The sequence below is a fragment of the Blautia faecicola genome (assembly GCF_004123145.1).
In the GTDB taxonomy this organism is placed as follows: Bacteria; Bacillota; Clostridia; order Lachnospirales; family Lachnospiraceae; genus Oliverpabstia; species Oliverpabstia faecicola.
Genome location: NZ_SDKC01000001.1, coordinates 496,983 through 552,471, shown reverse-complemented (window position 1 = coordinate 552,471; position 55,489 = coordinate 496,983). Strand labels below are relative to the sequence as shown.

Here is a 55,489-nt window from a genome sequence, read left to right as displayed (position 1 = left end):
TTACCGGAAAGCTCAAGGAAGCCTTCCCGGATGCCACATGGGATTTTGTGAAAGAACCACCGCTCTCCCAGATACTGGATGGGGAACCATTACGGATTCGCACACGGAATACCGGAAGTTATAATTTTGCGGAAATTCTCATGGATGCCCGTGGCAGTCTGACGCTTCAGATGATGACCATTGAATCCTTACATAAAAAGGAACCGTCAGAAGGAAATCCGGATTCCAGACCAGCCGTTAATCCCAAATCATGGTATTCCCTGATTGGGAAACCGCTACTGATGGAATTGGTCGGTGACTTACAGGCAAGGGGCTATGAAAAGCTGTTTATCAACGAGCAGGGAGATGTCTATATTCTGAACGGCACTGAACCGGAAGTCCGGGGAAAGCTGGAACATTTCCCGCCCAAAGATTACTGGGGCGAATTGACGGAGATTTTTACTGAAGATGAATTGACCACAGAAGAGACCGAGCAGGCACTGGAACTGTCCTGGATCTCATAAGAAGGAGGAACGAATCATGGCAAATAACATCGTAGCAACCTGGGGGTTCAAACGCAAACTCCCGGAACCATTTGAGGATTATACGGACCATGCAATCTTTGATGACATTGCATCCAAATACTGTACTCAGCCACGGAAAAAATCCACGCTTCATGCAGCTACCCTGCGGGCAGTCCTTGCTTATCTGGAGCTGGAAAACCCGGTTGGCAGTACCCCGCCGGAAAAGCTTGGGGCGGTCGGTACCCAATCCAACAATTTTGTTGTGGCGGAATATCCGAGCAAAACCGGTGATCTTCAGGTGGTTGTCTACAACCAGCTAAACGGAAAGTTTTACGGAGGCTGCTATACTCCTCCGCCGGATGTGGAAAGCACACCGGAAAAATACGAATTTAAAGACTCCAAACAGTCCGGTGCGGCTCTGCTGTTCGCACTGATGCCGGTTTTTCTGGCAGATGAAGAGTGTAATGAAAAGTATCAGGAATTAAAAGCGCACCGGGACAACGGTTATCCCGATCTGGACGCCGCTGCGGAAACAGCAGCCGTTCTCTGCGACAACATTTACCGGAGAACCCGCTATGCATCAGGTCTCCCGACCGGTGGTGTTAAGATTGACCTTCCGGCAAACGGCGTATTGTCGCTGATCAAACCGTTAAATATCCAGAAGGGGGTCTATGCACCAACCGAAGTGCTCCATGGAGACTTTCAGGTGTTACGTCCAGGAAGTGGATTTAAGAAAGCACAGGCAGCCATTTCCAGAGATGATTTTGTTGGGAAATTTATCCTGACCGCATCCCGAAGGCTGTCTCCGGAAGAGGAGGTATCTGTTCCGACATTGGCAGAGTGGTACATCATCCCTCCGGAAATCAAACGGATCTGCGAACACGCAAAACTGACAACGGATACCACACAGCCGATGCGGAATTTTCTTTTACGGGGACCGGCAGGTACCGGAAAGACCGAAGGAGCCAAAGCCATTGCTTCCGCACTTCACCTTCCTTACCGCTGCATTACCTGTTCCGCAAATACAGAGGTATTCGACCTTTTAGGTCAGATTCTTCCTGATGTGGACGGAAAACGCACCCGGCTTCAGCGGCAGTACCCGTCTTTTCAGGAAATCCAGTTAGATCCCTCCGGTGCCTATCAGAAGCTGACCGGAAACTATGATGAAGAAATTTCTGCCGAGGACACCTACCAGAAGCTGATCGATACGATTTTTGATGAAATGCACAGCTATTATAAGGAACACACCTCCGGACAGAACTTCCAGTATGTGGATACGCCTCTAGTCGAAGCCATCCGCTATGGGTATATTCTTGAGATACAGGAGCCTACGGTCATTGCTAATCCCGGTGTACTGGTTGGACTTAACTCCCTTTTAGACCGCTGTAACAGCGTATATCTTCCAAACGGAGAAACCATCCACCGTCATCCGGATACGACCATCGTAATCACCACAAACAATGACTATGCAGGCTGTAAACAGATGAACCAGTCTGTCATTTCCCGAATGAACCTTGTGATTGATCTGGATGAACCGGATGAGGATACACAGGTAGAACGTGCCATGGCTGTTACCGGATGCAAGGATGCAAAAACGGTACGTCTGATGACACGCATTGTCAAATCCATGGCTGTCTACTGCCGGGAAAATCTCATTACAGATGGCTGCTGTGGCATGAGGGAGCTGATTTCCTGGGTGCAGTCCTACATGGTCTGCGGGGATATCCGGGAAGCGGCCCGTTACACGGTGCTTGCCTCTGCCTCTGCCGATGCTGAGAACCGTACGGAAGTGGAAGAAAGCTGTCTGGATACTGTGCTTGCTGCGTAGGACACGCCTATGAGAAAAGCAGCACTCACAGAAGCCCAGATCCGAAAGCATCTGGCAGATAATCTGTCTTATCTCCGGCAAGCCAAAACACCGAAGTTATCACAAAAGGCAGTTGCCAGAATCTTAAATCTTCCCCCGAAAACCATTATGAATTATGAAAATGCAAACTCCTCCCCGATGGCTTATGCCGTCCTTCGCCTTGCTGTGTATTACGGCTGCACGATGGAGGAACTGCTGACAAAAAATCTAAGAAAAGAAAGGAAGAATATCACGTGAATCACAGCCAAAGAAATTTAAAGAAACTAATCCGGGCAAAAGAGGATTCCATTGCGGATGAGGAGTTATTCCTCTCCGCTGCCTATCAGAAGTACCAGACCTCCCTTGCCAGAGCCGTTACCGGACGTTACCGGTATGGACTGCAGGTACTGCTGGACTGGGACATTTCCGAACAGGCAGGCGTTGCATATACCGACAATTATAAGGTACATCTCAACGCAGCGAACCCGATCACCCAGTCTTTCCCCACCCGTTTCTTACGTTCCCAGAGCCTGACAGGGCTCACCGGGCATGAAGTGGGGCACTTACTCTATTCTGATTTCACAGCCCACGCTGTTCATCTGAGGAGTCTGGAAAACGGTTCCTTCTATCCGAAGGAGCCGGAGCTATCCCTTCCAGCTTATCAGACAGCACTGGAGGAGATCAAAGAAGTGTTAGAAGGAAAGGACAAAGCCGGATGCCTGACACTGGCACGATGCGCCGCAACTTTTCAAAACATTCTGGAAGACATCCATATTGAAGACCGTATGTGTGAGGAATTCCACGGCACCTTCCGACAGGGGATTGAACTCAATAACCTGCGTATGTCCGAACAGATTCCTTCCATACAGGAACAAATTGACAAAGAATACCAGCCATTTTCCATCATTGCCAACCTGATCCTTTCCTATTGCCGGACCGGAAACATCAACAATCCCACCGGCTATCAGGGGGATTATCTGGATACCATTTCCGATTGTACCGATCTTCTGGATACGGCAATGGAATCGGAAAAAGGCACTGACCGGATGCTGGTTTCCAATGCGCTCTTAGCCCTGACCTGGAACTATATCCAGCCGCTCATCGAAAAAACACGGGAGGAATTGGAAATGCATGGCGAGGATTCCGCTGCCGATGCTCTGGAAGATCTTCTAGGGGATGAAGTCAGCAGCGGCGCTCCTCTTCCGACCGGAAAAAGCGGTGCCATTCCAAAGAATATCAAACCAGCTTCCCCAAAAGGAAGCGGGAATGATGAGGGCAATGCTCCTTCCGGTCCACGTACCAAAGAGGATGCTATAGAGGAAGCCAAACAGGTGCTTTCGGAAGAAGGCGGGCGCATCGCTCTTACAAAGACCAATACCATTCTGGATGAAAACAACCCCGGCGTCACTTATGTCAGTCAGTATCAGGGCAGCGGCTATGAGCATGCTGCAGAGGATCTGTTCCGGATCTTGAACGATGTGGCTGCAGAAAAGGTGCAGGAAGACTGTCAGACGGAACTGACCGAGGAACTGCAGAAAACAGCCAATGATATTCATTACGGCAATGCCCATGCAGGCATCCATGTTACCATCCATCGCCTGACCAGTGTTTCCGATTACCTGAAGAATGAATACCAGACAGTTGCTCCCCCGCTCCTGCGGGCTTCCAAAAAGCTGCAAAGCACCATCCTGCCGCTTTTGAAAGAAGAACAGCAAGGCGGAAAGCAGAAGAATCTCCTGTTTGGAAAACGTCTGGACTCCCATGCTCTCTATAAGACAGACGGAACCATCTTTACCAGAACCAGACTTCCAGGAGAGGAAAAACGTCTGGCTGTTGCCCTCCTGATTGACGAGAGTGGTTCGATGGGTTGGGGCGACCGGATGACACATGCAAGAAAGACTGCCATTGTCCTTTATGATTTCTGTAAAAGCCTCGGTATCCCTATCACCATTTACGGGCATTCCACGGATGCAGGCGGCGTTGCTCTTTACTCCTATGCAGAATTTGATTCTGTGGACAATGAGGACTGTTACCGGCTGATGGATATGTGCGACCGCAACGGGAACCGGGACGGCGCAGCTCTCCGCTTCGTAGCAGAGCATTTGTGCACACGCCCGGAGCTTCAGAAGCTGCTGATCCTGATTTCTGACGGTCAGCCAGCCGATTACGGCTACAGCGGAACGGAAGCAGAGGCAGATCTGCGGGGCATCAAGAAAGAATACGAAAAACGGGATGTCATCCTGTTTGCGGCTGCCATTGGTGACGATAAGGAAAATATCCGCAGGATTTACAAGGACGGATTCCTGGATATCACGAAACTGGAAGAGCTTCCAAAGAATATGGCACAGCTTGTCAAACAGCATCTCAAATAAAGGAAGGTGAATACTCATGAATGAAACTTATCAAAACCGGATTACCGACCAGATCTGCAAGATCCAGAATGACCGGGCACTCATTGCCTTTTATGACCGGCTCCGCTACGCACCACTCGGCAACTATGCACAGCTACATGCCAAAGGGGAATATCAGGAAAACGGGCATAAAGTACATTCTTTAATCTGCATCACCATTCAGGATTATTCCAACGGTACCGGAGACCGGAATATCATCACCCGTTTCAACCTGGCACCGGAACAGATCCAGTTCCTCTTAACCCGGATCACTTCCGGTTTTCAGGAATTTGAATGGAGCCAGAGCAAGATCTACGGCAATCCCGATCAGAACGGTTATTCCACAGCCCAGATGTTTTATATCTCCAGACATCCCTATGATTCCAAAGGGCAGCCTATGAAAAGCCCATGGAAAATCCAGATTGTAAATGGGAAAGGCATCAAAGCACAGAATAAGAACGGTGGTTCCTACATGCAGCCACGCAGCTTCCAGTCCGAAAAGACGACAGCCATCCAGCTTACCGACATGGATCTGTTCACGCTTCTGAAGCGGACGGATTCCTATATTTCCAACTGGGAAACGGTGATTGCTGCATCACTGATCAATAACGGAAAACGGATGCTGGCAGACCAGCAGAACAGTCAAATGCAACAGACAGCACAGGCTCCGCCTTACGCTGCCTAAATTTTCAGAAGAGAAGCGGTACTTTACTGCTTCTCCTCTTTTTAAGAAAGGAGACTTTAGTTATGAATATTGCACTCATCCGGACCATGGACTCTCAGGGGCGTATCGTCATCCCTGCAGAAATCCGGAAACAAATGAAGCTCTCAGACGGAGATGCACTGGAACTGGAAAATGTGGGAATGGAGCTGCTTTTACGCAAATGCCCTACCCACTTAAACGGAAAAGAGGAAATGGCTTCCTATCTTTCCGTCCTCTACAGTGTCATCCACTGTGGTATCGCAATTTGCAGTGAGGCTCACATACTCGTATCTGCGGGCATCTATCTTCCGGAAGGCACTCCCGTTACAGAAGAACTCGCCGAATTGGTTGCGGACGGCCAGGAACTGATCTCTGCTGAGAACTGCCCTGTCTACCCGGTATCCAACACCCGTCAACCGGTTTGTGCTTTTTTCCCGATTTTAAGGGAAGACAGAGAGCCGCTGGCACTTCTTCTCTGTTCCAGAACCGGACAGCATTTATCCGAGATGGAATTGGGATGCGCTAAACTGGTCGCTGCCGTAATTGCAAACAAAATTAAGTAAGGAAAGGAGCGTGAAATCAATGAAGAATACAAATATAACCTTACACACCACCCAAAAGAAAGAATATGTCCTCACCGGAATCCTGTCCCTGCCCCTCCATCTGGGAGAACGGGCGTGGATCTATAGTTATAACCAGACCTTTGCTACCAGTCCGGTGCAGAGTATTCTGGAAGTATCCGAAAACGGTGTGGTATTTGAGACCTGCAACAGTATTTACCGTCTCAGCTACACCCGTGTTCCGATGGAGCTGGAGGCGATGTGTGCTTGACAAGAATGGAAGAACTGGAGAGCTGTCTTTCGGGGCTCCTCTCCACCTTAAAGAAGAACCGGGAACATGTGCCTCTGGAAGTGCTGAAGACACAGTATAAGCAGCCGTATGAAGAACTGGTCAGAAACATCAACCTGACCGCTTCTGCCTATGCAAAATCTGTGCTGCTCCACCGGCTGGTCCTGAATCCGGATGCAGATGTGGAGGAACAATGTACCGTCATCAACCAGATGATACAAACTTCCGGGATGCTGAAGAAAATCAGCTCCTGCATGTCCAAAACCTATGATGTAGGACAGATATATCCTCTGATACTGGAACTACGCCATATGGTCGAACAGGCACTCTGGCCCTATGTGAATCAGGCAACTTGTCTGGTCGCAGATCTGGATGATATAGAAAAAGAACCGACAATTTACAATTTTTTGACACATGAAGTTTATGAAAATGATACCTGGATTCACCGAGAAATCGACCTGCGCTGGAAACTACTGGTACATCTTACTCCCGAACAAAGAGAATCCGTACCACCAGCCAATCATAGTATGAATGGAGGAATTTACCATGAAAGAACAACCATCTAATCCTTGCGAGAAAGTCTCATTTATTTTGACCTATGACCAGCTTGAAGCTGCTTATAACATCTACCGGGAACAATTTATTTCCTGCGACTTCATCCGCCGCTCCATGGAACGTCTGGAGGAAAGAATCGGACTCTGCAACCTTCCATATGAAACGCTGCGTGATGATCCAAGCCTTCTTCATGAAGCATACCTGCAGTTTCTCCGACTGGAAGACTGCAATGTGGCTTATAACGACACGCTGGAGCAGGTAATTGATGCAATCGAACAATGGCTTGCCTCTGGCACCTTATCCCCTGTAAACCTTACGGTTTCCAACCAGAATATGGGTGAAACTTTTGGAACGGAGGTGGATGTGTAATGGCAAATATCTGCTGTGATGATGTGATCTTTTATACAGAAGGAAATCCGGAAGGACTATATGACTTGTGGGAGGACCTGGAAACCTACATCATTCTGAACCAGAATCCTGATTTATGCTGGATTGGCAATTTATTTTCCCACAAGAAAATAGATTCCACCGGAATATCTCTTCGTGGAAATGTCAGCTACATGGAATGGAATGATACGTATATTCTACTTTCTTTAGAGACAGCATGGACTCCACTTTATGAAGCATATCAGGCGATAGCCGCTGCATATCATGTTCCCTTTGTGATGCAAAGCATAGAACCTGGAGAACGAATTTATTATAACACGGATGAAGCACACCTATTTTTCCCTGACCGATATTGTGTCCGCTTATATGAAGAAAGCCTATTGACTCCATGTGGCTTAATAATCGGAGAAAAGCTGGAAGACGGTGAACCATTTGAAACGGAAACAGACGTATTAGAACGATTCAGAGATTGCGGATATCCAGCAGCTACACTAAAAGAGTTGGAGCTCATGTTCGATGCGGATGAACTTATTATTTTTGAATTTACAAATCCATATTTGGATCTGGAGCAGAAAAATGCTTGTGCATGAAACTTCTCCCCTCCACACCAAAGACGATTATCATCAGATTTAAAGGAGGAACACCATGACTGATTTGGAACTGGATGTCTGGGATGCATGGCTCAGGGAACGTCAGGAACATCTGGAAGAAACCCTGTCCAATATCTCACCATCGGAAGAACCCTGCAGATATTACCTGCTAACCGGATATATTCAGGGAATGCTAGAAGCTCTTACCATGCTTACGACTGTTGAGGATGGGAAACGCTTCAAGATCAAACTGGAGCAATTTCGCCAGAATCTGCTCCTCTCTGGAGATTACGATGCTACCGGTAACTATAAACAGGCAGTGAAGAAAACTGCTGTTTAAATACTTCGAGCCGCCCAATCGGACGGCTCTTTTTATGCCCGAAAACGGTAGCCTACACCACGTATCGTTTCTATGTAGTGCGGTTCTTCCGGATTTTCTTCTATTTTCTTTCTCAGATTCTTGACTAACCCATAGACACGGTTATCCACTTCTGACTCCACATCCTCATAAATATGCTGGTAAATCTGTTCTTTTGTAAATACCCGATTGGGGGATAAGGCCAGATAAAAAAGCAGGTCATATTCATGTCTGGTAAGTTCCACAACCTTACCATCTTTGATTACGCTCCGCTGAAGCTGGTCTATTTCCAAACCTTGGAATGTCAACTTTTCAGAATTTGTAATCTCCATAACTTCTAACGTACTTTCGCAGGCTAGAACTGATTTAATTTTATTCAGGATTCCCTCTTCGGAATCAGAAATGGTAAGAATCATCACTTTCCCATAACATCACCTGCTTTTCTTAGCATTTAGCTTTCACTCCTCATTAACAATGTTTATCGATTGGTTACATAGATATATGCATCTTCCAAAGTTACGTCACAAGCTATACATCCACTTTCTGACGGCATATTCTCCCCTAACAGTCTTAATCTAATTCCTTCCTCCGTATACTGCTTACTGGAAATATGATATTTGCGATAAACGGCATCATACAAAGCAGGAAAAACGGGATACAAATCGCCAGATTCGGTGTATGCATCTTAACTGTCACCAGCATAGTCAACGCAGCACAAAACATTGTCACGATATACCCGCCCACAAGTATCAGCAAATAATATTCTCCATATGTCATAACATAAATACTGTATGGATCATCAATCTGATACGGCGTGAAAAATCCGCTTGTTCCCATTACTGCAAATGAGATAAGAGACAATACCCCCACTCCGATCCATATAGAGACTTGTGTGTTGCTACAACGAAAAACTATGTAGAAATCCTTAATTTTAGGCACTTTTTCAAGCATATCGTGTTTACAAGTGAGGGTGATAAAATCCGAAATAAAGAGATTAAAAACTATATCAATGTTTCAGTAGTAGTTGATATAGAGTGTGGGAACACAACAAATTAAATATTAAATTTGAGGGGTACTTGTAAAAGAGTATCCCTTTTCAATGTAGGGCGTTCAGAAAAGAGCGTCTATTTTTTTACCCAAAATGAAAGGAGCATTAAGAATTATGAAAAAGATATTCAAGCGATTATGTACGGGCTTCTTAGCCTTTGCGACTATCGTTACCGCCTTGCCGAGTACCATTGTTCATGCCGAAAGCAAGCAATACTGGACACAATCTGATGAGCGTGTCGGTATCGTTGAAAAAGTAATGAATGACGGTTCTATCGGTTCAACCTTTAACGAGGGACATTTGACCGTTGAGGGTGAGGACGCTTATTGTATTGACATTATCTTAAAATTTTGTATAATAGGAATTGAAGTTAAATTAGATGCTAAAAATTTGTAATTAAGAAGGAGGGATTCGTCATGTTGGTATTCCAAATGCGTAATGTAGATAAAACATCTACTGTTTTGAAACAGACTAAAAACAGTGATTACGCAGATAAATAAATACGTTAGATTAATTCCTACCAGTGACTAATCTTATGACTTTTTAAACAGATAACTAAAATTACAAACAAATCGTTTAACTTCTGTATTTATTTATAGATGTAATCACTTCAGGAGTGATTACATGAACAAAAATATAAAATATTCTCAAAACTTTTTAACGAGTGAAAAAGTACTCAACCAAATAATAAAACAATTGAATTTAAAAGAAACCGATACCGTTTACGAAATTGGAACAGGTAAAGGGCATTTAACGACGAAACTGGCTAAAATAAGTAAACAGGTAACGTCTATTGAATTAGACAGTCATCTATTCAACTTATCGTCAGAAAAATTAAAACTGAACATTCGTGTCACTTTAATTCACCAAGATATTCTACAGTTTCAATTCCCTAACAAACAGAGGTATAAAATTGTTGGGAATATTCCTTACCATTTAAGCACACAAATTATTAAAAAAGTGGTTTTTGAAAGCCATGCGTCTGACATCTATCTGATTGTTGAAGAAGGATTCTACAAGCGTACCTTGGATATTCACCGAACACTAGGGTTGCTCTTGCACACTCAAGTCTCGATTCAGCAATTGCTTAAGCTGCCAGCGGAATGCTTTCATCCTAAACCAAAAGTAAACAGTGTCTTAATAAAACTTACCCGCCATACCACAGATGTTCCAGATAAATATTGGAAGCTATATACGTACTTTGTTTCAAAATGGGTCAATCGAGAATATCGTCAACTGTTTACTAAAAATCAGTTTCATCAAGCAATGAAACACGCCAAAGTAAACAATTTAAGTACCGTTACTTATGAGCAAGTATTGTCTATTTTTAATAGTTATCTATTATTTAACGGGAGGAAATAATTCTATGAGTCGCTTTTGTAAATTTGGAAAGTTACACGTTACTAAAGGGAATGTAGATAAATTATTAGGTATACTACTGACAGCTTCCAAGGAGCTAAAGCGCTCGGGACCCCATTAAGTATTTTTAAAAGCATGGTCGCAAGTTTCACTAGCAGCCATGCTTTTATTGAATCATTGTAGGACATTTTAAAGATAATTGCCCACTTTAAAATTAAACATGTGCTTAGAATCGTTCTAGGCAACACCAATAACAATCACTAATCACAAGTGATTTGTGATTAATCACTTGTGATTTACAAGGTGTAACGATATAATTAAATGGAAAACGTGCAAAATATTTACATAAACAGGAGGGAGAAACTTGGAACTAGCATTTAGAGAAAGCTTAAAAAAGATGAGAGGTACCAAATCAAAAGAAAAATTCTCCCAAGAATTAGAAATGAGTAGATCAAATTATTCATTGATTGAATCAGGAAAATCAGATCCGACATTAAAAACATTGGAACGAATTGCAGAATTGACAAACTCAACCTTAGTTATTGACTTAATTCCTAATGAATTAGAACAAGTAGAGTTGCAAATAGAAGAAGAGAAGCAATGATTGTCGTTAATATATTTAACGAAATTGTTGCTTATTTTTTTTAAAAGCGGTATACTAGATATAACGAAACAACGAACTGAATAAAGAATACAAAAAAAGAGCCACGACCAACTTATTTTCCGCCAAGAAAATAAGTTGCGAGCCTTAATTGATTACCACCAATCAATTAAAGAAGTCGAGACCCGAAATTTGGTAAAGTATTTAATTACTTTATTAATCAGATACTTAAATATCTGTAAACCCATTATATCGGGTTTTTGAGGGAATTTCAAGTCTTTAAGAAGATACCAGGCAATCAATTAAGAAAAACTTAGTTGATTGCCTTTTTTGTTGTGATTCAACTTTGATCGTAGCTTCTAACTAATTAATTTTCGTAAGAAAGGAGAACAGCTGAATGAATATCCCTTTTGTTGTAGAAACTGTGCTTCATGACGGCTTGTTAAAGTACAAATTTAAAAATAGTAAAATTCGCTCAATCACTACCAAGCCAGGTAAAAGCAAAGGGGCTATTTTTGCGTATCGCTCAAAAAAAAGCATGATTGGCGGACGTGGCGTTGTTCTGACTTCCGAAGAAGCGATTCACGAAAATCAAGATACATTTACGCATTGGACACCAAACGTTTATCGTTATGGTACGTATGCAGACGAAAACCGTTCATACACGAAAGGACATTCTGAAAACAATTTAAGACAAATCAATACCTTCTTTATTGATTTTGATATTCACACGGCAAAAGAAACTATTTCAGCAAGCGATATTTTAACAACAGCTATTGATTTAGGTTTTATGCCTACGTTAATTATCAAATCTGATAAAGGTTATCAAGCATATTTTGTTTTAGAAACGCCAGTTTATGTGACTTCAAAATCAGAATTTAAATCTGTCAAAGCAGCCAAAATAATCTCGCAAAATATCCGAGAATATTTTGGAAAGTCTTTGCCAGTTGATCTAACGTGCAATCATTTTGGGATTGCTCGTATACCAAGAACGGACAATGTAGAATTTTTTGATCCCAATTACCGTTATTCTTTCAAAGAATGGCAAGATTGGTCTTTCAAACAAACAGATAATAAGGGCTTTACTCGTTCAAGTCTAACGGTTTTAAGCGGTACAGAAGGCAAAAAACAAGTAGATGAAGCGTGTGCTTGATTTAGGATGCGGCTATGGATGGCACTGTATATATGCGATGGAAAACGGTGCTTCCTCTGTAGTAGGTGTTGATATTTCTCATAAAATGCTCGAAGTAGCAAAAGGAAAAACCCATTTTCCACAGATTGAATATGAATGCTGTGCCATAGAAGATGTGGATTTCCCAGAGGAGAGCTTTGATGTAATACTAAGTTCGCTTGCGTTTCATTATGTAGCAGACTATGAGAATTTAATAAAAAAGATATATAGGATGCTGAAGGCTGGTGGCAATTTAGTTTTTACAGTTGAACATCCTGTTTTTACTGCTCATGGAACACAAGACTGGTATTATAACGAAAAAGGAGAAATACTGCATTTCCCGGTGGACAATTATTATTATGAGGGCAAACGGACAGCTATGTTTTTGGAAGAAAAGGTTACAAAATATCATAGAACACTGACCACATATCTAAATACACTGCTTTCAAATAGTTTTATAATAAATCAGATTGTGGAGCCACAGCCGCCAGAGAACATGATGGATATTCCGGGGATGGCGGATGAAATGCGACGCCCAATGATGCTGATTGTATCGGCAAAAAAGAAGATGTAATAATATAGAAAAAATAAACGAGGAGTATGTAAATGAGATCAGAAAAAGAAATGATGGATTTAGTACTTTCTTTAGCAGAACAGGATGAACGTATTCGAATTGTGACCCTTGAGGGGTCACGCGCAAATATTAATATACCTAAAGATGAATTTCAGGATTATGATATTACATATTTTGTAAGTGATATAGAACCGTTTATATCTAATGATGACTGGCTTAATCAATTTGGGAATATAATAATGATGCAAAAGCCGGAGGATATGGAATTATTCCCACCTGAAGAAAAGGGATTTTCCTATCTTATGCTATTTGATGATTACAATAAAATTGATCTTACCTTATTGCCCTTGGAAGAGTTAGATAATTACCTAAAGGGCGATAAATTAATAAAGGTTCTAATTGATAAAGATTGTAGAATTAAAAGGGACATAGTTCCGACTGATATAGATTATCATGTAAGAAAGCCAAGCGCAAGGGAGTATGATGATTGCTGCAATGAATTTTGGAATGTAACACCTTATGTTATTAAAGGATTGTGCCGTAAGGAAATTTTATTTGCTATTGATCATTTTAATCAGATTGTTCGCCATGAGCTGCTGAGAATGATATCATGGAAGGTCGGCATCGAAACAGGCTTTAAATTAAGTGTAGGCAAGAACTATAAGTTTATTGAAAGGTATATATCCGAGGATTTGTGGGAGAAACTTTTGTCCACCTACCGGATGGATTCCTATGAAAACATATGGGAAGCATTATTTCTATGCCATCAATTGTTCAGGGCGGTATCCGGTGAGGTGGCGGAAAGGCTTCATTATGCCTATCCGGAGTATGATAGGAATATAACAAAATATACCAGGGACATGTATAAAAAATACACTGGTAAAACCGGCTGCCTGGATAGCACATATGCCGCTGATATAGAAGAGAGGCGGGAACAGTGATTACAGAAATGAAAGCAGGGCACCTGAAAGATATCGATAAACCCAGCGAACCATTTGAGGTGATAGGTAAGATTATACCGAGGTATGAAAACGAGAATTGGACCTTTACAGAATTACTCTATGAAGCGCCATATTTAAAAAGCTACCAAGACGAAGAGGATGAAGAGGATGAGGAGGCAGATTGCCTTGAATATATTGACAATACTGATAAGATAATATATCTTTACTACCAAGACGATAAATGCGTCGGAAAAGTTAAACTGCGAAAAAATTGGAACCGGTACGCTTATATAGAAGATATCGCCGTATGTAAGGATTTCAGGGGGCAAGGCATAGGCAGCGCGCTTATCAATATATCTATAGAATGGGCAAAGCATAAAAACTTGCATGGACTAATGCTTGAAACCCAGGACAATAACCTTATAGCTTGTAAATTCTATCATAATTGTGGTTTCAAAATCGGCTCCGTCGATACTATGTTATACGCCAACTTTGAAAACAACTTTGAAAAAGCTGTTTTCTGGTATTTAAGGTTTTAGAATGCAAGGAACAGTGAATTGGAGTTCGTCTTGTTATAATTAGCTTCTTGGGGTATCTTTAAATACTGTAGAAAAGAGGAAGGAAATAATAAATGGCTAAAATGAGAATATCACCGGAATTGAAAAAACTGATCGAAAAATACCGCTGCGTAAAAGATACGGAAGGAATGTCTCCTGCTAAGGTATATAAGCTGGTGGGAGAAAATGAAAACCTATATTTAAAAATGACGGACAGCCGGTATAAAGGGACCACCTATGATGTGGAACGGGAAAAGGACATGATGCTATGGCTGGAAGGAAAGCTGCCTGTTCCAAAGGTCCTGCACTTTGAACGGCATGATGGCTGGAGCAATCTGCTCATGAGTGAGGCCGATGGCGTCCTTTGCTCGGAAGAGTATGAAGATGAACAAAGCCCTGAAAAGATTATCGAGCTGTATGCGGAGTGCATCAGGCTCTTTCACTCCATCGACATATCGGATTGTCCCTATACGAATAGCTTAGACAGCCGCTTAGCCGAATTGGATTACTTACTGAATAACGATCTGGCCGATGTGGATTGCGAAAACTGGGAAGAAGACACTCCATTTAAAGATCCGCGCGAGCTGTATGATTTTTTAAAGACGGAAAAGCCCGAAGAGGAACTTGTCTTTTCCCACGGCGACCTGGGAGACAGCAACATCTTTGTGAAAGATGGCAAAGTAAGTGGCTTTATTGATCTTGGGAGAAGCGGCAGGGCGGACAAGTGGTATGACATTGCCTTCTGCGTCCGGTCGATCAGGGAGGATATCGGGGAAGAACAGTATGTCGAGCTATTTTTTGACTTACTGGGGATCAAGCCTGATTGGGAGAAAATAAAATATTATATTTTACTGGATGAATTGTTTTAGTACCTAGATTTAGATGTCTAAAAAGCTTTAACTACAAGCTTTTTAGACATCTAATCTTTTCTGAAGTACATCCGCAACTGTCCATACTCTGATGTTTTATATCTTTTCTAAAAGTTCGCTAGATAGAGTTCTATATTAGAGATGTAAAGAGTTTTGGTGAAGAGGTTTGTGAGTATGGCTTTTATAACCAGGGTGCAATGAGAAGCACTAACAGCAGCTAGCTTAAGAACGCATAGGATATACTTTTTATGGAAGTCACAGAGGAGGAATAAAATTTGAACAGGATTAACAGAGTAACCTCTATTCTTATTCAGCTGCAATCAAAAAAAATAATTCCTGCCAAAGAAATTGCACAGCGATTTAATATAAGCTTAAGGACAGTTTACAGAGATATCCGGACACTTGAAGAAGCCGGAATACCAATTGGATCTGAGGCCGGAAAAGGATATTTTCTTGTAGAGGGCTTCCTACTTCCGCCGGTAATGTTTACAGCGGCGGAAGTGGGTGCATTGATTACAGCAGGGAAATTTTTAAATTGCCATGGAGATGAATCATTTATAAAGGATTTTGATTCAGCTATGTATAAAATCAAATCTATTTTGAAGCATGGTGAAAAAAACTATGCACAGGAGTTGGAGAACAGTATTAACGTGTACAGCACATCTGGACAGAAAAATACATTGGCGGATAACGTTATTGCAGCAATTCAGACTGCAATCTGCAATAAAAGGGTAATATCAATTCAATATCCTGCATCAGGAGGGCAAGAACCGGAAAGCAGAATGATAGAGCCTATATCACTGGGGTTTTATGAACAGAACTGGTACTTAATCGGTTTTGCAGGCTAAGAAATGAATATAGGAATTTTCGTGTGGATCGGATTAAAAGCATTTGCATAGAAGAAGAGCTCTGTCAAAGCCATGATGGCTCTTTGGAACAAATATTAAAACAAATGCTTTCATATAAAAAACTATATAATGTAATTCTTAGAGCTGAAAAAGGGGAGACATACAATTCTATCAAGAACAGGTATTCTCTCGGCTTCCTTGAAGAAACCGATTTGGGAAGTAAAATGGAAATCGAATTCCAGACAGATTCCTTTGAGATATTGAGCAAGCAGCTGATTGAATATGGATCAGGCATTGAAATAGTCCAACCTGATGAATTAAAATGCATAACCCGTAAACACCTGGCACAAATTACGAATCACTGCCTAAACTTGATTTAGAGAAAGCGATTGGTCTGTTATGTATTTTTTGTAAGGTTTCATATCCCCTGCTGACATACAGCTGTCAGTGTATTATGATATTCTAGTATGATTGCGGAAGCCTTGGGAATGACAAAAGGAGCATTATATAAACATTATAAAAATAAGCAAGATATTTTTGACTGTATCGTAGAACGTATGTATCAAATTGATAATAAGCGAGCTAAGGAATATCAAGTACCAGAAAGCACAATAGTGGTAACCCCTAATGCATACAGAAATACAACTATTGAAAGTCTAACAACATTTACTTTTGCACAATACGATTTTTGGGTGACTGATGAATTTGCGTCTAATTTTCGCAAAATGTTAATACTAGAGCAATATAGAAATTTAAAAATGAATATGCTTTATCAAAAATGTCTTGTAAATGGTCCTATCAGTTATATAGAAGATATATTTAATGAAATGATTAAAAAAGGTGTTCATATGACGCTTTATACGATTACCGACTGGATGGGGCTTGTACCAATTGTTGTATGTCTGATTTTTGCAGGAATTGGACTGGTTCAGTTAATTAAGAGAAGAAGTCTTTTTAAGGTGGATTCAGATATCATCATTTTGGGTGTATATTATGGTATCGTGATACTGGCATATTCAATTTTTGAAATTATCCCAATTAATTACAGACCAATCTTAATTGAAGGAGTGATGGAGGCTTCTTATCCATCTTCTACTACTTTATTGATATTGTGTGTGATGCCTACTTTAATCGAACAGATTCAGCGTAGACTGACCTGTGTTACAACTAAACGAATTATTACGATTACAGTAATTGCTTTTTCAGTATTTATGGTTATCGGAAGATTGATTTCAGGAGTACACTGGTTCACGGATATTGTAGGTGGAGTAATTTTAAGTATGGGATTGTTTACTATTTATAAAGCAGTAGTTATGCTATCGACAAAGAATCAATAGAATAAGCAAGGGAGGTGCAGGTTTTGGAATTCCATGAAAAACTTCAGGAATTAAGAAAGAGCCGGGGATTGACACAAGAAGAACTGGCAGAGGCATTGTTTGTTTCCAGAACTGCTATTTCAAAATGGGAATCAAGAAGAGGATATCCAAGCATAGATTCATTGAAAGAAATATCAAGATATTTTGCAGTGTCTATTGATGATCTGTTATCAGGAGAACAGTTGATTACAATTGCAGAAAAAGAAAATAGATCCAATCTCAATACTATATGCGACTTATTATTGGGGTTTGTTGACTTATTTTCTTTGATGCTTATTTTTCTACCGCTGTATCCAAAACCGGTCAATGGATATATCTATGCAGTAAATCTCTTTGATTATGTAGATAATGATGTTTTGATTATTACAATCTATTGGGCATTGTTTATCGGCTTAACAATCGTTGGAATTGTAAAAATACTAATGGTCTATTTCAAATTAGAAAAGGGCAAAAGGGTAGTTAATTCATTGTCCGTTGGATTCAGTGTTTTTGCTGTTTTGTTTTTGGCGATGGTGAGAGAACCATATGCAATAGTAGTTGCATTTTTGCTATTACTTGCCAAAGGTGGGTTACTTTATAAACAAACCAAGGCAGGTTGATAAAGTAGTGTTTCTATAAATTCTAGTTGAACAAAATCGCTGCGCGATGGCCTGCCAAGGCTTTGGCGCAGTTTTATTTTTATTAAAAAAGCAGTGGAATTACTTTCCATAATCCGTTATTGTTAAGTTACCACACGAAACAACTGAACTAAGAAAGCTCCACTGCCTATGATAAGAATAACATTTTCCAGTCTCTTCCGCAATCGGAATTATGACGCTAATGCACCTCCGAATAGGTAGATGTAATTATTAACACTACTTATTCTGGAGGTTTTATTATGTATAAAGATATTTTTGAATCTATCCGCAATGAAGCGGAAAAACGTAACCTGCGTGAAAGAACTATTCAACTGTATTGCTCGGATGTCAGTTACTTCCTTCGTTGGATTGGAAAAAATGTTTCTGATCTTACACTTGAAGATGCGGAAAGTTTTCTTACTGCCAAACGTCTGGAAGGAAGGTCTCCTGAAACTCACAATCACTATCGGTCTGCAATAAAGTTCTTATATAAAAAGGTGCTGAAGACTGTCTGGGATGATGACACTGTCCCGGCTATGAAAAGAGAGCGCAATCTTCCTGCCGTTCTGTCCTGCGATGAAATAAATGCAATCATTGACGCCACCCCGAATCTGAAGCATAAAGCGATTATTGCAACTATGTATTCTTCCGGATTACGTGTATCGGAGGTCGTTCATCTCCATTATGATGACATTTCCCGTACCAACATGACAATTCATGTTCGTGAAACCAAAGGCAGAATTGACAGGTATACGATTCTGTCTCAAAAAAATTTAGACCTTCTCACTGAGTATTGGTACAAATGTGGTCGCCCTAAAGATATCCTTTTCCCAAGTTCCTGGACCGGTGGATATCTTGATATAGCCAGTGTTAACCAGTTCTTTAAGAAAAGTGCTAAACTCGCCGGCATTACCCGTCATGTTTCCTCTCATGCATGTCGTCATAGTTTTGCCAGCCACCTATTCGAAAGTGGCACAGATATAAAATATATCCAGTCACTTCTTGGACATGTTGATCCTCGCTCTACAGATGTTTACCTTCATGTGAGCAACAAGACACTTCTTGGGATCCGCAGCCCGTTCGACAACCCGGAAGGTGGTGAATCATGAGTAAGGATTGTACGATTCAGGATGTTTTTCATCGTTTTTATTCATCATTTGAATCCACACATGATATTTCTCCCGCTCAGCGAAAGGCCGCTTACCACATCATGAATTGCAAAAAATATATTTCCAAGCTGAAAGATATGGATGCACCTGCCATTATCCGTCTTCTTTATAATAAAGATATATGCAATAAAAAGTCTCAATACTGCTTTTTCGTTTGCACCACCTTCGATTCTTTTCTTAACGATTTGTAAAAGTCAATAAATCCAAAGATAAATTTGTATTTGAAAGGAGTTTTGAAGAATGAAAAAATATGAGTATGTAGAAATTAACTATAATGCGAAAGGAGTTGTATTCCTTTGTACTGATAAACACAAAGAAATTATTGACAGTTACGCAAAAACGGGGTATCACTACGCAGGATTTGTACCCACAGAAATTGACGCAAAAGGCTGTATGCGAAAGATAGATTTAATTTTTGAAAAAGAAGATTAACTTATTTTAGGGAGTTGGTTCTAATGATAGGACTTAAAAAACGAGATATTAAAAAGCATTGAAAGCTGGTGCAAAAGCTGGCGGTTTATCGTATGCTGATGTACGAGCTGATATTGAAGCGACGATTGACGAAGCAATGAACAATACAGTTCCAATGGTCTATGATACGAAAAACATTAAAAGATATGTGATGAATTTATTAGATATGGCTCATTAAAAAGTACCAAAGAAATAAAAGTTACCATATAGACAAAATTGTTTTTTTATATCTTTTGATTTCTTATAAGATAATGGCATTGTGCGACAAGCTATACAAAAAAATTTCATGTATACTTTGATTATAAATTATACAAGGAGGTACTGATATGTACGCATATGAAAATATTGAAATGTCATTAAACTATATTGAACAACATTTAAGTGAGAAAATCGAAACAGAGAAACTGGCGGAAATTGCCTGTCTTTCTACATTTTATTACCAACGTTTGTTTAAAAGATTAGTTAAGAGATCAGTTCAAGAATATATCAAACTTCGTCGTTTAGCAATGGTAATAGCAGAATTGAATAATTCGGAGGAAAGAATATTAGACATAGCTTTAAAATATGGATTTTCAGACCATGCTAATTTCACAAGAGCATTTAAAGAAGTTTACCATATAACTCCAGATGAATACAGAAAGAATGTTCCTATGTTAAATACATTTGACAAGGTTATATGGCAATGCGTAACGGCTACGAAGAAAGGAAAAAAATTCTGTAAGCATAGCAAAGGCATTCCAGAAACAGCTATTGAAGAAGCGTTTGTAGAAAGTTATCGTTTATTGTGTGATGATAATAAAGATGTTCTGGAAGAATTTTTGCAGAGAATGGACGATACGCTTAGTAGTAGTGTGGTGTCAAAACAACTTGCAAAAGCAGAAAAAGAGATAGGCGCATTAGAGAAGAAAAAAAGTAAACTTGTGGATATGCGTCTGGAAGAAATTATTGATAAGGAAACCTACGAAAGTAAATATGCTGATTTAGTAAGCAAACAAGAACAGCTTGTTGAAGAAAGAAAAAAATTACAAGAAACTTCTGATAATGAAAAAGACATAAAAAAACGTCTGAAAGAGTTTAAGAAAACTTTGGAACAGAATGAAGTTCTTGATAAATTCGACCGCTATGTGTTTGAAAGCATTGTTGAAAAAGTAATTGTAGGTGGACTTGATGAAAATGGAAATGTTGACCCTGCACAATTGACATTTGTTTATAAAACGGGCTTGAAGAATAACGTGGATGGTGCTAAATTTAAACCACAAAGAAAAAATGCAAGAGGACGACATAGAACTGAAGAATTGTGTTCACATGATAGCAACGAGGTTGATAAAATGTGTTCCGATAGTAGTAACGACACAATAGGTAACCGTTGACACAAGTATTCCCGCAAAAATCTTGTTTTTTATTGCCTTCGTTCTTCCATATTTAGTGGCAAAAAAAAACATCCTCTGTTCCCGGGCGGAACTCTCCGGAAAATATACCAGCTACCAAAAAACCTATGATCACTGCCATTAACAGTACATAAGTTTGTGCGTACATTGTCATCGTAGTCCAGGAATCTTTTGCTTCGAACATAAAAGGTATTTCTATCTTTTTATAAACGCTTTCCAGATAACTTCTCTTTTCAGGTGTAGTACCATACTCTTCCACTATTTTCTTCATATTGTCCTGATAGATTGTATAGATATTCTGTAGCTGTTCATCTGAAAGCTGATATACTACACTTTCATTCCATTCTGAATCTGGAGTCATTATGCCAATTACAAAACTATAAATATCATAATATGACTGTACTGTTTTTCCATATTCTGTATTTGGTATTTCATCCGGATATTTGGCAGATATCGTCTTGTAATCATTTATTACTTCGGAAATTTTCTCCGCTGTAAGTTCCCCTTTCCATTGATTGATATTTTCAGCCAGAAGCCGTCCCGATTCAATCCCAGTGTGATTTTGCCCCTCTTCATCCACATAGCGCATACTTCCGATTGCCATACCGGAATAAATAATCGTCACCACAAGCACTGCCGCAAGCAAAACCTGATTAACCCGCTTAGAAAAGATCTTTTTCAACTCATATTTGAACATCATCTTTATCACCTGCCTTTTCTCCAAAATACAGAAGAAATGCATCCTCCAGTGTTGTCTCCACCTGTACTGCATTCCTTGCCGGCGGCGTCTTTGAAAGGACTCTTAGTTCCACTCCGTCGGCAACTGTCCTTACATTTCCAGTCAGATATTTCTTCATATAATTATTCAGTTCCCTTTTAGGAACAGTACAATTCCATACTGACATATCCATAGACAAAATAATCTCATCCGATGTTCCTGTATAGAAAAATTTTCCTTCTTTCATCAATATGATTTCATTTGCCACGTATTCGACATCTGACACAATGTGGGTAGACAGCAGGACAAGGCGGTCTTCCGACAATTCACTGACCAGATTTCGGAACCGGATTCTCTCATTCGGATCAAGACCGGCGGTTGGCTCATCCAATACTAATATCCGCGGATCATTCAACATCGCCTGAGCAATTCCGACTCTCCGGATCATTCCCCCTGATAAAGTGCGCATCTTTTTTTTTCGCTTTTCAGCCATCCCGACCTGCTCTAGCAGTTTTAAAGCCCTTTTCTTTGCCACGATGGGACGGAGTCCTTTGATGGATGCAATATACATCATGTAGTCATACACTGAAAGATCCGGATAAAACCCGTAATTCTGCGGCAGATAACCGAGTATCCCTCTATAAGATGCTCCCAAACTGAAGATATCCTTTCCATTCCACAAGATTTCTCCGCTTGTCGGATTTATCGCTGTACACAGCATCCGCATCAAAGTGGTTTTCCCCGCTCCGTTTACTCCCAATAACCCATATACACCTTTCTCCATAGAATGTGTTACGTGATCTACTGCATGTACATCTCCATAAGCTTTTGTTACATTTTTAAATTGCAGTTCCACTCGACTTCACCTCCCAGTTTATTTCGCAGTTACATTGCGATTTGTGAACACAAAAGATCAGATAACCAAACGATATGATCAGCAAGCCAACCCAGATCGGTACCGAAATTTTCTGATAAATAGAATCTGTGGACACAATCAGCGTCCAAATCAGTATGCAGGATATACTTAGAAAAACAGCAATATGCTCCATATCATTCCATTTGCTATACAATAGTCGGAAACAGATACAACAGGAAACATTAAGCGGCACTAGAAAATCTATGATGATCCGGTATGCCGAAATCTGTAGTGTATAAACTGAAATACTGAAAAAAGCTGTAATCATAACCAGATCCACTGCTGCAAATAGCAATGTCCTTGCAGCACAGATCTGGCGCAGTGAATAGAATGCCGTTTTTTCGATCTCGACTGCAGAAAATCTCCGGTTCTTCCAGATTTCAGGTACGATCATCACAGAAAACATCACCGACATAGCCCCCAGTGTCCGCTCTGTATTTGCTCCTCCATCTGAGTCCGCCAGCAGAATCCAAAGCAGAAACAGGATTCCTCCCTGCAGGGCCCACCATCTTTTCTTGATAAATTTGAACTGCTCAAATAAAAATTCGAAATATGACGCCCGTCTGTTATCCTGACGGCTCACAATGTCTGAACACCGTTCCATTACTGTGCAAACTGCCGTTTCCTGTATATATTCCTTCTGTATCAAGGATTTATACTCCTTGATTTTTCTCTGATACTGCTTCAATCTCTTCCCTCCTCCAACTGTTTTGACAGTAATTCTTTTGCTTTCGAAACACGATATTTTACAAGTGATAATTTTATATGTAATAAATCAGAAATTTCTTTTTGTTTTAACCCCTGAAAGAAAAACAAGATTGCCGTCTCTTTTATTTCTTCCGGAAGCAGATCCAACGCCCGTTCTACATCAAGCCGGATTTCTATTTCTGTCAGATTATCCTTTTCTATATCCGGCAACTGATCCAATAATATTTCCTTCGTTTTTTTATAGTAGTTTTTAATGATATTTCCCGCTATGCTGTATAGATAGCTCTTCGCCTTTCCTATTTCAGCTCCGCTCATCAGCGCTCCGAAAAACCTCACAAAAGTTTCTTGTACCATATCTTCTGCACATTCTTGATTGTGGATGTGCAGAAAGCAATATTGATAGATAAAAGAATAATATTTTTCAACAAACTGATTACCTGCATGGTTGTTGCCGTTTCTGATTTTCTGTAGTAATAAGAAGTCAGAAGTCATCTCATTCCTCCTTCCTCATTTGCCCCCTATATTTTACCCTCCTATATACTAAGACACCTAACAAGCATAAAAAGTTAGTTAAAGATAAATTATTTTTTAATTTTTATTTTAGAGTCTCGATATACTCCTCCAGACACAATCCTTTTTTCTGCATTTCCAGGGCAGCATCCACCCCTACATACCTATAATGCCAGGGTTCATTGTTCACTCCTGTAATTTCTATCTTATTATCAGGATACCTTTTAATAAAACCATATTTATATGCATTATTGGCAAGCCATGTATAAACAGCATCCGAAGAACACTTGGACGTATCCGCATTGATATCAACGGCTATCCCAAGTTCATGCTCACTTGTTCCAGGTTCGGCAACATATTCTTTCGCAAGTTTTTTTGCCTCCCCACGTGAATAGCCTTCATCCTGATACTGCTGAATTCTCTCATTCATAATATCTTTCTGATCCTGAGTTGTCCTGTACCCTTCCCTTACAAATAATTCAAGTCCCTCAGCTCTGGCATCATCAAACATCTGCTGAAGCTGAGGATAGATTCTCGAATCCACTTTTTCTCCGTTTGATAATTCTGTGAGTTCTACCTCATAATTACGGGGAACACAATAATCGTCATTTACAAGAATCAAGTTCCATCCAAAAGAAGTATCAGCTTCCCTTCTAAATAGATTGAAACTGTTAATCATCGGAATTTCACCCTGAATCGCCATATACGAAACAGCCCGCAAAAGCACAAATCCCAATATAAACACTAAAGCAACCACAGCGATTTGCTTCAAAAGTCTCTTTCGCCTGGTATACCGTTTATAACTTCTCATGTTTATCACCTTCAATCTGCTTTCAAATTTAATAATCTATATTTTATGACAATTCAGCATATAGAAAAGTTAGTTATTCGTGAAAATTATTTTTAAATTTAGAACTTGCATAACCACTACGATGTAAAAACAGTTTAGAGGCATTTATGACAGAGATTGATTTTATCTGGTTTTCGACTTTCTCCACGAAAGTGGCAAAAAATACCTGGCTACGAATTCCTTCGCTTAGGGCAAATCTGAAATCCTGAACGCTTTTATTCCTGTAGCCGACAAATTTGTCATCAACATAAGGCAAAAGCTTCATTGAGGAATCTATTTCATTTTTCAAGCGCAGAAAACACTCTCTGCGAGAGAGCAACGCAAATTCTGTATTTTTCGGATGCATAATCCTTCTGATGCAAAGAAACTCGGCAGAGATCTTACATTACGCCCGGACTGGGAAAAAGTGAAAGTCCGGCTCATGTATGAAATCTGCATGTGCAAATTCATGCAGAACCCGGAACTCCGGGATAAACTTCTTGCAACCGGAGAGTCCACACTTATTGAAGGAAACAACTGGGGTGACTATTTCTGGGGCAAAGTCAATAACTGCGGAGAAAACCAGTTAGGAATCATCCTGATGGATGTACGTGCGAAGCTGCAGTGGAATGCAGAAACAGCGCCCAATAATATACCTCAATGTCTGCAATAAAGGAAAGGATGGTCTAATAGAATGAATGAAAATGCAAAAACAAAATTAGTGCTTGAGTATACTGGCATGGATGATTTTTCCTGTCCGGTATATAAGGACCAATTCGGAAAGTTGTGGAAGGATATTGACCTTGGCAAAGAGCCTGAACCGAATCTTTATTCTTTATCTTTTAACCATATTGATGGAGAACCTTCCCATCCCATACAGCAGGAGTACACATTTCATCCGGCTCCGTATCAAAGAAGTTCCTATGAATTCGAGTACCGGATGTTAAGTAAATTACAGTCTGACTGTGAATACTATCTGGGCTACGGAAATCGCAGTCCGTCTATCCTATGCAATCATAGCGTTCAAAACCATATTGCCCGTATGAAAGAATTATGGAATGGTTTTCCCACAGATCAGAAACCGGAATGGCTGACCTGGGAACAGCTTCTTCAGTACGAAAAAGTAATGACAGAAACCGGAATACCCGTGAAGAACTGCTCAGACTAGACAATTCATCATTTATCAGAAATTACCCTCTATATTATCCATTCATATTTTGATATAATAGGAACAGTTGAAAGAAAGGAGCATTTCCCATGTATCTGAAAAGAAAAGTTTACGATCAGCTTCTGGATTGGAAAAACGATACCGTCCACAGCACCTTGGAAGTGAATGGTGCCAGACAGGTCGGAAAAACATATATTATCAATAAATTTGCGGATGAGAACTTCAGGCACAAGATCTACATTAACCTGTTTGATTTGTCCGGCAAACAATTTATGGAATGTTACAAAAAAGCCACAGACTGGACTCCCGGTACAAAACGACCGGAGCAGCCGCTTCACGATGCTTTTAAACTCTTCGATCCGGATTTTGAAGATACCAACGATACAGTCATCATTATTGATGAAATTCAGGAATCCTCAGAGATATTCAACCGTATCCGAGAATTTACCCGCTATTTTCAAGCGCATTTCATTGTAACTGGAAGTTATCTGGGACGTGTACTGGAACCGGAATTCAAATTCTCCAGTGGAGATATTACCAGTATCCGTATTTATACCCTTTCCTTTAAAGAGTTTTTGGAAGCATTGGATGACCAGCTTTTTCAGAAATATCTATCACTTCCACTGGATCATGCAGATGACACCGTACCGGAACTATATGACGAATTAAAGAATGTTTACGACATCTATAGACAGATTGGCGGCTATCCAAAGGTTGTGGAAACATACCTTAACACAAAAGACGTGGAAGCAGCTCAAAAAGAGCTTGTTAGAATCATCCGCATTTTCTTAAACGAATCTATGCGGTACTTTGATGACATCACAGATATTAGTGTTTTTACCAACATCTTTTTAAGCATCTGCCGTATTCTGCTTCGTGAAAAGAAAGGATTAGATGAGGACAGTATAAGTGAAGAACTGCAAAAGCTCGTTACAAAGAATTACTCCAGTAATCTTTCTAAAGCAACCTGCTATCGTGCTATCAACTGGCTTTATCATTCTGGAATCATCGGTTTCTGTGGCAAAATCACAGAACTGGACATCCTGAATTTCAAACCGGGAAGCCGCTGCTTCTTCATGGATCTTGGAGTTGCATATTATTATCTCTCCAGAACTGGTGCTACTGTATCAACTATGGATGGCTCATTGAACGAAAACTATGTTTACATTAACTTGTCCAAACGCCAGGAATTCCCGGAAGAAATTATCTTTGAGACACCGGCTTTTGCTACTTATAAAGGTGGTGAAATTGATTTTGTAGCTCAGACATTGAAAACTCACATCCGCTATCTGATTGAAGTTAAAGCCGGTAAGGGAACTGCATCTACTGCCTTGAAGGCATTGGAACAGGGGAAGGCCAATAAACTACTATATCTGAAAGGTGATACCAAAGGCGGAACCGCTGGGAATGTACAAACACTTCCTATCTATCTGCTAGAACAATATCATTTTTAATCAAAGAAAGAATACTTCGAGCCGCCCATAAGGACGGCTCTTTTCATCTATATTCTTGTATATTTATTTTACTAACAGCGCATCATTCTTTGAAAGAAGATATATACAGTATTGATTCATACTGATGCCTTCTTTTTTTGAGTGTTCCGCCAGATCCCGGTGTAAGCTGCGTGGCATCCTTATTTTAAACTGTCCCGAATACTCTTCCAGGCTTCCCGGTTCGTGAATCTCAATCCCTTCTTCCAGTGCAGCTTCTAACCATGCTTTTTTTGCATCCGCTGCATTTTCAACTGCCCTTTCTATCGTCTCTCCACAGGTGATGCATCCCGGCAGTTCCGGATAAGAAACCACAAATCCACCTTCATCCTTATCTTCCACAATTTCCATGCGATAGGACATTGCCAAATAATCATTCAGTGTCTTCATCGTTTTTCGCCTCACTTTCTACAATCTGCTTTACCATTTCAACATAAATTTTCTTGATTGGTTCGTGTTTCGGTATTGTTATCGGCTGGCATCCCGCTTTACGGAATGTATAATGGCTGCTCCCACTTCTCGGAGCATTTATCTCATATCCATAACTTTCTAATACTTTTCTTAATTCATCAAAACGAAGGTCTTTCGATAATGAGCAAATTCTTGTCAATAGTTTATCCCATTTCGACATCTTTAATGCCTCCTATCTATAGTATATGTGGTGTCATATGTGGTGTCAATCTGTTTTTCATCTTTCTTGGTCAAATAAGGGATGTAGCTCTTTCTTAGCATCCGCTACAAATGCTTCTTTCCTCGCACTTACCATATATATCTTCCAGAGCATCAAATGCAGGATTTCCGCATCCACCACACTGCATTTCTTTTGAACCATGCGGACAAACGGGCAGATTACTGTATCTGACAGCTTTTCCCCTTTAAGCAGCAGCTCCCCATCCGTTCCATATACTTCATACAGACATTCCAGAATACTCCCCAGATCTGTCACAAATCGGAAGGCGGGCTTTACATATTTCTTTTTGGCTTCCATCATCTATCTCCTCTACATCCGAACAGTCAGCCCGCCGAGGCGTGTCTTCGAAAGTCCCACAAGATACCAGTTCTCGTCCATTTCAATCCGAACCGGAATCCATACATCCCTTACCTTCACATCAAAGCAGTCTCCACAATGCAGTCCCCCATAATAGGATTCAATACCAAACCGGATATCATATCTTCCCATAGATGGATCATAAATCAAAGTACCTATTCTTTTTTCACTCATATTGCTTTCCTCCTGAAATTCTTTGTTCTATATAAGTAATAGGGCTTTCATTCTAGGTATTGGAAAGTTCCGGATATTTTTCATAAAAAGTTTTACGATACCGGTAAAAAGTCGAGTGTGTCATTCCCAGACTCTTCCGAAGCTACGTCGGTGTCATTTTTCCGGAAATAACGCTCTGGAAGTTCTCGTCAAAGGTTTCCTGCTTCATCACGCTTGGTCTTCCATAATCATCCCATTCACCCCGCAATTTCTTCGCTTCTATACCTTCCCGCTGTCGCTTCTCCTTTTTCTCCAGCTCTGCCTGCGCCATAGAAGCATAAAGCTCCAGCATCATGTTATTGATTGTTTCCAGCATCATCCTTGCCATCGCATTATCCATCACAGATAAGTCCATAAGCGTAGTCGGCAGTTCCAAAACCATAAGCCGCACTCCCATGTCCTTGATCCGCTGGATCTGCTGCATGGTGTCATGCTTGTTTCTCCCCAGTCTGTCCAATTCTGTAACAATCAAAATATCTCCCAGCCGCAGGACATCCTCCACTAAAACGGTATATCTCGGACGATTAAAATTCTTCCCTGTCTCCTGATCCGTAAAAATATTCGTAAGTGCCATCTCATGCTCGTTACAGTACCGCTCAATTTCCTGTATGCCACGATCAAGATGCTGCTCCTTTGTACTGGTGCGGTGATATCCATATATCTGCATCCACATTTCTCCTTTCCCTGTCCCAAAATATCCACACTTTTGTTGGCATATCTCAAAACTGTGTGTGTAACCTTTTTAAGATATAATCCCCCTTTCCGGAACGTACTTCTAAAATGTATACATTTTGGGATATGTTTCTTTTCTATTTCTGTACGTACCAGAGCCGAAAAGTGCAACAAATATGACAAAAAACTCCCAGAGGATGTTACTCCCCTGAGAGTGGTTGAAACTTATAGCCCACACCTCGGACGGTGCGGATGTAATTCCAGTTCCGTGAATCTACTTTTAACTTTTTACGAAGCTGGCTAATGCAGCACATAACCGCATTAGCACAGTCAATCGGTTCTTCCTTCCAGACATTACGATAAATCTCCTCGTGAGAGAATACCCAGCCAGGATGTTCTGTTAGATATTTTAGTACCGTAAATTCTTTCAGACTCAATTCAATCTTTTGATCATTCATAAAAACAGTATGACAGCGAATATCTATCTGTAGGTTTTTGTCTTTGTAATGCAATTTACTTTCCTCCTAATCTGTTTCACCTTATCACAGCTAATCTAAAATGCTATTATTAGACTGCCAAAACTCAAATTCAAAACCAGAGCAATGCTTTACCTGCAAATAGTCTGGTAATAGACCAGTAGAATCGCAATAGCTGCAAGAGCCAGAAACGGCAAACACATAATTACCGGGGCAGAGTGAAGTGATAAATAAGAACCACTGATTTTTTAGCATTTCAGCCGGATATACAAGCCATCCCCATAGATTGGTGACCGTTACTGTTAAAATTACAGCACTGCCTATATATGTGGCAGCTCCTTTCCGGGTAAAGTTAAAGTCGCAGACCTTTACGACCTACGGCTTAATAGTACGAAAAGACATTAACTTTTCTGTAAAAGAATTTGATGTACTTTATATGCTATATTCTAATCCAGGGATGGCTTTTACTAAACAACAGATTTATGAAGCAGTTTGGCATGAAAAAGCAAATGGTTATTTCCACGCCGTGGAAAACACTATTTTTCAAATACGCAAGAAGATAAAAAAGTATTCCAGCGACAAGAATTACATAAAAACAGTAGTTGGATATGGGTATAAATTTGAAGTTTAATCTGCAGGATATAAGGAGCACCGGGTTTGAGGGAGATTCCCCACTAAGAAAATTTCTATGTTCTGGCTACAAAGCCGGAACATAGGTCGGCATCCATCCCTGTTTCTTCCCAATCCTGCAGACCTAATAAGAAATCAGCTAGTGACTTCTTCATCAAAAGTCTTTTTTTAGAGAAATAATCCATTTTTCAATAGCATCCGCCAAAACTATCTGCTGTTGCAATACTGCCATACCAGTCTTAGGGATTTCCGGATCATTCTCTTTCTCTCGAAGATTTTCCTCCAGATAAGTTTTTAATATTTCAATATTTTCCTCAATACTGGCAATACATGATTGTTGACTTTCAGGCGGTAACTTATCCAAATTTACAATTACTGCATTAAAATCTAAAAAAAAGTGAATGGGTTTAGAGGCTGTTTCCATCATAAGCTTTACAAATTCTTTTTCGCCTTCATCTGTTAATGAATAAACTGCTTTTTCAGGCATCTTACCTTCTTTCACAATTTCTCCTTTAATGAAGCCTTTTTCCTCCAACTGAATTGCTTTTTTGTAAATGGATGGTGTACTGATTTTTACCCATTTTGATATATTACGATATTCCACTAATTTTTGAATATCATAGGCTCCCATCGGTTCCTTTTTCAATATTCCTAACACAATTAAATCTATTGTAGCCATAGTTCACCCACTTTCTATATCCACGAAAGCTATAAAATACTTACGGTTATATATACTGTAATTTATAGTATTTGATTTTATACCTCTTGTCAAGGAAATTGCAGGATACACGCTTGACAACTACTATAAATTATAGTAGTATTCTCTCACGTAGTATACTATAATTTATACTACTATAATTTATATTCTTAATTGAAAGGAGTATTTGAAATGAACAAGAATAACAACAAAATGGATTTATTAGGAAATGCACCTGTTCCCCAAGCACTAATGGCTCTTGGTATACCGATAATGATTGGTATGCTTATTAACGCTCTCTACAATTTGGTGGATGCTTATTTCATAGGAGGACTTGGCGAGAGTCAAATGGGTGCAATTTCCATTGCGTTTCCTTTAGGACAAGTAGTTGTTGGTTTAGGTCTGATGTTTGGCAATGGTGCCGCCTCCTACTTATCAAGACTTTTAGGGCGAGGAGATAGGGAAGCTGCAAGTAAAGTCGCCAGTACTGCATTATACAGCAGTGTTTGTATTGGCGCAGTTATTATTATCGGAACTGCAATTTTTTTGAAACCTATTTTAACCATGTTAGGTGCAACAGACACGATTATGCCATACGCCCTTTCTTATGGAAGAATCTATGTTATTTCATGTATTTTCAATGTATTTAATGTAACGATGAACAATATCGTTGCAAGTGAAGGCGCCGCAAAAACAACTATGTGTGCATTATTATTAGGAGCTGTATTGAATATTGGTTTAGATCCTATTTTCATCTATACTCTCGACATGGGGGTTGATGGTGCGGCAATCGCTACAGCAATTTCTCAAATGGCTTCTACTCTTGTATATTTAATTTATGCATTACAGAAAAAAAGCGCTTTTACATTTTCCATTAAGGAATTTTGTCCTTCTAAGCAGATCATAACTGAAATTCTGAAAATCGGTATACCCACATTGACTTTCCAGCTTCTTACAAGCCTTTCTATCGCATTCATAAACCGGGAAGCTAATATCTATGGAGATGCTGTTATCGCCGGAATGGGCGCTGTTACAAGAATCACTTCAATGGGAACTCTGGTTGTGTTCGGCTTCTTAAAAGGTTTCCAACCAATTGCCGGCTTTAGCTATGGTGCCAAAAAGTTTGATCGGCTCAGGGAAGCAATTAAAACTTCTATCTTATGGTCAACAATATTTTGTGTAGTTGTGGGATTGACAATAGCCCTATTTTCCACACAGATTATTTCGCAATTTACAGAAGGCAATACAGAGATGATTTCTGTAGGTCAAAAATCGCTAATGGCAAATGGATTTTCCTTCTTCGTATTTGGATTTTACACAGTGTATTCTTCTCTGTTTCTTGCACTTGGAAAAGGCACCGCCGGATTCGTTCTTGGGGCTTGCCGACAAGGTATTTGCTTTGTTCCGATCATTCTGTTGCTCCCATCATTCTGGGGCATAAATGGAATACTATATGCACAACCGATTGCCGATGTAATTTCTGCTATTGTTACTGTGTTTATGGCTCTACATCTTCATAAAGAACTGGCAACAACAAAAGAGCATTAAAGCATCAGGCAACATAATAGATCAACACCGTCTGCCGCTTCGAACTGAGGCAATATCACCCTTCAAAAAACAATCACTCCCAGAGGATGTTACTCCCCTGAGAGTGATTGCAGCCTTTGTTTAAGATAACTTACTCAATTATCTGGAATCTCTGGATACACTGAAGCAATGTACTTACCAGTTCCTGATACAGATCTTCATCAAATCTGCCATTCACAATCGCATTCTTAATTAAAAGCGGCTTATATATCTCTAAAATCTTCAGTACCGCATCTGCATTTCCTTCTTTTGCCTTTAAAAGTAATCGTTCAAAATTCATTAGTTTTCACCTCCCATCACCTTGCGGATCTTCCGGATTGCATAATAATAAATACCCTTGCATCGCTCCTCTGATAACCCGTTTAGCCTGCTCATTTCCTCAAAAGTACGTTCTTCAAACACATGCTGGTAAATCAGCTTCCGTTCTTCATCCCGCAGCGTATGAAGCGCTTTCATCAGTCTTTCATCTGACATCTTATTCCATTCTGGATATTTCCCCTGTGCCTCCTGCAATAAAAGCTGCTCCCTCGTTTGGTTCTCCAGCAATTCTTCGATTACAATTCTTGCCTCCATCTGTCCAATATCCTCCAACAGTTCTTCTGCATCAGCCATCTGGATTTTCTTCTCCAGATAATCATGTCGTTTTCCACGGACAAACTGTATCAGATATGCTGTAAAGTGATTTTGTATCTTTGATCCTGTATATGTTTTTTTGTTCATTTGTTTTATCCTCCGAAATTTTTTATCACGTTCCAAAAAATTCCGAGGATGGCGGTGAGCGGCAACAAAACGTGACACTGCCTTCATTTTTTCGAAAAAAAGAAAGGCTGGACCACTCTATTCGTAGTCCAGCCGATACTTCTCTTTCTATGTAATTGTGTAGGATATGCGATGATAGTATCTCATATACTGCATATTCTAACTTCTCTCCGACACATTGTATGGATAAGATTTTTTTAACAGATTCAGTTCCTCTTTGGCTTTTATCTTATGCTGTCCATTCATGTCTGTCGTACTTACTTCCATGTTTCTCTATTTGTGCATGTGTTATCCTGCTTATCATAACGCACTTTAACGCATTTCGTATAGTGTTAATCTACGATAAAATATATGCATTAAGTGAGGTGATATAGATGGTGAAAAAATTATTGGGAGATGCAGTCAGGGAAGAACGTCTCCGCCGCAATCTTTCGCAAAACATTCTTGCGGAACAGGCAAAAATTTCTTTACGGACTGTCTCTGATATTGAAAACTATATTGGCAATCCACAGTTGGAAACACTTTATGCCTTGGCAACTTACTTACATATTTCCATAGATGCTATATTTTCTAACCAGAAAACGAACCCGGATTCTACCATGCAGCAAATCATGGCAGAACTAAATTCCTGCCCGGAGGAGCAGAAACAGCTTGCCCTTTCTACACTGCGTGGACTTCTGGATGGATTCAAGAACCTAAGTTAAGGCTCTCCCGTATCCTTCATCATCTACACATTATACAAAGACAATCTGTGAGTAATCTGTGAATAGTCTGTGAGTTTTCTGTCTATTCCCATTCTGATACAAAGAACAGGAGAGTACACTGCCATAAGCATGTGTATCTCTCCTGCTTTTTTATGCCCTGCGAAATGCACTGATAGCATCCACTACATTCTGTCTCATAGTCTGATCCATCCGCAGCGGTTCTTCTTCCATCAAATCAACTTCTGTGGGCATTTCTCTATTTATCTTAGAAACGTCCTGCCCTTCCAATACCTTTCTTACTTCTTCCCGGATGATTTGCTGCATCATTGGCCGGAGCATATCCGGTTCCATGCTTATACTGCCATTACCTGTCTCATCCGTTCTTCCCGTATATGCCAGAATTGCCGCAACGATCAGTTTTGCTTTTTTCTCTGTCGTATTCAGAAGTTCTGTCACATACACGTGATCTGGATCCGACTTATCAAAACCAATAGTGAATACAAACGGATTTTTCTTTCCCATAAAATCACACTCCAGCCTGTGTCATGCGATACAAAAGATCATATCCATCGGCATTTGCTTTCATATCCCGGATAAAGGTATGTTTTCCCAACCGGTCTGCCTGCTCCAGAAATCGTTCCAGAAGCACTGCTCCGCCGCCGATAAACACCGTATAAGTAGATTTTGTATCAATGCCCCGCTCTCGGATGCTGTTCAGAAGATCGGTAACAAAATTCTGAACCATGGTTTCTACTGCCTGTACAACAGCTTCCTCATAATACTGCGTTTTTCCCTTGATGATACTGTCGATATCTGCCTCCTCCAGAAGCATGTCATATTCACTGTTAATACTGGAAATGATATCGTTATACATGGTAATCACACCTTTTTCCAGAGAATCACAATAATCCATATCCGGTCTGCCACTTCTCATCAGAAGATAATCAGAAGTAAATCCGCCAATATCAATCCCTACGACTTTCGGAATCTCACGGATTTCCATCATCCTCGTCATCATGGCTGCATAATCCTGCGGAAACGCCATTACATTCTGTATACAGAGGTGATAGACTTTATCGTTGAAGCACAGTTCCTGCACCTTCCCGTCCCCTTTGAAATAGCGTTCATATCTCTCACAAAGCTCTGCAAAATGCTTCGGCGGAAGCCCAATCGGAAGTTCCACCTGAATGACATCCTCCGGCTGGATCTGGCTTTTCTGCTCCAGCTCCATTGCAATGGCAAATAAGGTCAGAATCCAGAATCGGTTCCGGCTGTCCTGCGTCTTGTCCCTCTGGTACGGAATCCGCTTCTCACTAAGGGTATAATACTTTCCCTGATATTTCAGATACTTCTCTCCCCTGGCAGGCTTTTTATCCTGTTCCGTCAGTCCTGTGGTAAAGATAAAATGACAGGTTTTCATGTTCCGGTTCCCGTGATCCACGGCTACTCTTAATTTTTTAATCATAATGATTTCACTCCTTTGTATTTGATACTTATTCTGTACGTAGGAGGTACCTAGAGTGCAACTCTTTATAATCCATTTTCTTATTTTACCAATCAAAAAATTCAAAAAACAAAAATTAAAAATTATCTTTTTTAATTTTTTAAATAAATGCAACCGTTACAATATTTACTGTGTATCTTATTACAAAGGGAACCTTGGAAAGGAGTCGTGTACATATATGAAGGCTTATAAAAAAATAATCAGTTTTATCCTAACACTCGTTATGATGCTGTCGCTAAGTGTTAATGTTTTTGCAGCAGAGCCGCTTACAGATGACCCTAATATGATTGAATGGAAGTACACTGTGTTTGCTGACGAAAGCCTGCAGAAAGTTGTTGAAGAAGGTGTTATTCCAAATGCATATGCCCGATATACTTGGCGCGGAATCACATTGAAAAATGGCGAAGTCGCCATATTAACACCATCAAATAACAGTATGGGACTTTATTGTAATAGCGGCAGATACATAACTATAAATTACACTTTGAGCCGTTCTGCTTTTCATCGTTCAAGAGTACGCGCATACGTAGCTGGACCTTCATCAGAATTTGTGCGTGAGATTACAGCAAGTGGTTTGCGTTCAGGATTTACGACACAGGCAACAGATTACTATTACGGCATGGTAACTAATCTGTCCTCTGATGCCTTTACAATCAAATCATTTTCTATTACATTTTAATAGTGGAAAATATTTCAAGTGCTGGTGAGTACTTATCCTGATTTTAATTGAAGCTTTTTAACTTGGTTTCTCGGTTCCCTTTTTTGAAAATACACATTCCCATTATTAAACCACTGCTATAGTATTCACTGAATTTATGAGGTAGAAGCATGTTATTTAACATAGATGAGAAACAACTGATGCTCGAACTAAAAAATAAAGATGAGCGCGCTTTAAAAATATGTATGAACAAATACTACAGATATGTTGTATACATAGTCGAGAATATTATTGGAAGTGCTTTGCCATATGAAGACAAGGAGGAGGTCGTGTCTAATGTTTTTGTAGCTCTATGGAATTACAGTGCAGATTTAGATACAGATAACTACAGCACATTCAAACCCTATTTAGGAACAATCGCAAGAAACATGGCAAAAAACGCATTACGAAAAACCTCTAAGATGCATTTTGAAAATTACGAAGATGCGTTTCAGGTTGGAACGAACGAACATATTGAATACGGGCCGTTAAAAGAAGAAGTAATCAAATGCTTAAAAGAAAGCATATATGAACTATCAGTTGACGAAAGAAAATGTTTTATCTCGTACTACTATTACACTAAGACAATCGCTGTAATAGCAGAAGAAACCGGATTAAAAGAATCTACAGTAAAATCCAAACTGTTACGCGGACGTAAAAATTAAAACTAAAAATGGAAAAGAAGGGATTTAGATATGAAGACTGTAAAATTTTCTTTGAATGAGTTAATGAGTGAAATTGATGAATCTTTTATTGAGGAAGTGTATTTTCATGATTGCAATAAAATACTGAAAAAATATTCCAAACAAAAGATACGTCAAAATGTATTTTGTAAAACAGCTTCAAAACATAAGCCTTTAAAGTTCACTTATAGAACTGCAATTATTGTAACTGTGGTTTCAGTGTTTTTGTGTATGCCTGTATATGCTGCAATCAGTCATCTGTTAACATCGGCTTTAATTGATGACAGCAATCGACATTTAATCGGGACAGAAACCAATGATAGAAGCTACATCATATTAAAAGACGGTGTATATACCAATGAAAAGGGGAAAGTTGTTGATATTGAGGAATTAGCCAAATCTTCATCAGAATTTCCTGAAAGCAGAATTGTTAAAAGCAGTCTGATGCCTAATTTCATACCATCATCAATAGTAGAGATTCCTACTGATAAATCAGATGAAATGTATATCATTCCAGAAATAATTCTAATCAACAATTCACTTTGTGTACTTACACAAGACAATGGAAAGGGATGGGAACTAACTGATAAAGATAATATAGTCATTTCGTTTGATAAATATAAATCAGACATTACAGTATCCCAAGATTTGATTATCGGTTATGTAAAAGACGGGATAATGTATGAAGGAGAAGTGTTCGATGAACTGAGTGGAAAATATAGTTTCTCACCAGATGAAAAAGGGGAATATTTTTTCTATCTGCTTAGCGGAAGTTCCGATTATCTATCTCTTAAAAGCGGTAATCTGGAGGTAAATTAAATGTTGCTTTTGCGGGACTTCAGCATACCAATTAACTTTAGTATAAGGACAGGAAGACCTCTTCCGTACAGGAATAGGTCTTCTTGCTGTCTCCGTGCATGCTTTAAAGTATAAATAGGCTTTAATCTGGATACAATTTCAACTGCATCGTTGATACACGCTGTGTTTATCTCGTTTACTGTATCATTCATAAGAATTTAATTGGTTATGTTTATTGTGATGATAGAGTAGCCTTTGTTTTGAACATCTTCCTTGAAAGATTTGTAAACGATACTGTAGATTATCATATTCATTATGTCGGCGTAGATTCTTTAGATGAAGAATGTATTGAATGCAGAAAATACTCTGATTATTGTGAACATATTTTACCTGCTTTCTGGATAGATGACGATTTTTGTGAATAATGAAACACTGGTGTTTGGTTATTCAAAATTTAAGCTGATAGATACTGGTGTTAAGTATATTAATCCGAAGCATTTTTCCGTAAAAAACTTTGTAAAGTATTGCAGATTCAATAAAGAGTGAAATTACAGTAAAATAAAAGATAGTTTTTTCGTTCCTTTGTTATGCCATTGTTCTACGCCGGAATCTTTTCTGCCATCTCCGGCAGGCACTTCTCAAATAATTCCCGATATCTTCGATACCCTTCATCCCGGAGTGGACCTTGCAGTGATGTCAGAGACCAAAGGAGAAGCTCTTCCTCTTCCACAGCATACGGAGAGGTATAGACAAATTTTTTCCCGTCAAAATGCGGTTTTGATAACTTCAGTATTTCCGTAATCTCTCCTTTTGTTTCCGCCTGCATAATCATTTCCACTTTCTTCCGATGGAACTCGCAGACGATGCTCTCCAGAAATCCCTGCTTCAGATAAAATTCCGCCCTTCTATAAAGTTTTACAAGAGCCTCCACTCTTTCATCAAATAACTTGTCCTTTTCACTGACTATCATCTGTGCCAGTGCGTTTGCATGTTCCATAACCAATGCTGTTCCCATTACATTTCCTCCCATAATAAAAGCTGGCATAAGAAATTTCTTCTCACACCAGCACGATTCTTTTATTCCTCTGTGATGATCTCACTGCTTAATTTTCCATGTACCAGATAGCGATAATTCCGTCTGGAATTGACACAGGTAGACAGCGTAACTATCCGATCCGTTGCCGACAGCTCGGTGCCGGTATCATAATCCCTATAAGAAGACACCGTATCCAGAAACGTCTGAAAATCTTCCGCTTCCGGGAAATGATACCTATATCCCTCACTTCCGGTTCTTCCCGCATAGCAGGAAAAGATACGATACTTGAGGATCTTGTCCGGCAAATAGAGATAAAACTCCGGATGTTGTTCAAATAGCTCTTTGTCTTGGTACTTATCCAGAGTTCCGAACATGCTCCCGTTTTTCATATTATGCCCGTACACGATCGTATTCTGATCCGTAAAGTCCGGCTGATTATGGCAGTCCACAAAGATGCTCCCGTTGATATTGGATTCTCCCGAAAAAAGGTGATGAAGATAATATGCATTATCTTTCCCCTGTACCACCGGATAACTAATATCCAGTGCCGGAATCTGAATCCACGCTATGACATCCGGATTAACCGCTTTTAAACCTGCAAAATCAATTTCTAGATACCTATTCTTAGGTTCCTCCTTTTCTTTCTCAGACTCCGGTGATTCTTCTTCCTCTGGTTCCTGAACATATTCCTGCAGTTTCTCGTAACTTACGTCCCCTTTCTGATACTTCAGATAAGCACCAAAGAGTTTTCCTGCCGCTGCGAGAAAAACAAGCAACAGGCAGATAATGAGTCCTGCAAGAACCGTATTTCCTTTTTTTCTCATGATTGTTCTCCTTTCGGAAGAGCCGAAGTCTGTGCCCCGGTTCCTTCCTTCTGTTTGATGGCGGCTAAATAGTCATCAATCCCCTTGTGTTTCCCGTTCCACTCCCCGCTCTCGTCCATATCCCAGACCATCCGGTTCATCGGCAGGGAAAGCTCCCGGCAGATTTCATAGACCTTATTGCAGCCGTTCTGGATAATCCTCCGTTTCTCCGCCTTATGCTGGCAGATAACAGGGGAACGCTCAAAACAGACCGCACACTTACTGTCATGCTTATTGCAGGCTACTTTCATCTTCTTATCCATGTCATACGCCTCCAAAAGCTGTTTCATCCCATATCCTTTCATCCGCTCCAGCACCGGTTTCAGATTCCGGTACTGGTTCACTCCGGCAACGCACACAAAGGTAGCGCCGGACAGATAATGGGCTATGGTCCCTTTTAAGGCTCCTTCGGTCAGATAGACACGTTCTGCGGCAAGATCACCGATCACATGTACCGGACTTCCGGAGGAAACTCCCTGGTCATAATTGACACTGGACAGCCAGATATATTTTTTCGTGTCAGTCACATGATCTACCCGGATCTGAAAACCCTGGATGAACCCGTCCAAAGAAACTATGGGAATCAGGATTCCTGAGTTTTCTGCTTTGAAGTTAATCGTCCAGTTTCCGTCTGTATCCCGGTAGAATCCCGGCACGCCTTTCACCATATATCCTTCTTCTGCCAGCCTTTTGACCAGCTTCTTCATTCCAAACAGCGGGACACTCCGGTAACGCTGTGCTTCGATCTGTTCCGGTTTTAATCCTCGTCTTTGCAGATCCTCCTGATGCTTCCTGTTAAGCGTGAGCATGGACAGCATTCTCTGATACGTCCGGTGGATTTCCTCTATGGGTGCAAGCTCTGCCGTTGCCTTTTCTTCCTGTACCGGCGTTGCTTTGATATAATCCGTCCGGTATTCTCCTTTTCCTAATGCTTCCCGGATCTGCTGATTTGCTTCGGAGAGTGTAACATTGTGCAAATCCGCATAAAGCTTCAGCATCCCCCCGGACGCATCACAGCGGTTGCACCGGAATACATTCTTTTCCACATTGATATTCAGTTTTCCATGCGTCTCTCCACAAAACGGGCAGTCATAATAGTTTCCCCGCCGCTTTCTGAGATGCAGCACCTGCACCACATCCAGTATTCCATAATCAAACCCAGACATATCATAATACATCCCGGTCTCTTCCTCCTTTCCCCCGCAGAAAAAAGCTCTCTGCGGGGTTCTTCCTTAACCAGCCATCGGCATTGCTTTTTGTAAAATTACCTTTGCTGCCGCCGGAACCAGATTGTTCGGTCCGGAATATTGCTCGGCAAACCACTGGATCGTTGACGGGCTTTCAACTGCCACCTGTCCCATGGTCTTTCCGCCGTATTTTCCCTTTCCCGGAATCACAGTCCCGACTGCCATTTCATAGTTCATGTGTTTCATCAGTTCTTCTACCGGAAGGGACGTATCCAGATTCTGTAATGCTCCCTGCAGCATCTGTCCGGTCTTTGGCGGCGTAGAGGCAGCCGGAGCGGAACCGTAGCCAGGCATTTGTCCACTGCCATGGTAAATGGTGCTTCCCGCCGCCTGTGCCTGCTGATAGAACTGATTCATCATCTGCTGGCCTGCATATTCCGGCTGACCTGGCATCTCTCCATAAGTTGGCATAGGGGCATTTGGCATGACACCCGAATCCGGCATGGCTGCATTTTCCATGGCACCTGAATCCGGCATCTGTGGATTCTGATATGGAATTCCGGCATCTACCTGTGCAGGATCATTTTCCTCTCCCACATCCGCAAACTGCACACCATATCCGGCATCCGATAATGCCCTTCCTACGGCTGCTGTTTCTGCCATTTCCAGAAATTTGTCTCCAAACTTCGGGTCATCGCTCCGGAATTTCTGCGAAAAGGAATTGGCTACATAATTGTCTTCCTGATCACATTTATCCAGATAGATACGTGCTTCCACAACTGCCATGTTCTCTGTGAAAGTGATAATCCGGCTGATGATCTTTCCTGCCGGATTGACCAGACGAAACCATAGCTTCCGGTATTTCACATCCAGATAAAGCTGCTCCTCCTGCCCTTCTTCTCCAATCTTTCTTGCCAGTTCCATCGGATGGAAGCCATCCACACGGTTCAAAGCGGCAACTGCCTCTGATTTCTTATACAATAATTCTTTCATTCTCTGCTCCTTTCATTTAGAAAAGCAGACGTTCCCCTATATAAGAGTAATAGTCCGCTTATTTCAAAAATTGAAAAATATTTTTAAACAACAAGTTTTAACTGCTCCATTTCCGGTTTCTGTTCACTCTGATACTGATCGTAATACTGTACGATCCGCTCACTCAGAATGGTGTTCCTTGTCCCGCTGTCATCCGTATGGATTGCCTGACAGACTGCAGCCCATTCCCCTACCAGATAAACCTTGCTTTTCGCTCTGGTCACTCCGGTATAGAGAATATTGCGCTTCAGCATCATATAAAAGGCTTTTACCCAAGGGATGATGACAACCGGACATTCGGAACCCTGTGCCTTATGGATGGTTGTTGCGTTAGCATGTTCGATCATTTCCATCTGGTCAGCTTCATATTGCACCTGCCGCCCATCCGGGAATCCGATCACTGCCCTGGCATTTCCATCCTCATCCGTGATACAGTCCAGTATCCTGCCCAGATCGCCGTTACTCGCCATCTCGGTATTTTTATTCTGTAAAATCTTATCGCCAACCCGGAACACCTGACTGCCGATATGCAGTTCCTTCTTCCCTGCGATTGGCGGATTTACAAAATCCTCCAGAGATTTGTTCAATTCATCCACTCCGGCAGCACTGCGTTTCCGATACGGAGTCAGGATCTGTACCTGATCCATGCCGTTTTTTGCAATCTCGTCCAGATAAATCCTCCGGACAATCTCTGCCGCTTCATCTGCTCCTTTACAGGCAATGAACTGAAAATCCTCCCCAAAGCTCAGATTAGTCTTATTCTCCTGCATCAGTTTTGCATTATAAGGTATGCTGCTCAAAGCGCCCTGCCGGTAAACCAGATCCAGTACCGTGACCGGAATCAGCCCGCAGGCAATCAGTTGCCGGAACACATCCCCGGCTCCTACGGATGGAAGCTGGTTCTTATCCCCGACTAAAAGGACTCTGGCATGTCTGCTAACCCGCCGGAAAAATTCATAGGCAAGATGCATGTCCACCATGGACACCTCATCTACATTTAGAAATCCAGCAGACAGGTACTCAAAATCCGGTTCAAAATCCGTATCATCTCCCAAAAGCCCCAGGGCCAGATGCATCGTGGATGCATTTTCACAGCCGGTACTCTCCACCATACGTCTTGCCGCACGTCCGGTCGGAGCCATAAGCTGTACCTCTGACCTGCATAACGCCTGATGGATATAGAGAATCACCTTGAGAACCGTTGTCTTTCCGGTTCCGGGACCTCCGGTAATAATACTGATGGGATGTGCAAACACCATCCGCACTGCCTGTTTCTGTGTTTCTGACAGCGTGATCCCCAGTGTCTTCTGTGCCTTTTCCAGCTCCGGTTCAATGGACAGCAAAACCGGCTTCTCCAAAAGCCGTCTGGCTATCATGGAAGCGGTCTGTGTTTCTTCTTCATACTGCCGGATAGAATAGATCCGTTCTTCCTCCACAACAATGCTTTTTTGCAGCACCAGCCGGTAAAGCACCTGACTGACATCCTGCTCCGATACTGCCATGACCTGCAGATCCCGGTTCAGCATTTCCAGTGCTTCCCTGATAACCTCCTGACGCTGCTTAAACAGATGTCCTTCTTTCATTGCCTGATTCATGATATGTCCGATGCACCCGGATATCCGCATGGGATCATTGAGTGCACAGCAGCACTGTCTTCCGATCGCATCCACAGTCAGAAACCCAAAGCCTTTGACTGCACTCAGCATGTAAGGGCGGTGCCGGATAATATCCACCGATTCATTTCCGAATTTCTTCAGAATCATATTCACTTTTTTGGGTGTTACCTTAAAAGGCGCCAGAAACGTCATCAGTTCCCGGAACACCTGGTTTTTTCCATAGGACTCCACAATAGCAGCCAGCTTCTTCTCGGAAATTCCACGGATCTTCAAGAGTTCCTGCGGGTTGTTTTCCATGATTTCCAGTGTCTGAAGCCCAAACTTCCGGAAAATAGTATCTGCCATCTTGGGACCGATACCTTTGATTGCACCGGAAGAAAGGTATCCTAAGATACCCTCCTTTGTCCGTGGTACAACCTCCATGAAATTTTCCACCTGATACTGAGTTCCATGCTCTCCGCTCTCCCATCTGCCTTCCATCTCAAGCTCAATCTCGTCTGTAAGCGGAAGACCGAATCCAATCGCTGAGAAGCCGATGATATTCCGGGATGCCAGATATTTGTCTCTGGCTGACAGGGGGACAGACGTATCCTGTGTGGTGAATATGGCAATCGTATACCCATTCTCCTCATTCTGGAAAATCTTATGTTTAAATCTGCACCTCATTGTTTATATCCCTCCAGCTTTTTATCCGCATCCGTTCATTTGGTTTTCTCATTACGCCGCCTCCTTCTTAATTCGGAAAGTACGGCTCTCCGTTGTTTTTGTATATTCCTCATAGATATCCGGATGCTGGTTTTTCAGCTTCTCCATCTGGTCTTTCCCAACCGAAGTACGTCTGGTCGGATTATAGGTAATACGGTAACGGTTCGTACCGTCCTCCAGCACTGCCTTGCAGCCCTGCCCCAGCTGTTCCACAAAAGGAACACTGATTGCCCGCTGTTCTGCTTCGATTTCCTTTTTCCGTTTTTCCAACTGTGACTTTTCCTCCGAAAGGGTAAGATACTTCTCAAGATTTTTTGATTCCAGACCGGAAAGCACAATTTCCGGAATAGATTTGTCTGCAAAACCACCATAATTACGGATATTTGCCAGAACCAGATCGGAATTCCCGTTATGCGGCGGTACTACATTTTTCAATACATGTTCCTGCCAGAAATACGTTTCCTGATCAATGATGTCTTCTTCCTCAATCAGATCACGCTCAATGGTGCGATACACAAACTCATTCTCGTTATTTCCATACAGGCATGCGATAAAGGCTTTCTGCATATTCATCACAGACAGATAATGCCTTACCTGCAGCACATAATGAGCTGGAATACCCTCATCAGCCCACTTATCTTTCGCATTATAATTGCAGGTTTTACATTCCAGAATCGCAAATGTCCCATCCGGCATACGAACAAAAAAATCCACATCTGCAAGCATGAACGGATATAATGGATGCCGGAACATGACACGTACCGGAAATACTTCCAGTCCGGTCTTTTTGGAAAAGATTTCTGCCACCAGATCTTCCAGCCGGTGTCCGACTTCCTTGGCAACCCAGTTGCTTTCCTCTTCCTCCTGAATGACCGGCTGCACACCTGTTTTGTTGTAAAACAGATCCCGGATAGTGGCAAATGGAGAGATCCCCATGATTGCCGCTACATCACTGCCGCCGATTCCTTTTTTGCGGTATTCCAACCAGTCTTCTCTTGACAGGTTACTGATATCCACAACCTTTTCCGGTGTATACTCTGCTTTGTTATTCATTCCAATTCCTCCTAACATTTGACTGCTCCATAAACGTCATATTTTTTCCAGTCTTTTATAAGCGCCTTCGTAATATCCTCCTCCAGCTTCAGGATGCCCTGTCCGGACATTCCTTCACAGGCTGCAAAAAAGGAGGCTTCATTCATGGCATAATAAAGATCATGTGCCGTACAGGCACCTTCCCCGTTCTGGGATACAAATAGCTCCACCACCTCATTCCGGATCTTCTGTTTAATGCCAAGTTCCTTCATCAGCAGCTTCAGGCAGTTCACCGGATTACGGATCTCAATGTCCATAAGCTGAGTAAGATTCTTCATCGCATCCACATAGCGGGCGCATACCTGCTCCAGATTTTTCCGGAAGTCCAGAATCGTTGCCCCTTTATCGTGAGCCAGCTTGATTGGACTTCCCAGACTGATAACGCCGTTTGGTCCGTCTGTCAAAAGCATCGGATACAGATTTGCACCGCTCGCTGCCACGTCAGATGTGGTAAAACGAAGTGCCGGTGACAGGATCTTCTCATCCATTCCGTGTGCATCCAGTGCTTTTCGGTAAGTATCCAGAAGTTCCTGACTTCCTCCGAGCTTCCACATGGCAGATACAATGGAATGGTCATAGATACCAGAGCCCTCCATGTAAACACTGCCTTTGAAATTCAGATTCAGATATTCGCAGGTTGTCTCAAACATGGCTTTCATATCAAGGATGCAATAATCATGTTTATCCCCGCCATGTACTGCGGAAACCTTTCCGTCCGCAATCTTAATCAGGGCATCCCCTTTTGCAACCCGCAGGCAGTAATTGACTACCTTCGCATATGTTGCCTTATCCAGCTTGCGAAGCCCGTCTCCATTGACACCTGCGCGGCTTAAAATGGTGCGGATGGCACAGTCACGTACCGGATAGGATTCTCCTCTCATTTTCAGTACAAGCTGCGTATTCTTCTCTGTATCCTCCAAAATTTCTTCCATGGATGCATCTGCCGCATCCAGATTTTGAGCCTCCTTTTCCAGTGGTGCCAGCCGTAACGTATTCGTTGGCTTTCTGATCCATTTGGCATTTCTTCCTCTCTCTGCCAGAAACTCCAGCAGATCTTTTACTTCTGCAAAGGATCTCTCAAATCCATCTGCATACACTCTTGCTTCATTCATGTTCTTATTCCACCTTTCTTAAAATAATATTTATCCATCAACAGCCGAAGCTGGTTGTGGCATGCAACTATGCCGAAACCTAAATGTAAGCACAAAAAAAGAATGAAAAGAGAGTCTTTTCTCTGTTCATTCTTAAAAGTCTGGTTTCTTCCTGAAAAAACAAAAGTGCCACGCAGCCAAAAAAGGCATACCGTGACACTCACTACAAACATAAACTACTTATGCCAGGAATCAGCTCCTGCTGTTTCCTGTAAGTTTGGAGATTCTTATGAATCCCGAAACTCCCCAAAAAGGGTGTGCATAAAATAAACTATATCAGTATACTAGCACAAGATATTCCTCATGTCAATTCAGGCTTATACTATATATGGTGTTTATATTTGTTCAAAATACTACATCTATTTTTCTACTACGAATTCAATCTTCTCTTTCAGATACTCCCGGCAGCCAAACCGAACCGTTCCACACTGCTTTGACTCCTCTTTCGCCTTTTCATTACAGCAGTCCAAGTAGGGACAATCGTTACATTGATTCCGCAGTGCTTCCTTCGCCCATTCAATTTCCTGCTCATTTCCTATAATCCGCACAGACATCCACTTCCTTTGCTATCATCATACCCCAAAATCCATTTTCTATCATCCATAATTTCTTTTTTGTATCATTTTAGTAAATTACGGTTATATTACGGAATAATCACTATATTTCAAATATATCTCTATTTTATTCCGTAATTTGCTGTAAGTAAATAGTTTAAAATGTGGAAGAGAGGTGTAAATGTATGGATAAAAACTTTATTGGAGAACGCATCAGCGAACTGCGTTTAAAGAAAAATGTATCTGAATATCAGATGAGTCTGGATCTTGGCAAAAATAAAAGCTACATCCAGTCCCTCACTTCCGGACGTTCTCTGCCTACCATGCAGAGCTTTCTGGATATCTGTGACTATCTGGAAGTCACTCCTCAACAGTTCTTCGATTCAGAGCTGCACAATCTTCCTCTGATTGACAAAGCAACTGATCTGATGAAACAACTCGATGATGAGGATATGCTTGCGCTCATTTCCATGCTGAATCGTCTGGCTCTAAAACGCAAATAGATTTCCGTAGCTGCCAAATCAAGGCAGCTTTTATTTTTATCATTTTTTCTCAAAATTTTTCAATCTTAAAGAAAAGCCCCCTATTCCTTAATTGAATGGGTAATATATCCATTCGCCGTACCTTGAAAACAAAAGAAATCTTTCGGGAGATTGATATAGGTGACTGCAGATAGTTTGCATCTTCGCACGCCTGCAGCTTAATAGTTACAAAGTAACACCGTTTTACGTGGCCGGAGCGGGCATAGGAACTGGCTTCTGAAAGAATAACATAGACTTTTGGGATTTTAGCTTATAGCGCTTTTATTAGAGAACTTTTACTCAAAATTTGATATAATAATAGACAGGTATCAAGTTGATTCCCTGTCTATGGAAAGGAGATTCATGATAACTGTAACAAAAAGGGATTTGATTGAATTAGGCTACGGTCCTTCCTTTGCTGCTGATATTATCAAAAAAGCAAAGGAACTTATGGTAGAAAAGGGGCATACCTATTATCAATCCAGAAAATTAGACAGGGTTCCAAAAGAAGCCGTTGAAGAATTATTAGGGATTACTTTGCCCGATAAGCAAGAATGATCGTGCTTTTTGCATTTTAGTAAGGAGTGAAATCATGGCAAAAGATCCAATTAAAAAAGCAGAAAACGGCACTTATTATTTTCGAGCCAACCTCGGATATCATCCTGTAACCGGAAAACAGATTCAAAAATACCGCAGCGGATTCTCAACAAAAAAAGAAGCCCGTGCCGAGTATTCCAAATTGATTCTTGCATCAACGGAAGAATTAGCTGATAAGAAGGAAGACATTACCTTCAAAAAGTTTATTGAAGAAATCTATCTTCCGTGGTACAAAACTCAGGTGAAAGAAAGTACCTACAAGAATCGTTACTCGACCATTCAAAAACACTTTGCCTATTTCTACAAGAAGAAAGTGTCCGAAATAGAAGCGATAAATGTACAGACCTGGCAGCTCAAGTTGGCAAAACAATTCAGTCCAAACTATGTACGCATTGTTCAGGGAATGTTATGTTTAGCTTTTGACCGGGCGATTATCCTCGGACTTGCAAAGAAGAATCCTGCCCGCATGATCGGCAATATCAAATCTAAAAAAGTAAAGATCGACTTCTGGACTTTGGAGGAGTTTCAGAAGGTAATATCCCTGCTGTACAAAGGTGACTACTACGAGCACTATCTCTTCATCTCGTTCTGGCTTTTATTTATGACTGGAATGCGTATTGGAGAGGCTGCCGCCTTACAGTGGGATGATATTGATTTTGAAACAGGTATGCTGATTATTAGTAAAACACTGTACTATAAAACAATGAATGACTACAAATTCGTTGAACCTAAGACGCAGGCAAGCAACCGTACCATTTATATTGATGCTGATACCATCAAGGAATTACAAGAATGGAAGGCGGTCCAGGCAAAGGTTTTACCAAATTGTGGATTCGTACTGAGTTATAACAGTACACCCACCAGCAAAACAACGCTTCCAAGAGCATTAGAGAAATTGGCAAATTTAGCTGGTGTCCACAGAATCAAAATTCATGCCCTGAGACATTCGCATGCTTCCCTGCTTATCAGCATGGGCGAAAATCCACTGCTGATTAAAGAGCGTCTTGGACATGAAAAAATACAGACGACACTAGGAACTTATGGTCATCTGTATCCAAACACCAATATTGAGATTGCAAAGAAGCTGACCGGGGTTCTCAGCTACCAGTCAGCTTCTCAAAGTATTGCTAATTATACCAGTAATCAGCATACTGCAATGTATCACAAAGAAATATAAAAATGCAATGATAATGCAATTTCAAACACCCAAAGCCGCAAAGCCCCGTGGTTACGGGCTTTGTAGCCCAGCGTCAACTATTCAAACTCAATCGTTGCCGGTGGTTTCCCCGTGCAATCGTACATTACTCTATTTACATGCTTCACTTCATTTACAATTCTGCTGGTTGTTCTTCCGATGACATCCCACGGAATCTCAGCGCTTTCTGCAGTCATGAAATCTGTGGTGGTTACTGCACGCAGTGCGATGGCGTAGTCGTATGTTCTTTCATCACCCATAACACCTACGGAACGCATGTTGGTCAGAGCTGCGAAATACTGGTTTACTTCTTTGTCCAGACCGGCTTTGGCGATTTCTTCGCGCCAGATGGCGTCTGCGTCCTGTACCATCTGTACTTTTTCTGCGGTTACATCGCCGATGATACGGATACCAAGTCCTGGACCCGGGAATGGCTGACGGAATACCAGGTAATCCGGGATGCCGAGTTCCAGACCGGCTTTTCTTACTTCATCTTTGAACAGGTCACGCAGAGGCTCGATGATCTCTTTGAAATCTACGTGCTCCGGCAGACCGCCTACGTTGTGGTGGGATTTGATCACGGTGGATTCTCCGCCAACGCCGCTTTCTACAACATCCGGATAAATGGTTCCCTGTACCAGGAAGTCCACAGCACCGATTTTCTTTGCTTCTTCCTCAAATACACGGATAAACTCTTCACCGATGATTTTTCTCTTTGCTTCCGGTTCTTCCACACCTTTCAGTTTCTCATAGAAACGTTCCTGTGCGTTGACACGAATAAAATTCAGGTTATAATTTCCGTCCGGTCCGAAGACTGCTTCTACTTCATCGCCTTCGTTCTTTCTCAGAAGACCGTGGTCTACGAATACACAGGTCAGTTGATCGCCGACTGCTTTGGATAACAGAACGGCTGCTACAGAAGAATCCACACCGCCGGACAGTGCGCACAGCACTTTACCGTCGCCGACTTTTTCACGGATGGCTTTGATAGATTCCTCTACGAAGGAATCCATTTTCCAGCTGCCGGCACAACCACATACGTTAAATACGAAATTTGCCAGCATCTGTTTTCCTTCTTTTGTATGAAGAACTTCCGGATGGAACTGAGTTGCATACAGTTTCTTTTCTACATTTTCCACTGCTGCTACCGGACAGTCCGGTGTATGAGCAATGATCTTGAATCCAGGCGCTGCCTGCTCGATATAATCGTTATGACTCATCCAGCAGATGGTCTTTTCGGATACATTTTCAAATAATGCAGAAGACTGATCTACGGTTACTTCGATCTTACCATATTCGCGAACCGGCGCTTTGCATACCTTTCCGCCCAGCTGGTGCATCATCAGCTGAGAACCGTAGCAGATACCGAGAACCGGGATACCCAGATCATAGATTTCTTTTGCATAAGAAGGAGAATCCTCCAGATATACACTGTTTGGACCGCCGGTGAAAATAATTCCCTTCGGCTCCATAGCTTTGATTTTTTCCAAATCGGTTTTGTAAGAATAAATTTCACAGTATACATTACACTCACGTACACGTCGTGCAATTAACTGATTGTACTGTCCACCAAAATCGAGTACGATTACGGTTTCTCTCTTCATGAATGTCTCCTCCTGATTTTCTGATATCCATTGTTTCTTCCCCGGACTCTGCCGGAGTTCTGTATTTTATATCCCTTTATCTCTAAAGTACCCTATATTATAAAGTACCCTCCGCCTTTTGACAAGTCCCATGTTCTTTCCACCAGGCAAGCAATTTCTCTTTTTCATTCATTTCCGGCTGATCCAGCACCACTTCCAACAGTTCCTGAAGAACGGCTCCCATCTGCGGTCCCGGTTTCATTCCTTCTGCGATCAAATCCCTGCCGGTCACTGCCAGTGTTTTCAGCGACACACACTGGTGTTTTTCCATGATCTCATGGTAAAGTTTTTCCACACCGTCGATCCGCGCCAGCTTCTCCTCTCTCAGATACATGCTCTGCGCCAGGTTATCCGCCCGCTGTACCTTCAAAAACAGCGGAAACAGATCTTCTCCCACTTTGTGGATCGCCCGCCGGACCGCTTTTTCTTCCGGTGCCGGTCGATAATCGTGCCAGTAGATCAGATGTGTCACCTGTGCGATCGTATCGTTATCAAACTTCAGTCTGCGAAGAATCTTTTTCGCGATTTCTTTTCCCGCCGGACCATGCCCTTTAAAATGATCCACACCGTTTGCATCGGTCGTCCGCATACTTGCTTTTCCAATATCGTGAAGCAGCATCGTCAGACGCAGGATCCGGTCTTTTTCCGTCAGGCTCAGCGCCTTTAATGTATGTTCCCCCACATTGTACATGTGATGCGGGGTATTTTGCGGCGTTTCCATGATCGCATCGAACTCCGGCATGATGATCCGTGTGATGCTAAGATCATACACACTTCTCCACATCTCCGGACGATCCGACATCAATAGTTTCACTGTCTCCGTCTGGATCCGCTCCGCACTAATCTTTGAAAGCGTCGATGCCAGTTCCACAATTGCCTTTTTGGTATTTTCTTCAATCTCAAATCCAAGCTGCGCTGCAAACCGTACCGCCCGAAGGATCCTCAGTGCATCTTCACCGAACCGCTGCCACGGATCTCCCACACAGCGGATGATTTTTCTTTGCAGATCATTCATCCCGCCAAATTCATCAATCAGCCCACGATCTTTGCTGTAAGCCATGGCATTGATCGTAAAATCGCGGCGTTTCAGGTCTTCGGTCAGATTTGAGGTAAACTGCACCTCTTTCGGGTGTCTGCCATCCTCGTATTCCCCGTCGATCCGGTATGTGGTCACTTCGTAACCGACGCCATGTACCATAACCGTCACGGTTCCATGCTGAAGACCGGTATCCACGGTTTTGGGAAATAATTCCTTCACCTGATAAGGAGTGGCAGATGTGGTTATGTCCCAGTCATCCGGCGTTCTGTTCAACACCGAATCCCGGACACAGCCACCCACTGCAAATCCCTCATACCCATGCGCCTGAAGCACATCAATAATCATGTTTACTGCTGCCGGTAACTGTAACCGCATTCTATCCACTCCTTTTCTGTTTCATGCTATTCGTTCTGAACACCGATAACAGCCGAATGCCTTTATTGATGTTCCCACACTTTTTCTTTTAGTATGCTCTGCCCCAGTATACCATTTTTGTCGCCGGTTTTCCACAGCATACACAGGTATCTGCCAGATGTTCCTGGTTAAATGGGATACAACGGGAAGTTGCTGCTGTATCTTCTTTGATCTTGTCCTCACATGCCTGATCGCCGCACCACATAGCTTTGATAAATCCAGGTTTTTCGTTGATGGTCTTTACAAACTCTTCGTAGGTGGTTGCTGTATAGGTATGTGCATCTCTGTGTGCTCTTGCTCTCTCCAGCATATCTGCCTGAATCGTATCCAGGATTTCTGTTACTTTCTCAGCCAGTTCCGGTAAAGCGACAACAATCTTTTCACCGGTATCTCTTCTTGCAACAACTGCCTGATTTGCCTCGATATCCTTCGGTCCACACTCGATACGAACCGGGATACCACGCATCTCCTGCTCAGCGAATTTGAATCCCGGGCTCTTGTCGGTAGCATCTGTTTTCACACGGATACCTGCTGCTTTCAGTGCAGCTTCCAGTTCAGCGGCTTTTTCCAGAACGCCTTCTTTTCTCTGCTGGATCGGGATAATCATTGCCTGTACCGGTGCGATTCTCGGCGGCAGTTTCAGTCCGCTGTCATCGCCGTGTACCATGATCAGCGCACCGATCATACGGGTTGTCATACCCCAGGATGTCTGATGTACATACTGTAATTTATTTTCTTTGTCTGTATACTGGATGCCGAATGCCTTTGCAAATCCATCGCCAAAGTTATGGCTGGTACCGGACTGCAGGGCTTTTCCGTCATGCATCAGGGATTCGATGGTGTAAGTAGCTTCTGCACCTGCAAATTTTTCTTTGTCTGTCTTTCTTCCTTTGATAACCGGGATTGCCAGTACCTGCTCGCAGAAATCTGCATACAGATTCAGCATCTGGATGGTTCTCTCTTCTGCTTCCTCAGCCGTTGCATGTGCGGTATGTCCTTCCTGCCACAGAAATTCTCTGGAACGCAGGAACGGACGGGTTGTCTTCTCCCAGCGCATAACGGAACACCACTGGTTATATACTTTCGGCAGATCTCTGTGGGACTGGATCTCTTTTGCATAGAAATCACAGAACAGGGTCTCGGAAGTCGGACGGATGCACAGACGCTCCTGCAGCGGTTCGAGTCCGCCGTGTGTTACCCATGCAACTTCCGGTGCAAATCCTTCTACGTGGTCTTTTTCTTTCTGCAGAAGGCTTTCCGGAATCAGCATTGGCATATACACATTTTCTACACCTGTCTCTTTGAATCTTCTGTCCAGTTCATGCTGGATATTTTCCCAGATCGCATAACCTGCCGGTTTGATCGCCATACATCCTTTTACACTGGTGTAATCAATCAGATCTGCTTTTTTTACTACATCGGTATACCACTGTGCGAAATCCTCTTCCATGGAAGTGATCGCTTCTACCATTTTTTTGTCTTTTGCCATCTTTATTTCCTCCATTTTTGTTCTCACGTACTCTCGGAATCTTTCTGTGCCTGATTTTGCGAGATAATTTTTGTCAGTTGTATCCGAGAGTACATTTCTCTATCTCCAGGGGATTCCAGATCAAAATAAGCACCTGATCCCCAAAAAGGGACCAGATGCTTATCCGGCGGTACCACCCTAATTAACAGCCCGAAGACTGCTCACTTTCTTTCACTCTTTTTTAACGCCAAAGTCGCGGTCTGCTTATTCACAGACAGCTCCGGGGCCGGTTCCACACGTTCCGCACAGAAATCTTCCACCATTGATTTCCTCTCTGTTGATTGTCTCCTGTGTACTATTCCCTTCATCGCCTTTTTATTTTATTGCTGATAGGATTTTATCGGAAACTCCCTGATTTGTCAAGGGGTTGCTATCCGACTCTCTCTTATTTTGTTCCGAAAATTCTGTCTCCGGCATCCCCAAGACCCGGTACGATATAGCCGTGATCGTTCAGATGATCATCCAGTGCACCGATGTAGATATCCACATCCGGGTGTACTTCCTGCAGTTTCTTCACACCTTCCGGTGCTGCGATGATACACATGAAACGGATATTTTTTACACCTTTCTGTTTCAGCATGGTGATCGCTGCTTCTGCAGATCCACCGGTTGCCAGCATCGGGTCAACGACAAAGATATCACGCTCAGAACTGTCTGCCGGAAGTTTGCAGTAATATTCTACCGGTACCAGAGTTTCCGGATCACGGTACAGACCGATATGTCCTACTTTTGCAGCCGGGATCATTGCCAGCATACCTTCTACCATTCCCAGACCTGCACGGAGGATCGGCACTACAGCCAGTTTCTTTCCTGCCAGTTCTTTTGCAGTCATTTTTGTGATCGGAGTTTCGATCTCCACATCTTCCAGTTTCAGATCTCTGGTCGCCTCATAGCACATCAGCATGGCAATCTCACCGATCATTTCTCTGAATTCCTTGCTGCTTGTCTCTGTTCTTCTGATAATTCCGATTTTATGCTGAATCAACGGGTGATCCATAACTACTACTTTTGACATTTGTTCTCCTTCCTGCTGTTCCCAGCATGTCACTCTTTTGTTATTTTGTAGCGCGGCTCCAGTTTCCATTCATCGCTAGAGCGTGTCTGAAAAAGGCTTTTCGTGAGCTGCGAGTCCCAGTTTGTGGGAGATTTTATCCGAATAAGGGCGGCGTAGCGGGCTACGTCAACCGAATGAGGGTAAAATATACCGCAAAGTGGGGCTCGCAGATTGCGGAAATGATTTTTCAGACACGCTCTACGGCTGTTACCTTTTTCAGTCTTTTTTATTCTCCATCTGCCGGCTCCTCGATCAGTTTGATTCTGCGGATGTGGCGCTCATCGT

69 protein-coding genes, 6 pseudogenes and 1 other annotated feature (2 of these 76 only partly in view) are annotated in these 55,489 nt (G+C 41.6%); of the genes and pseudogenes, 42 read left to right on the top strand and 33 right to left on the bottom strand.

The features are described from left to right. The 11 genes from ETP43_RS02450 to ETP43_RS02400 form a co-directional block, all read left to right on the top strand. On the top strand, positions 1 to 503 hold the 3' portion of the coding sequence (locus ETP43_RS02450; RefSeq protein WP_022415111.1) for a hypothetical protein. Its footprint begins 274 nt before the window's first position; the window shows 503 of its 777 coding nt (coding positions 275–777); its start codon lies off the left edge, out of view; the stop codon is at positions 501 to 503. Positions 504 to 519: 16 nt separating this feature from the next. Beyond that, positions 520 to 2,331 carry an AAA family ATPase gene (locus tag ETP43_RS02445; protein WP_005333473.1) on the top strand — a complete coding sequence of 604 codons (1,812 nt, stop codon included), beginning with the start codon at positions 520 to 522 and terminating at the stop codon, positions 2,329 to 2,331. A 9-nt stretch (positions 2,332 to 2,340) separates the two neighbouring features. Further along, positions 2,341 to 2,607, top strand: coding sequence for a helix-turn-helix domain-containing protein (locus ETP43_RS02440; RefSeq protein WP_005333471.1), 267 nt, complete (start codon positions 2,341 to 2,343; stop codon positions 2,605 to 2,607). After that, positions 2,604 to 4,721: a vWA domain-containing protein gene (locus ETP43_RS02435; protein ID WP_129256953.1), complete on the top strand. Its 2,118-nt coding sequence runs from the start codon at positions 2,604 to 2,606 to the stop codon at positions 4,719 to 4,721. Before ETP43_RS02440 ends, ETP43_RS02435 begins: the two co-directional genes overlap by 4 nt. Positions 4,722 to 4,737: 16 nt before the next feature. After that, the gene (locus ETP43_RS02430; protein ID WP_005333468.1) at positions 4,738 to 5,424 is read left to right on the top strand and encodes a hypothetical protein; all 687 of its coding nucleotides are present in this window, start codon (positions 4,738 to 4,740) and stop codon (positions 5,422 to 5,424) included. Positions 5,425 to 5,486: 62 nt separating this feature from the next. Further along, positions 5,487 to 6,005 (top strand): AbrB/MazE/SpoVT family DNA-binding domain-containing protein, encoded by a 519-nt coding sequence (locus ETP43_RS02425; protein ID WP_005333466.1) that lies wholly within the window; start codon positions 5,487 to 5,489, stop codon positions 6,003 to 6,005. A 19-nt stretch (positions 6,006 to 6,024) separates the two neighbouring features. After that, entirely contained in the window at positions 6,025 to 6,273 is a 249-nt protein-coding gene (locus ETP43_RS02420; RefSeq protein WP_005333464.1) for a hypothetical protein, read from the top strand. A gap of 5 nt (positions 6,274 to 6,278) precedes the next feature. Next, positions 6,279 to 6,857 carry a hypothetical protein gene (locus tag ETP43_RS02415; RefSeq protein WP_005333462.1) on the top strand — a complete coding sequence of 193 codons (579 nt, stop codon included), beginning with the start codon at positions 6,279 to 6,281 and terminating at the stop codon, positions 6,855 to 6,857. Beyond that, positions 6,838 to 7,215: a hypothetical protein gene (locus tag ETP43_RS02410; protein ID WP_005333460.1), complete on the top strand. Its 378-nt coding sequence runs from the start codon at positions 6,838 to 6,840 to the stop codon at positions 7,213 to 7,215. Before ETP43_RS02415 ends, ETP43_RS02410 begins: the two co-directional genes overlap by 20 nt. Beyond that, positions 7,215 to 7,823: a hypothetical protein gene (locus ETP43_RS02405; protein WP_005333458.1), complete on the top strand. Its 609-nt coding sequence runs from the start codon at positions 7,215 to 7,217 to the stop codon at positions 7,821 to 7,823. Before ETP43_RS02410 ends, ETP43_RS02405 begins: the two co-directional genes overlap by 1 nt. Before the next feature lie 55 nt (positions 7,824 to 7,878). After that, a complete protein-coding gene (locus ETP43_RS02400) occupies positions 7,879 to 8,163 on the top strand; it encodes a hypothetical protein (RefSeq protein WP_005333456.1) in 285 nt (94 codons plus the stop codon). Positions 8,164 to 8,195: 32 nt separating this feature from the next. On the opposite strand, the gene ETP43_RS02395 is transcribed toward ETP43_RS02400, so the two are convergent. Together ETP43_RS02395 and ETP43_RS02385 are read right to left on the bottom strand one after the other, a co-directional pair. Then, complete coding sequence (locus ETP43_RS02395; RefSeq protein ID WP_242858386.1) at positions 8,196 to 8,474, bottom strand: winged helix-turn-helix domain-containing protein; 279 nt, start codon at positions 8,472 to 8,474, stop codon at positions 8,196 to 8,198. Between the two features lie 277 nt (positions 8,475 to 8,751). Then, positions 8,752 to 9,042: a hypothetical protein gene (locus tag ETP43_RS02385; protein ID WP_243114162.1), complete on the bottom strand. Its 291-nt coding sequence runs from the start codon at positions 9,040 to 9,042 to the stop codon at positions 8,752 to 8,754. A 301-nt stretch (positions 9,043 to 9,343) separates the two neighbouring features. Between ETP43_RS02385 and ETP43_RS02380 the strand changes: the two are divergent. The 18 genes and pseudogenes from ETP43_RS02380 to ETP43_RS02280 all read left to right on the top strand — a co-directional run. Continuing rightward, positions 9,344 to 9,580 (top strand): annotated as a pseudogene (locus tag ETP43_RS02380) (hypothetical protein); the annotation flags it as partial. A gap of 65 nt (positions 9,581 to 9,645) precedes the next feature. Then, positions 9,646 to 9,729, top strand: a complete 84-nt coding sequence (locus tag ETP43_RS02375) for a 23S rRNA methyltransferase attenuation leader peptide (RefSeq protein WP_001814874.1) — start codon at positions 9,646 to 9,648, stop codon at positions 9,727 to 9,729. 124 nt (positions 9,730 to 9,853) lie between these two features. Further along, positions 9,854 to 10,591: a 23S rRNA (adenine(2058)-N(6))-methyltransferase Erm(B) gene (erm(B), locus tag ETP43_RS02370; protein ID WP_001038790.1), complete on the top strand. Its 738-nt coding sequence runs from the start codon at positions 9,854 to 9,856 to the stop codon at positions 10,589 to 10,591. A 361-nt stretch (positions 10,592 to 10,952) separates the two neighbouring features. After that, positions 10,953 to 11,192: a helix-turn-helix transcriptional regulator gene (locus ETP43_RS02360; RefSeq protein ID WP_002380754.1), complete on the top strand. Its 240-nt coding sequence runs from the start codon at positions 10,953 to 10,955 to the stop codon at positions 11,190 to 11,192. 394 nt (positions 11,193 to 11,586) lie between these two features. Next, positions 11,587 to 12,342: a hypothetical protein gene (locus ETP43_RS02355; protein WP_044822754.1), complete on the top strand. Its 756-nt coding sequence runs from the start codon at positions 11,587 to 11,589 to the stop codon at positions 12,340 to 12,342. Beyond that, positions 12,329 to 12,934 (top strand): annotated as a pseudogene (locus ETP43_RS02350) (class I SAM-dependent methyltransferase); the annotation flags it as partial. The gene ETP43_RS02355 and the pseudogene ETP43_RS02350, both read left to right, overlap by 14 nt. Positions 12,935 to 12,966: 32 nt before the next feature. Further along, positions 12,967 to 13,875: an aminoglycoside nucleotidyltransferase ANT(6)-Ia gene (locus ETP43_RS02345; RefSeq protein ID WP_001255866.1), complete on the top strand. Its 909-nt coding sequence runs from the start codon at positions 12,967 to 12,969 to the stop codon at positions 13,873 to 13,875. Next, the gene (gene sat4 / locus ETP43_RS02340; protein WP_000627290.1) at positions 13,872 to 14,414 is read left to right on the top strand and encodes a streptothricin N-acetyltransferase Sat4; all 543 of its coding nucleotides are present in this window, start codon (positions 13,872 to 13,874) and stop codon (positions 14,412 to 14,414) included. Before ETP43_RS02345 ends, sat4 begins: the two co-directional genes overlap by 4 nt. 92 nt (positions 14,415 to 14,506) lie before the next feature. Next, positions 14,507 to 15,301, top strand: coding sequence for an aminoglycoside O-phosphotransferase APH(3')-IIIa (gene aph(3')-IIIa / locus ETP43_RS02335; protein ID WP_001096887.1), 795 nt, complete (start codon positions 14,507 to 14,509; stop codon positions 15,299 to 15,301). Positions 15,302 to 15,576: 275 nt separating this feature from the next. Then, complete coding sequence (locus ETP43_RS18880) at positions 15,577 to 16,149, top strand: helix-turn-helix transcriptional regulator (protein WP_001079938.1); 573 nt, start codon at positions 15,577 to 15,579, stop codon at positions 16,147 to 16,149. A gap of 23 nt (positions 16,150 to 16,172) precedes the next feature. Further along, entirely contained in the window at positions 16,173 to 16,529 is a 357-nt protein-coding gene (locus tag ETP43_RS18875; RefSeq protein WP_000374054.1) for a WYL domain-containing protein, read from the top strand. A gap of 87 nt (positions 16,530 to 16,616) precedes the next feature. Then, entirely contained in the window at positions 16,617 to 17,486 is an 870-nt protein-coding gene (locus ETP43_RS02310; protein WP_243114161.1) for a phosphatase PAP2 family protein, read from the top strand. A 23-nt stretch (positions 17,487 to 17,509) separates the two neighbouring features. Next, entirely contained in the window at positions 17,510 to 18,124 is a 615-nt protein-coding gene (locus tag ETP43_RS02305) for a helix-turn-helix domain-containing protein (protein WP_044822749.1), read from the top strand. Positions 18,125 to 18,402: 278 nt separating this feature from the next. Beyond that, positions 18,403 to 19,251, top strand: coding sequence for a tyrosine-type recombinase/integrase (locus tag ETP43_RS02300; RefSeq protein ID WP_117699197.1), 849 nt, complete (start codon positions 18,403 to 18,405; stop codon positions 19,249 to 19,251). Next, positions 19,248 to 19,364 (top strand): annotated as a pseudogene (locus tag ETP43_RS18870) (IS91 family transposase); the annotation flags it as partial. The gene ETP43_RS02300 and the pseudogene ETP43_RS18870, both read left to right, overlap by 4 nt. Positions 19,365 to 19,551: 187 nt before the next feature. Next, entirely contained in the window at positions 19,552 to 19,743 is a 192-nt protein-coding gene (locus ETP43_RS02290) for a DUF4177 domain-containing protein (RefSeq protein ID WP_003434344.1), read from the top strand. Between the two features lie 23 nt (positions 19,744 to 19,766). Further along, a pseudogene (locus tag ETP43_RS02285) lies at positions 19,767 to 19,960 on the top strand (hypothetical protein). 148 nt (positions 19,961 to 20,108) lie between these two features. Continuing rightward, a complete protein-coding gene (locus ETP43_RS02280; protein WP_129256952.1) occupies positions 20,109 to 21,152 on the top strand; it encodes a helix-turn-helix domain-containing protein in 1,044 nt (347 codons plus the stop codon). A gap of 52 nt (positions 21,153 to 21,204) precedes the next feature. Here the strand turns inward: ETP43_RS02280 and ETP43_RS02275 are convergent, their stop codons facing one another. The 6 genes from ETP43_RS02275 to ETP43_RS02250 form a co-directional block, all read right to left on the bottom strand. After that, positions 21,205 to 21,759: a hypothetical protein gene (locus tag ETP43_RS02275; RefSeq protein ID WP_243114159.1), complete on the bottom strand. Its 555-nt coding sequence runs from the start codon at positions 21,757 to 21,759 to the stop codon at positions 21,205 to 21,207. Positions 21,760 to 21,853: 94 nt separating this feature from the next. Continuing rightward, positions 21,854 to 22,744: an ABC transporter ATP-binding protein gene (locus ETP43_RS02270; protein ID WP_008373946.1), complete on the bottom strand. Its 891-nt coding sequence runs from the start codon at positions 22,742 to 22,744 to the stop codon at positions 21,854 to 21,856. Further along, positions 22,728 to 23,408 (bottom strand): hypothetical protein, encoded by a 681-nt coding sequence (locus tag ETP43_RS02265; RefSeq protein ID WP_243114158.1) that lies wholly within the window; start codon positions 23,406 to 23,408, stop codon positions 22,728 to 22,730. The genes ETP43_RS02270 and ETP43_RS02265 overlap by 17 nt, the downstream gene beginning before the upstream one ends. Before the next feature lie 80 nt (positions 23,409 to 23,488). Continuing rightward, a complete protein-coding gene (locus ETP43_RS02260) occupies positions 23,489 to 24,004 on the bottom strand; it encodes an RNA polymerase sigma factor (RefSeq protein ID WP_129256951.1) in 516 nt (171 codons plus the stop codon). A 103-nt stretch (positions 24,005 to 24,107) separates the two neighbouring features. Continuing rightward, positions 24,108 to 24,833: a M15 family metallopeptidase gene (locus tag ETP43_RS02255; protein ID WP_008373954.1), complete on the bottom strand. Its 726-nt coding sequence runs from the start codon at positions 24,831 to 24,833 to the stop codon at positions 24,108 to 24,110. Positions 24,834 to 24,906: 73 nt separating this feature from the next. After that, a complete protein-coding gene (locus ETP43_RS02250) occupies positions 24,907 to 25,218 on the bottom strand; it encodes a hypothetical protein (protein WP_243114157.1) in 312 nt (103 codons plus the stop codon). Here ETP43_RS02250 and ETP43_RS02245 point away from each other — a divergent pair. The 3 genes from ETP43_RS02245 to ETP43_RS02235 all read left to right on the top strand — a co-directional run bounded on the left by ETP43_RS02245 (position 25,213) and on the right by ETP43_RS02235 (position 27,473). Continuing rightward, complete coding sequence (locus ETP43_RS02245) at positions 25,213 to 25,524, top strand: NADAR family protein (protein WP_227275533.1); 312 nt, start codon at positions 25,213 to 25,215, stop codon at positions 25,522 to 25,524. The two genes, ETP43_RS02250 and ETP43_RS02245, sit on opposite strands and share 6 nt — an antisense overlap. A gap of 21 nt (positions 25,525 to 25,545) precedes the next feature. Beyond that, positions 25,546 to 26,019, top strand: a complete 474-nt coding sequence (locus ETP43_RS02240; RefSeq protein WP_005333427.1) for an LPD11 domain-containing protein — start codon at positions 25,546 to 25,548, stop codon at positions 26,017 to 26,019. 89 nt (positions 26,020 to 26,108) lie between these two features. Continuing rightward, positions 26,109 to 27,473, top strand: coding sequence for an ATP-binding protein (locus ETP43_RS02235; RefSeq protein WP_008373962.1), 1,365 nt, complete (start codon positions 26,109 to 26,111; stop codon positions 27,471 to 27,473). Positions 27,474 to 27,536: 63 nt separating this feature from the next. Here ETP43_RS02235 and ETP43_RS02230 read toward each other — a convergent pair whose 3' ends face one another. The 6 genes from ETP43_RS02230 to ETP43_RS02205 form a co-directional block, all read right to left on the bottom strand. After that, positions 27,537 to 27,899 (bottom strand): type II toxin-antitoxin system HicB family antitoxin, encoded by a 363-nt coding sequence (locus tag ETP43_RS02230; RefSeq protein WP_005333424.1) that lies wholly within the window; start codon positions 27,897 to 27,899, stop codon positions 27,537 to 27,539. Then, positions 27,883 to 28,140, bottom strand: a complete 258-nt coding sequence (locus tag ETP43_RS02225) for a type II toxin-antitoxin system HicA family toxin (RefSeq protein WP_005333422.1) — start codon at positions 28,138 to 28,140, stop codon at positions 27,883 to 27,885. Before ETP43_RS02225 ends, ETP43_RS02230 begins: the two co-directional genes overlap by 17 nt. Positions 28,141 to 28,197: 57 nt before the next feature. Continuing rightward, a complete protein-coding gene (locus tag ETP43_RS02220) occupies positions 28,198 to 28,497 on the bottom strand; it encodes a hypothetical protein (RefSeq protein ID WP_023921564.1) in 300 nt (99 codons plus the stop codon). 12 nt (positions 28,498 to 28,509) lie between these two features. Further along, positions 28,510 to 28,731 (bottom strand): DUF5348 domain-containing protein, encoded by a 222-nt coding sequence (locus tag ETP43_RS02215; RefSeq protein WP_008373966.1) that lies wholly within the window; start codon positions 28,729 to 28,731, stop codon positions 28,510 to 28,512. 142 nt (positions 28,732 to 28,873) lie between these two features. Further along, positions 28,874 to 29,437 carry a recombinase family protein gene (locus tag ETP43_RS02210; protein ID WP_330546321.1) on the bottom strand — a complete coding sequence of 188 codons (564 nt, stop codon included), beginning with the start codon at positions 29,435 to 29,437 and terminating at the stop codon, positions 28,874 to 28,876. 205 nt (positions 29,438 to 29,642) lie between these two features. Further along, complete coding sequence (locus ETP43_RS02205) at positions 29,643 to 29,954, bottom strand: winged helix-turn-helix domain-containing protein (RefSeq protein WP_023921561.1); 312 nt, start codon at positions 29,952 to 29,954, stop codon at positions 29,643 to 29,645. Between the two features lie 253 nt (positions 29,955 to 30,207). On the opposite strand from ETP43_RS02205, the gene ETP43_RS02200 reads away from it, so the two are divergent. Then, entirely contained in the window at positions 30,208 to 30,549 is a 342-nt protein-coding gene (locus ETP43_RS02200; RefSeq protein ID WP_005333412.1) for a winged helix-turn-helix domain-containing protein, read from the top strand. 153 nt (positions 30,550 to 30,702) lie between these two features. Here ETP43_RS02200 and ETP43_RS02195 read toward each other — a convergent pair whose 3' ends face one another. Continuing rightward, positions 30,703 to 31,227, bottom strand: coding sequence for a PadR family transcriptional regulator (locus ETP43_RS02195; RefSeq protein WP_005333410.1), 525 nt, complete (start codon positions 31,225 to 31,227; stop codon positions 30,703 to 30,705). A 210-nt stretch (positions 31,228 to 31,437) separates the two neighbouring features. On the opposite strand from ETP43_RS02195, the gene ETP43_RS02190 reads away from it, so the two are divergent. Then, positions 31,438 to 32,793 carry an MATE family efflux transporter gene (locus ETP43_RS02190; RefSeq protein WP_129256950.1) on the top strand — a complete coding sequence of 452 codons (1,356 nt, stop codon included), beginning with the start codon at positions 31,438 to 31,440 and terminating at the stop codon, positions 32,791 to 32,793. A 130-nt stretch (positions 32,794 to 32,923) separates the two neighbouring features. Here the strand turns inward: ETP43_RS02190 and ETP43_RS02185 are convergent, their stop codons facing one another. Both ETP43_RS02185 and ETP43_RS02180 read right to left on the bottom strand, forming a co-directional pair. After that, entirely contained in the window at positions 32,924 to 33,112 is a 189-nt protein-coding gene (locus ETP43_RS02185) for a helix-turn-helix domain-containing protein (protein ID WP_005333406.1), read from the bottom strand. Further along, on the bottom strand, positions 33,112 to 33,552 hold the full coding sequence (locus ETP43_RS02180; RefSeq protein ID WP_023921559.1) for a sigma factor-like helix-turn-helix DNA-binding protein: 441 nt from the start codon (positions 33,550 to 33,552) through the stop codon (positions 33,112 to 33,114). The genes ETP43_RS02185 and ETP43_RS02180 overlap by 1 nt, the downstream gene beginning before the upstream one ends. A 413-nt stretch (positions 33,553 to 33,965) precedes the next feature. On the opposite strand from ETP43_RS02180, the gene ETP43_RS02175 reads away from it, so the two are divergent. Continuing rightward, on the top strand, positions 33,966 to 34,295 hold the full coding sequence (locus tag ETP43_RS02175) for a helix-turn-helix domain-containing protein (RefSeq protein WP_129256949.1): 330 nt from the start codon (positions 33,966 to 33,968) through the stop codon (positions 34,293 to 34,295). 150 nt (positions 34,296 to 34,445) lie between these two features. Here ETP43_RS02175 and ETP43_RS02170 read toward each other — a convergent pair whose 3' ends face one another. Both ETP43_RS02170 and ETP43_RS02165 read right to left on the bottom strand, forming a co-directional pair. Beyond that, complete coding sequence (locus ETP43_RS02170) at positions 34,446 to 34,817, bottom strand: hypothetical protein (RefSeq protein ID WP_005333400.1); 372 nt, start codon at positions 34,815 to 34,817, stop codon at positions 34,446 to 34,448. A 4-nt stretch (positions 34,818 to 34,821) separates the two neighbouring features. Continuing rightward, positions 34,822 to 35,760: a ParM/StbA family protein gene (locus tag ETP43_RS02165; protein WP_020436706.1), complete on the bottom strand. Its 939-nt coding sequence runs from the start codon at positions 35,758 to 35,760 to the stop codon at positions 34,822 to 34,824. A 217-nt stretch (positions 35,761 to 35,977) separates the two neighbouring features. Here ETP43_RS02165 and ETP43_RS02160 point away from each other — a divergent pair, with 217 nt between their 5' ends. The 3 genes from ETP43_RS02160 (at position 35,978) to ETP43_RS02150 (ending at position 37,998) form a co-directional block, all read left to right on the top strand. After that, on the top strand, positions 35,978 to 36,478 hold the full coding sequence (locus tag ETP43_RS02160; protein WP_020436705.1) for a hypothetical protein: 501 nt from the start codon (positions 35,978 to 35,980) through the stop codon (positions 36,476 to 36,478). A gap of 149 nt (positions 36,479 to 36,627) precedes the next feature. Then, the gene (locus ETP43_RS02155) at positions 36,628 to 37,161 is read left to right on the top strand and encodes an RNA polymerase sigma factor (protein ID WP_129256948.1); all 534 of its coding nucleotides are present in this window, start codon (positions 36,628 to 36,630) and stop codon (positions 37,159 to 37,161) included. Positions 37,162 to 37,191: 30 nt separating this feature from the next. Next, the gene (locus ETP43_RS02150) at positions 37,192 to 37,998 is read left to right on the top strand and encodes a hypothetical protein (RefSeq protein ID WP_005333388.1); all 807 of its coding nucleotides are present in this window, start codon (positions 37,192 to 37,194) and stop codon (positions 37,996 to 37,998) included. A 577-nt stretch (positions 37,999 to 38,575) separates the two neighbouring features. Here the strand turns inward: ETP43_RS02150 and ETP43_RS02145 are convergent. From ETP43_RS02145 to ETP43_RS02105, 8 genes are all read right to left on the bottom strand, one after another. After that, entirely contained in the window at positions 38,576 to 38,992 is a 417-nt protein-coding gene (locus tag ETP43_RS02145; RefSeq protein WP_020436703.1) for a hypothetical protein, read from the bottom strand. Positions 38,993 to 39,054: 62 nt separating this feature from the next. Further along, the gene (gene srtB / locus ETP43_RS02140) at positions 39,055 to 39,837 is read right to left on the bottom strand and encodes a class B sortase (RefSeq protein ID WP_005333383.1); all 783 of its coding nucleotides are present in this window, start codon (positions 39,835 to 39,837) and stop codon (positions 39,055 to 39,057) included. Beyond that, entirely contained in the window at positions 39,834 to 41,054 is a 1,221-nt protein-coding gene (locus tag ETP43_RS02135) for a CHC2 zinc finger domain-containing protein (RefSeq protein ID WP_005333381.1), read from the bottom strand. Before ETP43_RS02135 ends, srtB begins: the two co-directional genes overlap by 4 nt. 54 nt (positions 41,055 to 41,108) lie before the next feature. Next, complete coding sequence (locus ETP43_RS02130) at positions 41,109 to 42,056, bottom strand: hypothetical protein (protein WP_005333375.1); 948 nt, start codon at positions 42,054 to 42,056, stop codon at positions 41,109 to 41,111. Positions 42,057 to 42,139: 83 nt separating this feature from the next. Continuing rightward, a complete protein-coding gene (recD2, locus tag ETP43_RS02125) occupies positions 42,140 to 44,377 on the bottom strand; it encodes an SF1B family DNA helicase RecD2 (protein ID WP_005333356.1) in 2,238 nt (745 codons plus the stop codon). Between the two features lie 51 nt (positions 44,378 to 44,428). After that, on the bottom strand, positions 44,429 to 45,487 hold the full coding sequence (locus ETP43_RS02120) for a YqaJ viral recombinase family nuclease (RefSeq protein WP_005333354.1): 1,059 nt from the start codon (positions 45,485 to 45,487) through the stop codon (positions 44,429 to 44,431). Then, entirely contained in the window at positions 45,481 to 46,620 is a 1,140-nt protein-coding gene (locus ETP43_RS02115) for a hypothetical protein (RefSeq protein WP_005333353.1), read from the bottom strand. Before ETP43_RS02115 ends, ETP43_RS02120 begins: the two co-directional genes overlap by 7 nt. Positions 46,621 to 47,018: 398 nt before the next feature. Beyond that, a complete protein-coding gene (locus tag ETP43_RS02105; RefSeq protein ID WP_425458801.1) occupies positions 47,019 to 47,207 on the bottom strand; it encodes a 2-ketoisovalerate ferredoxin oxidoreductase in 189 nt (62 codons plus the stop codon). Between the two features lie 191 nt (positions 47,208 to 47,398). Here ETP43_RS02105 and ETP43_RS02100 point away from each other — a divergent pair, with 191 nt between their 5' ends. The 3 genes from ETP43_RS02100 to ETP43_RS02090 all read left to right on the top strand — a co-directional run bounded on the left by ETP43_RS02100 (position 47,399) and on the right by ETP43_RS02090 (position 49,508). Continuing rightward, entirely contained in the window at positions 47,399 to 47,716 is a 318-nt protein-coding gene (locus ETP43_RS02100; protein WP_005333350.1) for a helix-turn-helix domain-containing protein, read from the top strand. A 381-nt stretch (positions 47,717 to 48,097) separates the two neighbouring features. Next, positions 48,098 to 48,292 carry a DUF3173 domain-containing protein gene (locus ETP43_RS02095; RefSeq protein WP_005333349.1) on the top strand — a complete coding sequence of 65 codons (195 nt, stop codon included), beginning with the start codon at positions 48,098 to 48,100 and terminating at the stop codon, positions 48,290 to 48,292. Between the two features lie 34 nt (positions 48,293 to 48,326). After that, complete coding sequence (locus ETP43_RS02090) at positions 48,327 to 49,508, top strand: site-specific integrase (RefSeq protein WP_005333347.1); 1,182 nt, start codon at positions 48,327 to 48,329, stop codon at positions 49,506 to 49,508. A 77-nt stretch (positions 49,509 to 49,585) separates the two neighbouring features. Here the strand turns inward: ETP43_RS02090 and guaA are convergent, their stop codons facing one another. From guaA to upp, 4 genes are all read right to left on the bottom strand, one after another. Beyond that, a complete protein-coding gene (gene guaA, locus ETP43_RS02085) occupies positions 49,586 to 51,130 on the bottom strand; it encodes a glutamine-hydrolyzing GMP synthase (protein WP_106491233.1) in 1,545 nt (514 codons plus the stop codon). 97 nt (positions 51,131 to 51,227) lie between these two features. After that, positions 51,228 to 52,583 (bottom strand): CCA tRNA nucleotidyltransferase, encoded by a 1,356-nt coding sequence (locus tag ETP43_RS02080; RefSeq protein ID WP_129256947.1) that lies wholly within the window; start codon positions 52,581 to 52,583, stop codon positions 51,228 to 51,230. 88 nt (positions 52,584 to 52,671) lie between these two features. Continuing rightward, positions 52,672 to 54,111, bottom strand: a complete 1,440-nt coding sequence (gene proS, locus ETP43_RS02075; RefSeq protein WP_118634902.1) for a proline--tRNA ligase — start codon at positions 54,109 to 54,111, stop codon at positions 52,672 to 52,674. Positions 54,112 to 54,254: 143 nt separating this feature from the next. Further along, positions 54,255 to 54,467: a binding site (T-box leader), on the bottom strand. 68 nt (positions 54,468 to 54,535) lie between these two features. Further along, entirely contained in the window at positions 54,536 to 55,165 is a 630-nt protein-coding gene (gene upp / locus ETP43_RS02070) for a uracil phosphoribosyltransferase (RefSeq protein ID WP_022399015.1), read from the bottom strand. A gap of 26 nt (positions 55,166 to 55,191) precedes the next feature. Between upp and ETP43_RS18205 the strand changes: the two are divergent. Further along, a pseudogene (locus ETP43_RS18205) lies at positions 55,192 to 55,353 on the top strand (DUF6783 domain-containing protein); the annotation flags it as partial. On the opposite strand, the pseudogene ETP43_RS18200 reads toward ETP43_RS18205, so the two are convergent. Both ETP43_RS18200 and rpiB read right to left on the bottom strand, forming a co-directional pair. Beyond that, positions 55,291 to 55,434: pseudogene (locus ETP43_RS18200) on the bottom strand (DUF6783 domain-containing protein); the annotation flags it as partial. The pseudogenes ETP43_RS18205 and ETP43_RS18200 overlap by 63 nt on opposite strands. Continuing rightward, positions 55,431 to 55,489, bottom strand: partial view of a ribose 5-phosphate isomerase B gene (gene rpiB / locus ETP43_RS02060; protein ID WP_022399016.1) — the final stretch only. The gene runs 385 nt beyond the window's last position; 59 of the gene's 444 nt are visible here — the last part of the coding sequence; its start codon lies off the right edge, out of view — the gene reads right to left on this strand; it ends in the stop codon at positions 55,431 to 55,433. The pseudogene ETP43_RS18200 and the gene rpiB, both read right to left, overlap by 4 nt.

Coding starts and splice junctions, on each gene's coding strand:
- ETP43_RS02225 (WP_005333422.1), bottom strand. CDS start 28,140: ATGTCGAAATGGGATAAACTATTGACAAGAATTTGCTCATTATCGAAA.
- ETP43_RS02170 (WP_005333400.1), bottom strand. CDS start 34,817: ATGGGAAAGAAAAATCCGTTTGTATTCACTATTGGTTTTGATAAGTCG.
- ETP43_RS02195 (WP_005333410.1), bottom strand. CDS start 31,227: ATGGCTACAATAGATTTAATTGTGTTAGGAATATTGAAAAAGGAACCG.
- ETP43_RS02175 (WP_129256949.1), top strand. CDS start 33,966: ATGGTGAAAAAATTATTGGGAGATGCAGTCAGGGAAGAACGTCTCCGC.
- ETP43_RS02280 (WP_129256952.1), top strand. CDS start 20,109: ATGTACGCATATGAAAATATTGAAATGTCATTAAACTATATTGAACAA.
- ETP43_RS02095 (WP_005333349.1), top strand. CDS start 48,098: ATGATAACTGTAACAAAAAGGGATTTGATTGAATTAGGCTACGGTCCT.
- ETP43_RS02220 (WP_023921564.1), bottom strand. CDS start 28,497: ATGGAAGCCAAAAAGAAATATGTAAAGCCCGCCTTCCGATTTGTGACA.
- srtB (WP_005333383.1), bottom strand. CDS start 39,837: ATGAGAAAAAAAGGAAATACGGTTCTTGCAGGACTCATTATCTGCCTG.
- ETP43_RS02415 (WP_005333462.1), top strand. CDS start 6,279: ATGGAAGAACTGGAGAGCTGTCTTTCGGGGCTCCTCTCCACCTTAAAG.
- ETP43_RS02080 (WP_129256947.1), bottom strand. CDS start 52,583: ATGCGGTTACAGTTACCGGCAGCAGTAAACATGATTATTGATGTGCTT.
- ETP43_RS02185 (WP_005333406.1), bottom strand. CDS start 33,112: ATGAATTTTGAACGATTACTTTTAAAGGCAAAAGAAGGAAATGCAGAT.
- ETP43_RS02215 (WP_008373966.1), bottom strand. CDS start 28,731: ATGAGTGAAAAAAGAATAGGTACTTTGATTTATGATCCATCTATGGGA.
- ETP43_RS02410 (WP_005333460.1), top strand. CDS start 6,838: ATGAAAGAACAACCATCTAATCCTTGCGAGAAAGTCTCATTTATTTTG.
- ETP43_RS02445 (WP_005333473.1), top strand. CDS start 520: ATGGCAAATAACATCGTAGCAACCTGGGGGTTCAAACGCAAACTCCCG.
- ETP43_RS02405 (WP_005333458.1), top strand. CDS start 7,215: ATGGCAAATATCTGCTGTGATGATGTGATCTTTTATACAGAAGGAAAT.
- ETP43_RS02275 (WP_243114159.1), bottom strand. CDS start 21,759: ATGCGCTATGTGGATGAAGAGGGGCAAAATCACACTGGGATTGAATCG.
- ETP43_RS02420 (WP_005333464.1), top strand. CDS start 6,025: ATGAAGAATACAAATATAACCTTACACACCACCCAAAAGAAAGAATAT.
- upp (WP_022399015.1), bottom strand. CDS start 55,165: ATGTCAAAAGTAGTAGTTATGGATCACCCGTTGATTCAGCATAAAATC.
- ETP43_RS02190 (WP_129256950.1), top strand. CDS start 31,438: ATGAACAAGAATAACAACAAAATGGATTTATTAGGAAATGCACCTGTT.
- ETP43_RS02165 (WP_020436706.1), bottom strand. CDS start 35,760: ATGATTAAAAAATTAAGAGTAGCCGTGGATCACGGGAACCGGAACATG.
- ETP43_RS02345 (WP_001255866.1), top strand. CDS start 12,967: ATGAGATCAGAAAAAGAAATGATGGATTTAGTACTTTCTTTAGCAGAA.
- ETP43_RS02260 (WP_129256951.1), bottom strand. CDS start 24,004: ATGACTTCTGACTTCTTATTACTACAGAAAATCAGAAACGGCAACAAC.
- ETP43_RS02400 (WP_005333456.1), top strand. CDS start 7,879: ATGACTGATTTGGAACTGGATGTCTGGGATGCATGGCTCAGGGAACGT.
- ETP43_RS02375 (WP_001814874.1), top strand. CDS start 9,646: ATGTTGGTATTCCAAATGCGTAATGTAGATAAAACATCTACTGTTTTG.
- ETP43_RS02230 (WP_005333424.1), bottom strand. CDS start 27,899: ATGAAGACACTGAATGATTATTTGGCAATGTCCTATCGCATGGAAATT.
- ETP43_RS02265 (WP_243114158.1), bottom strand. CDS start 23,408: ATGGAACGGTGTTCAGACATTGTGAGCCGTCAGGATAACAGACGGGCG.
- proS (WP_118634902.1), bottom strand. CDS start 54,111: ATGGCAAAAGACAAAAAAATGGTAGAAGCGATCACTTCCATGGAAGAG.
- ETP43_RS02120 (WP_005333354.1), bottom strand. CDS start 45,487: ATGTTAGGAGGAATTGGAATGAATAACAAAGCAGAGTATACACCGGAA.
- ETP43_RS02240 (WP_005333427.1), top strand. CDS start 25,546: ATGAATGAAAATGCAAAAACAAAATTAGTGCTTGAGTATACTGGCATG.
- ETP43_RS02300 (WP_117699197.1), top strand. CDS start 18,403: ATGTATAAAGATATTTTTGAATCTATCCGCAATGAAGCGGAAAAACGT.
- ETP43_RS02100 (WP_005333350.1), top strand. CDS start 47,399: ATGGATAAAAACTTTATTGGAGAACGCATCAGCGAACTGCGTTTAAAG.
- ETP43_RS02160 (WP_020436705.1), top strand. CDS start 35,978: ATGAAGGCTTATAAAAAAATAATCAGTTTTATCCTAACACTCGTTATG.
- recD2 (WP_005333356.1), bottom strand. CDS start 44,377: ATGAGGTGCAGATTTAAACATAAGATTTTCCAGAATGAGGAGAATGGG.
- ETP43_RS02235 (WP_008373962.1), top strand. CDS start 26,109: ATGTATCTGAAAAGAAAAGTTTACGATCAGCTTCTGGATTGGAAAAAC.
- ETP43_RS02440 (WP_005333471.1), top strand. CDS start 2,341: ATGAGAAAAGCAGCACTCACAGAAGCCCAGATCCGAAAGCATCTGGCA.
- ETP43_RS02115 (WP_005333353.1), bottom strand. CDS start 46,620: ATGAATGAAGCAAGAGTGTATGCAGATGGATTTGAGAGATCCTTTGCA.
- ETP43_RS02155 (WP_129256948.1), top strand. CDS start 36,628: ATGTTATTTAACATAGATGAGAAACAACTGATGCTCGAACTAAAAAAT.
- ETP43_RS02245 (WP_227275533.1), top strand. CDS start 25,213: ATGCATAATCCTTCTGATGCAAAGAAACTCGGCAGAGATCTTACATTA.
- ETP43_RS02250 (WP_243114157.1), bottom strand. CDS start 25,218: ATGCATCCGAAAAATACAGAATTTGCGTTGCTCTCTCGCAGAGAGTGT.
- ETP43_RS02310 (WP_243114161.1), top strand. CDS start 16,617: ATGATTGCGGAAGCCTTGGGAATGACAAAAGGAGCATTATATAAACAT.
- ETP43_RS02425 (WP_005333466.1), top strand. CDS start 5,487: ATGAATATTGCACTCATCCGGACCATGGACTCTCAGGGGCGTATCGTC.
- ETP43_RS02290 (WP_003434344.1), top strand. CDS start 19,552: ATGAAAAAATATGAGTATGTAGAAATTAACTATAATGCGAAAGGAGTT.
- ETP43_RS02130 (WP_005333375.1), bottom strand. CDS start 42,056: ATGAAAGAATTATTGTATAAGAAATCAGAGGCAGTTGCCGCTTTGAAC.
- ETP43_RS02210 (WP_330546321.1), bottom strand. CDS start 29,437: ATGCAGATATATGGATATCACCGCACCAGTACAAAGGAGCAGCATCTT.
- ETP43_RS02135 (WP_005333381.1), bottom strand. CDS start 41,054: ATGTATTATGATATGTCTGGGTTTGATTATGGAATACTGGATGTGGTG.
- ETP43_RS02430 (WP_005333468.1), top strand. CDS start 4,738: ATGAATGAAACTTATCAAAACCGGATTACCGACCAGATCTGCAAGATC.
- ETP43_RS02145 (WP_020436703.1), bottom strand. CDS start 38,992: ATGGGAACAGCATTGGTTATGGAACATGCAAACGCACTGGCACAGATG.
- ETP43_RS02180 (WP_023921559.1), bottom strand. CDS start 33,552: ATGAACAAAAAAACATATACAGGATCAAAGATACAAAATCACTTTACA.
- ETP43_RS02150 (WP_005333388.1), top strand. CDS start 37,192: ATGAAGACTGTAAAATTTTCTTTGAATGAGTTAATGAGTGAAATTGAT.
- ETP43_RS02355 (WP_044822754.1), top strand. CDS start 11,587: ATGAATATCCCTTTTGTTGTAGAAACTGTGCTTCATGACGGCTTGTTA.
- ETP43_RS02255 (WP_008373954.1), bottom strand. CDS start 24,833: ATGAGAAGTTATAAACGGTATACCAGGCGAAAGAGACTTTTGAAGCAA.
- ETP43_RS02090 (WP_005333347.1), top strand. CDS start 48,327: ATGGCAAAAGATCCAATTAAAAAAGCAGAAAACGGCACTTATTATTTT.
- guaA (WP_106491233.1), bottom strand. CDS start 51,130: ATGAAGAGAGAAACCGTAATCGTACTCGATTTTGGTGGACAGTACAAT.